Raw genomic sequence first — 53,662 nt, forward strand, 5'->3', positions numbered from 1 at the left:
AATTCAGTAGACGAAAACAAAGGTTTACCCGGTCGAGACGGCTTAATTCGTTACAGGCGGGCTGCCAAGCTGCGGAGCTAGAGGGCGGCGCGATAAATCGCTTCGATCTCGGCGACGCTAAGGTCACGGGGATTATAATCGAGCAGACGCCTAATGGCATGGGCCTGCTGCGCCATGCGGCCGAGCGCATCCTCGGTGACGCCATGCTCGCTCAGTTGCATCGGTAGGCCAAGGCTGCGGCAATAGACAATGGCGCTGTCGAGCAGCGCCGCCTCGCTGCTGTCGTCGAGGCCGAGCGCTTCGCAGATGGCCTTGGTCTTTTCCGGCGCTGCAGCGGCATTTGCGGCCAGCACATGCGGGAAGATCAGGGCATTTGCCGCACCATGTGGAATGCCGAACACTGTACCCAGTGGATAGGCCACGGCATGGCCTGCTGTCGTATTGACGGGGCCCAGGCAGACCCCACCGTAAAATGCTGGACAAAGTGTGAAACGGTTTGGCCTCGCAGCTCCTGGATAGGATGAGTTCAAAAGCGGACACTTCCACAAGCGTCGCCCTGTTCTCCAGAGTATTGGATTAATTGACCATCATCATCCGCAATGCTGCAGAAGACGACATCGCGGCGATTTTTGAAGTTCGGACGAGCGTTAGGGAGAACCATGTCTCCGTCGAACAGATGGCAGCGATGGGCATCACGACCGACACGATCTGCCAGGCTCTACGTGACGAGCCGTGCATATGGGTCGCCGAACGTGATGGCCGCATAGTTGGGTTCTCGATGGCGGATGCAGCGGATGCCAGTGTATTTGCTCTGTTCATCCGTCCGGATTGGCAAGGGCACGGCATTGGAAGCGTTCTGATGGAACGAGCAGAAGCGTTTCTGTTCCAACGTCATGCGTCTATCTGGCTCGGAACGGATGCATCTACCCGTGCGGCCGGTTTCTATGAACGACGTGGATGGAGGCGGATGCAAATACTGGATTCGGGAGACACGCGGTTCGAGAAGTTCCGCCCCTAAACAGATCAAGAAGACGAACGACAGCTTTAGTGCCAAATTACTCTCGGCGAATGACCAGGTTGGGTCGGGAGTTGCTGATCAGCGCTGTCTCAACTCCTGAACTCCTGGCATTCGGGCACCGGCCGTACGCGGGACGAGGTTGCAGCGGATTTGCGCTTGCCGCGATCCACATAGGACGGCTGGTGCGCTGGCCGTAGCGCAGCCTTGGAAGGAACGATCAGGAGGATGCTTGTGCTGCTGGACGAGAGCTACGCTCGAAAAAGTGGGCAGCTTCCAACGCCGAGTGGGCGCAGCATGAAGCCACAATGCCCCGTCTATTATCCACAGCTTAAGCTATAAAGGGGTCGATGTTTTGTAGTCGGCGTCCCAACCGTGTCCCAGGGCAAATGGACATAAGGCAAAAAAGGAAAACCCCCGGTTTCCCGGGGGTTTGATTGGTAGCGAAGCCCAGATTTGAACTGGGGACACACGGATTATGATTCCGTATGTCACGCTGTTTCCGCTGCTCTGCGCGCAGCCGAAACCCTTGTTTGTTAAGGATAGCCGGGCTTTTGGCCTTCCACAACCCCGCCCGCCATGCTCGATGGACTTGTCCCAGATTTGTCCCAGGTGGATTCGGTCCCGATGGCCCAGATAGACATCAAGCAACCCACCGTGGCGAAGGCCATGGCCGACAGCCGCAACGGCGTCGACAGATATGAGGTCGCCGATAGCCGCGCAAAGGGGCTCAGGCTCCGCGTGAGCGCCGGCCAGGTGATCTGGCAGTTCCGGTTCATGATGGACAAGCAAGCCTCCAGGCTGACCCTGGGGACGGTCGAGACGTGGTCCATAGCCGAAGCCAGGACGCTGGTGTCTGACGCCCAGGTGCTGATCCGCGGCAAGATCCGCCGGCCCGACGACGCGTGGGTTGCCGAGCAGCTGATCGCCCACGGCAAGGTCACGGCGCCCGTGGTGCCTATCCTTGCAGCCCAGGCGGAGACCTGGACCTGGGAACGTGCGGTCCGGCTGTTCATCGAGCACGTCGAGGCCACCCTGCGGGAGGCGACGTTCAAGGACTACCGGAACCGTTTAACCCGGACCCCCGAACTCGCCCGGTTCGCCGGTTTGCCCGTCGCCGGCATCACGCGCAAGGACGCCGCCAAGGTGCTGGCCGACATCCACTCCCGTGGTGTCGAGAGCCAGAGCGAGCACTTGCGCGACGTCATCAAGAGCATGTGGAGATGGCTCTGCTTGGACCAGCATTCCGACGAGAGCGGCGTCCATGACAATGTGATGGTCGGCCTGCGAGCGCCGGACCGCACGAAGCTGGAGGAAGTGCGCCAAGGTGAATACATCCCGCCCATGCATGAGGTCGGTCGCATCATGGCGATCGCCAAAAGCGGTGCCATCGACGAGCGCATTTCCCTGGCAATCCAGCTGCTCGTCTACACGTGCCAGCGGGTGACCCCGATCTCGAAGGCACGGCGCGACGGCATGGCGTTCGCGGAGGACCGGCGGCAAGGCACCTGGTCAATGTCGGCAGCGCACCGCAAGACAGCGGACAAGCGCGGGGACCGGGCCGACCATATCGTTCCCCTGCCACCACAGGCATGGGCCGTGGTCGAGCGTGCCAAGGAGCTCACGGAAGAGATGGATCACCCCAGGCTCTTCCCTGGCTATCGTCCGAAGAAAGCCGGGGGGCCGGTGGATGCCATAGCGCAGTCGGCGATCCAGCATAACGTCAGCTACATGCCCGGCGTCATAGCGACCCCGCACGACATCAGGCGGAGCTTCGCCAGCCTCGCGGCGGAGAAGTTCGAGTGGACGCTCGAAGACGTGAAGTCGATCCTGGACCACAATGAAGGCGTGAAGTCCGGCGACGTGACAGCCAGGTCGTACCTGTTCAAGGGCACCCACAAGAAGTGGCGGATTGCTCGCGCCTGGTGCGACTGGGTCGACGAAGCAACCGCCGAGGCCATTGCATATGATCGCCGGCTCCATGATGTTGACTGGCTGAAGGCGCAGATCGAATACAACCGGCGCCGGCATAAGGGGCTGCGCTTGCCGAAGGTCGACTTGAAGAAGAGGGTAGCAGCATGAGCGATCTCGACGACTTCATGAAGTCCATGGCCGAACCCGGCCCCGGTGAGCGCGAGGCCTTGGAAGCCGAAGCCAAGGCCGCACTGGTGTCCGGTCACGTCTCTGTCCACGACGCGCTGCAGGGCTGGCAGCGAGGGTGGATCGATGACCAGCGCGCTATGCAGCTGACCGGGATCGGCAGCGTCGCCGAAATGCTGGATGCTTGCCGCTCGAGCGACATCGAGATCCGCCGCAATACCTGACTACAAAAGGTGAGTTATGTTGACACGCCGGCGAGTTGCCCACGACACGCCGGCGACCTGCCGGTGACCTGCCGGCAACTCGCCGGCGTGTCAAATAGGAATGGATACCTATTAGGAAAATCGACCTAAAATCCATAAGTCCTTGATGTCGCAGTAACTTTTTCGCGTTCCGGCGCAAAAACGATTCGACAAAGCGGAAAGGTGGGCCCATTCTAAGCGTGCTGGAGATGTGCAATCAGGCACCCCGGCAGCCCAGGAGGGCGCTATGACAATCGACATCACTATCGGCATTGATCTGTCCAATGCCACGATCGACGGCGAGCCCGTCACACACGCTGACATCGACAAGGTCGGCGCCGGCTACAGTGCTTCTGTCGGCACGCAGAGCCGCTACTTTTCCGAGATAATGTTCTACGACCGCGACGCTGGCCGCCGTTTTATCCTCAGCAAGCTCGACGGCTTTGTGGACGAGGTGCAGCAGGAAGCGCTCGACTTGGTGTCCAAGTTCGGACCGTTCGTCTTGAAGAAAGAGCGTGACGTCATCACGCTCTACACATCGATGGCAAGCCGTGAAGAGGGCTACAGCCGCAAGAAACTGCAGGCGGCCATCGACAGTATCGCTGCCCGTTCCAAGGCCGTGCGCGAGGGCGCTGCAAAACTTCCCTCCCTTCCCCGCACCATGTCCGACGCCCAGGTCGTCGCTGGCATCCGCTACCTCACAGGCCTGGACGCCGACCGTGCCGCAAAGGCGAACCGCGTGGGCTGGAGCAATGCCCACTCGCAGCTCGGTCACTGGGCTTGCGCCCATCTCGACACCTATCCTGCCGAGGCCATCGCCGTCGCGCGTCAGTTCATCGACCGCTACCTCGGCCAGTTGCGCACCGGAGGTATCGTCTGATGCCTCGATTCACACGCGTTCTCGCGCACATCAGCGACGAGACATTCATCGCCACCATCCTGGACGCCGCCAGCGCCCAGGACGCCGCCGATAGCATGGGCGTCACCACCCGTACCCTTCGGCACGATCTCGCGCACCGCGGTCTCCCGGGCTTCATCCAGCTCCGCGCACAGCACGGCATCAAGTCCGTCGCTCCCACGCCGTGGACCGGCGCCATGATCGACCAGCTGAAGGCCTTGCACCGCGAGGGCAAATCGGCAGCGCTCATCGGCGCCGAGATGGGGCTCACGAAGAACGCGGTAATCGGCAAGGCCAGCCGTATCGGCATCAAGCTGGGGGCGCCCACGACGAGGAAAGAGGGGGCACCCCGTCGCCAGCGCTCGAAGAAGATCCCGTATGCCGGCAGCCCCGATATGGCACCGATCAAGCGCCATGTGCCCCGCAAGGCCGGCGAGCCAAGCGTGATGCCGTCACGCTCGAAGCAAGAAGCAGCGCGCCGTGCGTCCGCCGCCGACCGTGAAGCCGATCGCGCGCTTATAGAGCAGGCGATCGCCGAAGGCCGGATCACCCGCTGTGCCCCCGGGCACGCATGGAACACCAACCTCAAAGCACGCGTAATGGGGATAGAACTATGAACGCCGTCATGAACATTTCCATCGACCTGGGCGCTGCCTCGGTCACCGTCGCCGGCGTCCTGCTTTCGGGCACGGCCACCGTCTCCGTACCGGTCGACCGCCAGGGGCTGCTGTCCTTGCTCGGCGTGCAGCAGCCGGTGCTGGAATTGCCGGTCGATCAGCGCGTGGACCAGGAGCCGCTGCCTGAAGGGTCGATTGGCAAGAAGCGTGGTCGCGAGCGGTTGCTGGCGCACGTGCCCGACGAGACGCTGACCGAGATCACAAGGTCGTCAAGCTCCACGGCAGAAGCAGCCGAGAAGCTCCAAGTTGGGGCGGGGGTCGTAAATTGTGAAATTCGCCGTCTCGGCTTGAGCCGCAAATCATTCAAGGGCGCGAACCTGAAGCGCATGTGGGAGCGGATCAAAGCGGCAAGGGTCGATCCAGACGGATTGCCTGAGACGGTCGTCGAGGAAGCCGATGCCGACGCTCCAGACGCAAGCACCACGGTCGGGCCGGCTCCGGAACCCGAACCGGTTGTCGAGGCGGAGATGGAAGCCGTTGCCACCATCGTCGAGACGCCGGAAGACCCTGCCTTCGAAATACAGGTGATCAAGACCAGCGACGGGCGTAGGGGCAAAAAGCGTCAGCTGGCTGCCATGTCAGACACGGAGATCCTCGGGATCATCCAGGATGCCGAGGATATAGACCAGGCAGCAAAGGCATTGGGCGTGAAGACCTGGACGGTCACCAGCGAGCTCAAGCGCATGGGGATCAAGTCGTTTGCCGCTACCCGGAAGGAGACCGCGCCCCGGGTGGAACAGGCGCCGATCTTTCATCCCGGATTGGCTTCGTGATCCGGTAGCCCACATACCGGGCTACTACGACATCCTAGAGGAGATCACGCAGCGCGCAATCGACTTGAACCTCTGGCACGAGGACGAGGACGGCAACGTAATCAAGGAGCCGCGCTACGACCCGGAATTCGAGAGGCGGGTTAATGCCTTCAAGTTCAAGTTCGAGCAGCCCGAAGTCGAAGAGCCGGCTCCGGTCGTGGTCCAGGTGCCGAAGCCTAGGCGCCCGGTGATCCGGGCGCCCAAGGACGATGACGAACTGAAGTTCAACGCTTGGCAGGGGCGCAGGTCCGCCCCCGTGAAGTCCGATCCCGCCGAGGATGCCCGGCTCGTCGCCGAGGCCCTCGCCTGGGGAAAGGTCACCCATTGCCCGCCAGGCTACGCAAGGAATGCCAAATGAATCCTCTTACACATGAGCAGTACCGGGCAGCCCTGCTGAAGCTGCACCTGCTGGCCGACAAGGCCATCCGCCCGGGCACACGCAAGCCCAAGGCCGTCAAGAAAGCGAGGGCGAAATGAGCCAGTCCTCTTTCGACTTCCGCCCTCCCGTGACGCCCGAGGAGCGCCGCGCCCTGGCAGCGCTCGAGACATGCTACGGCCTCGTCCACAGCCTGATCGTAGAGTTCGGTGTGGACGAGGCGACCCTCGTTCGCTTCGGCAAGCACGCGTTCAACTTGCCCGGGTCGTCAACCAGCATCTGCGGCATTCTGGACGAGGCGGACGCCGTGCTCGGCGCCGCGAAAGCGAGGGTGAAATGACAGTTACAACAAGCGACATCATGCGCCTCGTCATCCCCGTCCAGTGGGCCATTATCCTCATGCGTGGCGGCATCGGCTGTGGCGACCTGGATGCAGCAGAGGGCTATGCAGACGAGCTGCAGGAGGCGATGGATACCTTCGAGCCGAAGGTTGCCGATGACCTTGCGTTGAAGGCCGAGTTCGATGAATGGTCCGCTCCGTTACGCCAGGCCGTATCTACCCTACGCACGTCGGTAGCTGCGCAACGCGCCGCCTTGCCGCCGCAAGTCGAATTCAAGTCCGACGCGTTCGACACGTGGCGGTGGACCCCGCGGCAGCATGCCCGCGCAGCGGCACGCAAAGCACTCCGTCACGGAACCGGCAACGTTGTTGCCGATGAGCAGGTCGCGGCCCACCACTGGCGTCTGCTCCTCGAGGATGCCGTGGACCCGGAACAGTGCCTGGCTCGCGTGGCATGGCATGAGCGCAAGGTAGTCGAGGCGGGCGGCGTTCCCGAACCAGCGATCGTAATCCCGGATGATCCGGTCGAGGTGTCCGCCGAGGAATACAAGGCGGCGGTGCGCTACAAGGCGAGGAAGGCCCTATGAAGCGCCCCGATCCCGCCCAGTACGACTTGCTCGACTGGATCGACGCCCGCGTCGCCGCCGAACGCCCCATTTGGACGCAGGACACTGCCATCTCGGCGTTCAAGACCCTGCTCGCGGAGTTCCATGACACCGCAGTTGTTGGTGATCGCCGTGCCCAGGATGACGTGATCTACAGGATCAATGGGTTCGTCCACCAGGTCTTCGATGATAGCCGGCACTGGCGGCTGTATCAGCCGTTTGCGCACAACTACAACGTCCGCCTGTGGATGCTCTCCCACATCAACAACGAGGATCGTTCATTGTCTCGTCAGTACCTCCTCGGCGAGAAATTTGCCGCTTACGCGAAGGTCGAAGGCGAACAGGTCATGGTGCATTGCCCGGGACTTTCAGCGACCCGTGTCACCCTTATCCATTATCCCAGGCCGACCCGGCACTACTGGGCAGGCCTGGGGATAACTGGCTTCCATGCGCTCCAGGGCAGGACACCTTTGGAGTACATCCTCTCTCGCTGCACGCCGGATCGGATCGCACCATGATCGAGCCCCTGCACCGCATCGGGTTGCTGATACTGGCCGTCGACACCCGCTATCGCCACGATGCCGCCGAGACGGGGCATGAGCGGGACGTCCTCGCCTTCCGCTACCGCCGTCTGACCACGTCCGTCCTAATGACGGACGCCAAGCTCGAGACCGCGTACGATGGGTTGAACCGGGCAAACCTGCCGGCCCGGTTCCGGATGGAGCAATGCCGCGTGCTGGAGCTGCTGGAGCACCGGCTCGAGAGTACCCCCGATCCGATCCTGGGGGATGACGATGTTGATGCGTGACATCATCCTCGCTAAAGCTGCCGGCACGATCTTAGTGCTGGAGGCGGACGTGGCGACAGTGGACCCGGAACAGGATGCCTTCGAGCAAGACGTCTTGTTCATATTCCCGAATTCGCCGGCGAGCCGCTTGGCCCGCGCGTGCGGCGGCGTGAACCACCGGACGGCCCAGAAATGGATCAGCGGCCAGATCACTCCCCCGGCTGACGTAAAAGCATATGTCAGGGCGCAGAAAGCCGAACTGACGCGGACTGGGTTTCACCGGGAAGTCGAGAAGCTGTTGGCCCAGCATGCCGGCAATCTGGACGGCGAGGTGGTCGCCGCCCAGTTGGCGCGGTTCTACGAAGAGATCACGGCATACAAGGCGCAGTAACCAGCCGTTAAGGACCATCATAGAGGCCGGTGGACACGCCGGCCTTTTTCGTCTTCGTTGGCTGAAGGACGTCTATGCCTGCTGTTCGGCAGCGGCATGACGTCATTACCGGTCCGCCCCTTTTCGGAAGAGGCGCGACGTCACCAGGACGAAGCCATGGCCGACACTCCGCAGCGCAAGCTGCCCTCCCCCCAATCGCAGTCCGCATCTCGCCACTGGGACAATCGCGAGCGCGCTATCCGTTATGGCAAGTCGATCCCCACGTTGCTGGACCGCATGCGCGGCCACGTCGCCTATAAGAATTCCCCGCTCCTGGACGTCCGACAGGAATGCGACGTCCTGCTGGACCGTGACGAGCAGCCGGAGTCTGTTCGAAAGGCCCTCGCGGTCTGCCGGGATGTACCGACAGCGACCAATTGTTTCGCGGTCCACCAGCTTGCCCAGGGCCAGGAGGAAGTCGAGCGCGCTTTCTTGTGGCACGCTGCCATCCGGGGTCACGAAGTGGCGGTGCCCTTGTTCATGGTCCGCATGCTGCAGTCACGGAACCCGTACGACAAGGTTGGCTACATCAAGGGGCTCGGTCTCGCGACCGGGCTCATGGTCGACCATGGTGTTTTCCACCCCGATGACGGCCTCGAGCCGGTCGAGATCGACGAGTGCCGGGCGATGGGAATGGCACGTCTACGGGCCATCGGGCTGCTGGTCGAGGAGCTCGATGTCGTCGAGGAAGACCAGGACCAGCCGCTCGCACCTGAAGACGACGACCCCGGCCTCTATGCGACAAACGAGGAGATCGAGGAAAGCGAGCGGGCGGTGCGTGATGCAATACCGATGAGCTGGCCCGGGGGCGACAAGCCGTTGTTCAGGAAGCGCGGACCGACGCTTACTCCCGTCCCGCAGGTCCTCCTGCTGAGGCCCGACAGCAAGCACCGGCAGGAGATCGTCGCCCACGCGAAGAAGATCGCAGGCAAGCCATTACCGCTTGTGGGCGGGGACCGGCTGGCCGAGGCGCGCGCTGCGCTCCGGCACAGTCATCCACACTTGCATCCGGAGACCGACCGCATCCTGAACCGCCAGGCGGGACGCAAGTTTCCATCCTTCCGGCTAATCCTCGCGGGTCCGCCAGGGGCTGGAAAGACGAGCTACGCTGTCGCACTGGGAGAGGGCCTGGGCATGAAGCCGATGATCTATCCGGCGGGCGGCGTTGCCGACGCGTCGTTCGGCGGCACGAGCAGCCAATACTCGTCCGGACGCATGAGCAATCCCCTGCAGTACGTCTGCGAAACCGGCATCGCCAATCCCATGCTCATCCTTGACGAGCCAGAGAAGATGGGCACGGGCACGCACAACGGGAACCTGGGCGACGTGCTGCTCAATTTCATCGAGCCCCTTACGGCAGCCCGCTTTTTCGATCCCGGCCTGGAGACAACCGTCGATCTGTCCGCGGTCTCCTGGGTGCTGTGCGTCAACGACCTGGACAAGCTGTCGAGGCCGCTGCGCGACCGGTGTCGTGTGATCCAGATACCGGAAGCGGGGCCGGAGCACATCGGGGATATCACGAAGCGGATCATCGCCGGCATCGTCGAGCAGCGCGGCTTTCATCCCGACTGGCACGGCCCGCTGGAGCCGGACGAGATCGAGATCGTCAAGAAGATGTGGCCGGGCGGGAGCATGCGGCAGCTGGCCAACATCGTCGAAGAGCTGGTCGAAAATAGAGAGCGCGCGAAGGGGATGCACTGATGAGCGCTTACGACGAAGCATACGACGTGTATCGGGACGTGCTGCAGCAGATCGCTGTCCACGATCCCTCCCGTGCTCTCCGTGCCGCTGCGGAGCGGGCACGTGCCACCCTGTCGCACGCCGATATGGCCGCGGTCACCGACCTGGCCGGCGGCTCGGTCTACGAAGGCCGGCTGCTGACCGCCCGCGCCCACATCACTGTCCTGGAGGCGGCGTGATCATGCACCTGGAAACGAGCCTGGCCCGGAACGGATTTTTCGTCTGCGTCGGTCAGATCGCCCGGCTCGCGGAGGGGGAGGACGGTGCTCTTGCGAGAGCGGTGTTGGAGCAGCCCGATTACGCCAACCTGCGCCGGCTGCTCAACGCTTCGCACGGCAAGCCATGGCGTCTGCCGCTGCTCGAGGCTCTGGCCGAGATCGGGATGCTCTATGCTCAGGAGATGGTCTATGGCTGACGACGCATACATCGAATACATGACCCGCCAGGTCGACCAGTTCCGCGAACAGGGGCGCTGGGTCCTGGGACCGGACGTCAGCTTCATGGTGCGCGGCGCCCGTTTCGACGAAGACGGCATCTATCTCGACTATGACGTCGAGCCCGGCCCCGGGAAGCGCGGGCTCGTCGATCTTCCGGATCGCCGGGTATTGATGGAGCTGCTCGCTCGCACCTATCACGTCCGCAGCAAGTGGGCCGACCGGGAGACTGGCCGAGACAGGAGGCTGCCGCCCGAAAGCTGGGACGAGCTGGTGATGCGTCATTTCCCCGTCTACCGCTGCGGCCTGGCCGTGGGTGCCGGTTGGGGAGATCTCTTGATGGCCACCGCGGACTGGATCGGTGAAGTGGATCCGTACTACCCCGGTTTTGTCGACGTTAAAGACAAGATGGGCGGGCTCGAGCTGGCGGGCCCGGTGTCCGATGTCGATATCGTTGACGACATCATCGCGTCGGCGGAGCAGCTGTCGGAGTTCATCTGCGAGGTGTGCGGCAAGCCCGGCTGGAACCGCGACGGCAGGACGGTGTGCAGGGATCACGAATAACCTGCCGGCACCTCGCCCGCAGGCCTCCCCGCCCTCGCCGGTGACCCGCCGGCGAGTTGCGCCGGTGTCATCTAAACTCACTGTTGGCAGTCATGATTTCGTCGGGCATGTTGGTGCGGAACGAGGACAATGATGGCTTTCTGGAAACGCAACAACCCGCCGCCGCCCCGCGCTCCGGAGCCCGAGCCGGTCGTGGAGCAAACAGCGGCCGAGTTGCTGGCGGAGAGCGTCCGCCTCTTGAAGGCCGGATTGAAGCTGGAAGCCGAGGAGGAGATGGCGCCGGTCGAACAGTCGCTCCAGGACAGCGAAAGCCGCCTGGCTGCCGCCCAGCACACGGCTGACAGCATGGGCCTTTGGCAGGCCCTCGCTTATTCGATCCAGGCCCTTCAGCACCACCACAGCTGGATCAAGCTGGACGAGAAATACAAGACGCCGGCGACTGGGGTCACCATCACCGCAGGCGACCGCCGATCCGTCGATGGCACCGACCACATCGGACTACTGCTGACTGTCGAGGGTAGGTCCTATGTCCTCAAGTGGACGCGGTCCAACTTTCAGGGCGACATCTATGGCAACGCCTCCTTCGAGACGCAGGAGCAGCAAGCCCTTTTCTCCATCGATTACCACGTGACCGATCGGCACGATCTCGAGCGCGTGCACCCGGGGGCAGTGACGAAGATCAGCCTGGGCGAATGGGTCCACGATCTGGTGCGGCTGTCGGAGCGGCTCCGTGCGGCACACGACCTACAGATGACGTCGATGCGGGCCGAGTTCGCTGCCGACAAGGCAAAGGATATCTGAAACAAAAAGGCCGCCCCGGAGGACGGCCTTCCCGTTTAGAGCCAGCGGGTCAGTGCCAGCATCATCGCGACCACCTTCGGGTGCAGGAAGCACCCTACGCGGACGCGGTAGATGCTACCGCCTTCCGACTGGCTGGTCTCGAGTTCGAAGAGTGCGATCATCTCGCAAACTCCCATCTCTACGACATGCGGCCCTTATAGTAGCCAATGACTGCATGTCCCGGACCAGCGGGGTTGGGGATTTTGATTTTCGCCGTTGGTCGATCCCCTGCACGCCTTGGCTATACCGGTGGGCGCCTAATGCTAACCCGTATCCAAGACTTAAGAGTGCCAGGTTCGACCTTCAAGAGAGGTCGTAAGGATTTTGTGAAATCCTTACAGGTCAGGACGCGGCCTTCGGCTGTGTGCGTCGGCGGGCCGGCTTGACTTCAGTCTGGCCATCCTTGGTGGTGAGCACGATCACGCTGTCGCGGACGTCCATCATTGTCGCTGTCGCAGTTCGGATGTCGTCGCGTAGCTCGCCCATGGCGTTCTGGAAGGAGGTCTTCACTTCTGCCAAGTCGGTCATTTCGACGTAGTGCTTTTCAGCGTAACCACGGAATTCATGCAGTTCGGTCCGGATCGTGCTGAAGCCCTCGCCTAGGGTGACAACAAGTTCGTTGGTCCCCTTGATGAGTTCCTCGTGCTCTTTCTTCGACTTGGATAGCTTAGCGACCACTTCCCTAATAATGGCCGCGCGAGCCTTCTTGATGATGTAGTGCATGATGAAGCCGCCGATGGCGCCGAAGACAGTCCCGCCGATCGGAATACCGATCATGAGCAGCTGGCCCAGGGTGATGGTGGGGTCGAGGTTAAACAAGGTCAGTTCTCCGTAGGCCCGCGAAGACCGGAGATCTGCGCTTCATTGAAATCGTGGCACCGGCGGATGACGCCGTTTGCCTTGTCGAGTTGCCCGCGCTCCGCTTCAGCAGCATGAGGGTGCGCTGTGAAACCTGAGCCTTGACCTCCGCGCCTTCGGGGAAGGCGGACTTCGGAACCATGGCGCTCATCTTGGCGATGGTCTGCAGCAGGTTCGGATCGGTGGTGAAGTAGGTCTCGGTCCAATAACCCGGCGCCATGACGGACGGAGCGCCTCGACGACCTTTCCAATGACCGACGGCAGGACTTGGAACACAGACGCGGTCTGGATCACCGGGAAGGCCAGCGTGCGGATGCCGTCACGGCTCTCGGCGGAAAAATATTCGTTGAGGTTCATGCGGCTCTCCTCCGCGGTGAAAGGGTCGGCAAGAATTCGTAGGCCTGGCCGTCGAGCCGCAGCTCGCGGCAGACGTATTCGGCGATGCAGAGCGCATCGGCGACGTCGTCGGTCTCGGGATCGAAGCCCAGGTCGAGGACGTGCTGGACAGAGCGCAGCTTGGTGTCGCCCTTGGCCTTCGCCACGCCCTTCGGCGCCGGGATGATGCGGGACTGCCAAGACGCGGTGCGTACGCCGTAGAACCCGGTGCCGTGGTTCGCCGCGGTCATTTCGGCGATGCCGTAGATGGCGACGGTCAAGAAGCTCGAGGCCCCGCGCAGGTGCGGGCTCTCGGCTACGATGAAGTCCGACTTCCACTCGGCAACGAGGGCGTCGAACTGGATCGAGGCCGACACCAATACCTTTGGCTGGCGCTGGAAGTCGCCCCTGTCGGCCTTGGTCAGGTCGGTATCCAGGCGCAGGAGCCCGAATGGCAGCACGACGCCAAGCTCGAGGACTGCCCACCCGGTCTTGGTGGCCGTGTCGAGGACGACGACGCGCATCAGGCTGCCTCCATCGTGGATTCGGGGAAAAGGATCGGCAGCAGGTCCAGGCCGAGGGCCTCGGCGATCCCGTTCAGCCGCCCGATACCGATCGCTCGGGCACGCAGCCGGCGGCATTGGCCGCGCGCAGCATGTGGAGGACCTTGCGATCGAAAGAGGGATAGACGGCACGGACATCCGACACAGACATCTGCCTGGCCGAAATCGTGCGGACGATCTCGGTTACCAGGCGCGGACGTGCCGCGGTAAGGGTCCGGACCCCGATGTCAGGTGTACCGATCTCCCTCATGCGGCACACGCTAGAAACGTGTCTTCCGCGGCATGGCCGACTTCCAATCCGTCGGCGATTGCGTACAGACGCTCTTTCGAAAGCATTCCGTCCTGGGCGTCGCGTAGTCCCTGCCACTGTGGCCGAGTAACGCGCGGATCTACTTGCCGGATGTTCTCGATAGTGAGGCCGCGGGAATGGATTGCCGCGCTAATCAGCGCAAGCAAAGCTTCGCGAATACTACGATCCGCCTGCCGAAGATCGATAGTATGTGACTCGTATTCGCACATGCTAACTGCCCGATGCCCCGTGCAAATCGTAGGCAGACGGCTCGATCAAAAACAAGCGACGTGTCGGAATAAATTTCCACACCGATCTATATGAACACTGTTCATGAACATCGGGGGCATGGATCTTAATTAGACTTTCGAAAGATCTCGTTTTTCTTAACCTTACTTCGCGCTTGCTTGTTGCGCGATGCCGGGATCAGCCACATACTCCCTGGATGGACCGGACGAAGATCCGGCCATGTGTGTGTGCAGATCCGATACCCGAGGCGCGTCCGCGTGGGCCTTTTCAAGCCTGAAGACATCGCGAAATTGAGCGGCGTTTCCGTCGAAGCCTTACCGGCTTCCGGAACCGAGCAGTTGTACATGCCCGGCGAAACCCTCTTCGGCGCCGTTGCCATGGATGCACGTGAGCGCGGCTGGGCGATCTTCCCGCAAGAACGCACCCTCCGCTTGCCGTCCCGCATCGACGGCAAGCACATCAAGATTTCCGCTTATTTCGAATTCTTGCCGACCATCGAGGAGACCCGTCGCTGGTCCCTGCAGGCCGCCGGCTCCAACGGCGCCGTGCTGATGGGTCATGACGGCCTGTTCACTCTCGATCTCGACTGCGGCCCCGAGCGTGCGCGTGCCGCCATCGACCTCGCTTTCCGTATCCTCGGGCCCACTCCGCTGGTCCGCGACGGCTCCCGTCCCGCCCTCCTCTACCGCCTTGCTGGCAAGCCCAAGTCGCGCACGGCTTTCTTCGACGACGGCGAGGATGCCGTCGAGCTGCTCGGCCACGGAAAGGCGCTGACGGCATTCGGCCAGCACCACAAGACAGGCCGCTATTTCACCTGGCGCGGGTCGTTCCCGTGGAACGTGGCGCCGACCGCAGCCCCCGTAGTCAACCAGGCGCAGGTCGACGCTTTCTTCTCCGCACTCATCGAGCTCGGGCAGATGCGCTCCAGGCCGACCAAGATGGCGGAGATCACGATCGACGGGCAGACCGTCACGGTCCCCGCCGGTGAGGGTTGGACGCTCGACGCCGATGGCTTGGTCAGCGATGGCCGCGATGCATTCATGTGGTCGCTGTCCCGCGAGATTGTCCGCACCGGGGACCGGGACGACGGAGAGCTGAACCGCATCCGGCTGAAGAGCAAAGTGCTTGGTGCCTTCTTGGCCGCCCAGTCGCCCTCGCGCGCGTGGGATAAGCAGCGTGCCAAGGCCGCGGTCAGCGAGAAAGTCGACCGCGGCATGGTCCGCGTCGCGACCGGCCAGCTGGGCGGCGGCATGGCGGCAGTGCAGCCGGTATTCGAGCAGCCGTCACCGTTCCCGTGGATCGATCCCCGCGGGACCGTCCGCGCCGAGTTCACCAACGGAGACGATGCCGCCCGGGCGGACCGGACGCTGCAGACGGACCGCACAGTCATCGGGGCGAAGGTGACCAAGTCGGTCAAGCAAGGGCTCCGCGACTACCTCGACGACGTCGTTGCAGGGGTCGACGCGGTCCATGCGCTCAATGCGCCGACCGGTGCCGGCAAGACCAGGAAAGCCATTGCCGAAATTGCCGACGACGCCCGGCTGAGGGGCAAGACGCTGGCATTCGCGCTGCCGACCTACCAGAACATCGACGAAGCGCTACAGGCTGCGGACAAGGCAGGCCTCAAGGCAATGCCGTACCAGGGCAAGCTGGCCCTGTGCCAACGTGCCGACGAAATGAAGCTGGTGCAGGACGCCGGCAAGTCGAACGCCGGCATGTGCCGTTCCCGGCTGACCAGCGCATCCGGCATCGTCGAGGACGTTCAATGTACGTTCTACCATTCGTGCGAAGCCATCGCGCAGAAGTCCAAGATCGCGGCGTCGGATATCGTGTTCCTCCCGAAAGCGTTCCTAGACGTGGAATTGCCCGACGAGCTAAAAGCCGTGGACGGTCTGGTGATCGACGAATCCTTCTTCGGATCCGTGGTCCATCGCGGCGACATCCCGGTCGATGCATTCCATATCCCAAGGCCGGAACCAAAGCCGAACCGGGATGACGTCGACCATGGCCGCGCCGGCGCCGATCTCCTCCGCTTCCGCAGGGCTGCCGCCGATATCGTGACGAAGGCTTTCCTCGATGGCCTCGATCCTGCCGATGTCCTGGCCTCCATTCCCAATGGTCTCGAGCTGGCGCGCTTTGCCAAGCGGGTCTGCGGCGCGGCGATCACTTCGGTGCACCGGATAACGCCGACGATGTCGCCAGCCAAGCTGGCGGCCTGGGTGGTGGAGCCCGAGAGCGAGCACGTCAGGACCGAACACCGCTTCTGGTCCATCGCAATCGCCCGCGTCGAGGCCTTGCTAGCGGACAAGGCGCAGGCCGAGATCTATGGGCCAAAGCGTCCGTACGCGCGCGGGGGGCAGGAGAGTCAATATCAGCTCCTCGGCGGCGACACCGTCCGCATTTCGTGGATGTCAGAACCGAACTGGAGCGACAAGCCCACGCTGTTGCTAGACGCTTCCGGCGATCCCGAGATCACCCGCAGGATTTTTCCCAGACGGAAGATCAAGACGACCACCGTGCCGGCGGATCTCAACGTCCGCGTGATGGCCGTGCTCGACAGGCGGTTCGCGCTGCGGACGATCCTGCCTCCGGCGGACGCGACGCCCGAGGAGCGCATGGCTGCGGCGCAGGTGATCCACGAGATCCGGCAGGCCATCAGCGCGATCGCCGGTTTCCATGCGAACGGCCATGTAGTCGTGCACCTGAATTTGGCTGTCCGCCGGATCGTCGAGCTCGATTGGTTGAAGTCGGCCAACGTCGACATCCTCCATCCGGGCGCGGTCGCAGGTCTCGACTTCGCCCGCAACCACGTCGCCGCTTTTAGTGTGGGCCGCATGGAGCTGCCCGTCTCGGAGATCGATTCCCAAGTAGCGGCGCTGACCTCGAACGACGCGATCCCCGAAGCCCCGATCGACGTCACCGGCACGGGCGTGGACGAGCTCGGGAAGACCATCTATCCGCACGTAGTCACCCGCTCCCTGCCGCTCCGGGACGGGCGCAACGTTTCCTACCGCACGCAAGAGCACGCCGGCCCGATGGCCCGTGCCGTGCAGGCCCAGCACCGTGAGGAAGCCGTCCGCCAATTCATAGGTCGCCTCCGTCCAATATTCCGCGACGACACGCCTTACGTTTATATCGCTGGGCAAGCGATCCCCGACGACTTGATTGTGGACGAGGTCTGCTCATGGCAGGACATCCTGAATTCGGGGGCCAAGTACTGGGATGCCGTCAGGGCTGCAGGCGGTATCATCTCGACGTCGCTGATGACGGCAGCCGACAAGGACACCGGGACGATCGAGGACTACAGCGCATGGGTCGCGACGCTCGGGCCTGAGGTCTTGGCCAACTATCACTCGGTCGGCATCGCCTGGGGTTGACGAGGTGGAGACCATCTACGTGCCGGGACATGTCGATGGCGACTATGTCGGGCAGAAGGTCGTGTCGGAGTTCCGGCGCATGGCGGTGACCGGTGGTGTCTATCTCGGCAACACCGCGCTGGTCCGCTGCACCACGGCGGTAAAGGCCGCCGGCGTCCGTCCCTTCGATGTGGTCGAGGAGTACCTGCTGTCTCCGGAAGAACGCGCCGCCGGGGAGCGTCGCGCCAACTCGTCAGCACGGGCAATCGCCATCAGGCGTGGCGAGTGGAAGCCGGGCCTGGGTTCATATCGCTGCGGCGAGGGCGAGTACGAGAGAATGAGCGCGCCGGTGGGAGTATGGGCCGTACTAAAGAGGCTCAATGACCCATGGGTCCGCAGCACTGACACTAACTCCAAGGCCAGGAAATGAACTCAACAACAGCTTTATTAGGGTTCTTTCAGATATGGGATGTTAACGATGTGGTATGATTATCGCCTGCGCCAAATTCTCAAAGAACTCGAATTAAACTACTTCAGTATCGACCCAGATGGAGAATCGGGGCGAGGCAACGCCGGATACTATTGGAGGATTCCAGGCACAAACGGTTGGGACGGCCCAGAAGAGGACACCTTATTATGCCTGCGCCGTGCACGGCTGGCGCTGAAATCCGAGTTTGAGTTTGTCGGTTCGACGATTTCAAAATTCAATCGAGACCAACCCGACGAACTAAATCGAATTCTAATAAGTTTTGGAGTGAAAAGGTTTTTCCGTGTAATAGGCGCACCGTTCCTACTGTGGCGCGGCAAACGCCCTGTCCTTGATCCTACTCTTCAACCGACTGGCCTCTATTCAGTTCTAATCGACTCACAGTCGATTACAGAGGGCTTGCGGACCTTGCGCTGTGCATTTCCTAGCATGCAAAGCTCTCGAGCTAGCTTTCAGAGTGGCGTGCTCCTTGACGTGTGCCGACGTAACCAACTGGAATTTCCCGGACGGCAACCTAAAAAATTAGCACTGTTTCAAACCTATAGAAAAACGTTTTCCCAGCAGCGAACTAAGACTGACACGCAGCAATCGCACCATTTCGGTCGCTGGAACAGTTTTTACAGACGCCCAAAAGCTGACATGGTGCGACACCAAGCAAGTGACAGTCTCGGCAACCGCGCTTTTATGGCTTCGGGCTGCCTCACGAGATCCGATCGCCCAAAGAAGGTCGAGCTAGTCACTTTCAGTCGCTACGGTGAATGGGCAACGTGCGGTCTCATTTAGCCAGTTTCGCAAGGTCAGGCTCCGAACGCTGGAGCATGTCGATCATGTCCTCGACTTCGCGAAGCTTCGTGTCGGCAGGGACCATGTCCAGCACTCTAAGAGACTGGGCTATTTGGGCCTCACGCGAGCGCAAAAGCAGGTCCGATCGCGACTGCAGTGTCCAGACGTTCCAATCATCTCGGTATGGCTCGAAGAGCTCCTCGACAGTGCCGGCCGCCCGATACACCACGTTGGGCATGTTGTTGCCATAATCGAAAATGCACCAGACGAAATTCTTTCCGTCGCTGGTCATGGCGATCGGAAGATAGGCGATCCATGTATGCACAGCGCCCTGTCCGATGGTCAGTACTCCAAATGCCTCCTCGCCGTTGCCGAGCAGCCGGCTTCCTAACTCGAACTCCGAACGCACCGTCTCAGCGATCTCGTAACCGGCCAGAGCGCTACGGCGTTCGGTGTGGTACCACCGATTGATGCAGGCATTCGCTACCATCGAGCGGGTGATGGACCTCAGGTTACGGGGCTGCAAGGAATAGTCTGTGTAATTTATCCAAAGCGACCTAATTGCATCCACGTCATCGGCCACGAAGGCTTCGTCTCTTCCGGGAGCGAGAAGACGCGGTAGTTCAGCTGGCTCCACATGGAGATGATCGGCTAGGCCGATAAGTATTGAGATGGAGTCGACCGCGAGCCTGTAGGCGTCCTGCACGTTCTCGGCGGTATAGTCGGAGGCCGGAATGTTCAGATACGGTGCGTGAAAGCCGAGTTCAGCCCCTTTCGCCAAAGACCTATCCGGCAATTGGTTGGACAGCGTGCCCTCCACTACCGGCTCCACATCGGGATATCGCTCCGATCCACCCAGAAAGGCGATTGCGCAGGCGGAATAACAATAGTCACCACTTGCGACCTCTGTTGCGACGCCCTGTCGCCTGAATGTCTCCGCCAGCAGCAGACCTTCCGGATAGCTACCGCCTGGGCTGTTTAGTTGAACGACTAGCCTATCCCACTGACCGACGCCCTCCGATGCGGGTTGGAGCACCCGGAGAAAGGTGTCCGTGTCGCCGTCTTCTACCGGACCCTCGAAGCGAATAGTTGAGACCCTAGTTCCGTTTTGCTCATTAATGCCGAGCCAGCTAACTTCTGCCGCGAAAGCAGCGGATGTGATCGCAAGTACAGACGCTGCCGCGATGACCGATGCCCTGATCATATCAGTCTGCAATTCCTGGACAGAGCGCATTGAACATTGCCATGGCCGTTGGATAGCCGGAGGCGGACGAGCCATCGAGAATCTCTCCGCTACTGATCCTCCTGACGTCGAAATCGGCGTAGGTGTCCGACGTACGTCTCCCCAGTATCGCGTATCGCTCGCCGCCGAGATCGGTCCACATCATAGTCTTGCAGTTCGCGTATACTGTCGGCTCAACCTTCACCTCGGCCAAGGTCCTGCGGACGCAAGCCATGGAATTGTCGAGGTTGTACTCGACGCAGAATCCTTTCGCGTCTTCAGGCGTGTGTTCGACCTGGATCACGGCGTTCTCCGTCCCTATGCCGGTCTTGGAAAGCACGGTCGCGGTCATACCGGCACGTGAGCCGTAATAGACCTGCTCGGCCAGCGCCGGCGAAATCGCCAGAGCCGCGACGACTGTCGCTAGGAGAGGTGTGGAATAGCGCATCAGATCCCCCTGATTACTTTGTTAGATCCCAGTTTTTGCACGCATGGCGCTGCAACACTGGAATGCTTGAGAATCCGATGACGCCATATTAACGCGGACGAGATTTAGCTTCACGCGGTTCGCATCCGTCGATGTTGAACGGTTGGGGGGCAGTTTTGCGTAGCAGCGTTTTCGGGATCGCGGCGGCAACGCTGATATGTCTGTCGCCGGTGGTTTTCGCCCAAGACTGGTCGCCCGATCCGGCGGTGCAGTCATCCATGAATGCCGGCGCTGCCGACATTGCAGAAACCCAGCGCGCGATAGAAGCAAGGGAGCAGACATCCTAAGCGCCGAAGACCTAGCGACTGTGAACGACCTCGCCGCTCAACTCGAGGGGATGTGGTCTCGGCATCTGGAGTAGGACATCGCCGCGGTAACTGCGGCGGAGGACTTGGCCAAACGCATCTTGACCAATCATCGGACCAGCACCGCAACGAGGGAATTCCATGGTCGATCGACCGTCCGCGCGGCCGTGGGCTTCTCGTTCGAGGAATTGTGGGATGGTGGAGCTACCCCACCTCGATTATGCAAACGGATGTCAGCACGAGGACGGACAATAAAGGGCGGCGCTCGGTCGGGTCTTGCGTGTCGACGGCCGACTGCAGTTCGGCGACGGGGAATTGACCTTTCAGTATGTATGACGGAAGCTGTCTGCTATCGAATGAACGCGTCTAGGGCGACAATATCGTTCTGGATGCGACCTGCTCCGCCGAAGGGGAGGACTACACCGGCGCCCTCAGGGTCAAGGTCTTGGGCGCCAACGAGATTCTGGTGACGGCGCCCATCGCGAAACCAACGAGGCTCAAGGCGTGCGAGGGCACGTTGGGTGCCTCGCTGCCGGTTCCGGCTGCGGTTTCCACAGGCACGACCGGTGGAATCGACGAGATTACGCCGTACTTCGCCGTGTACCTAGTCGCGCGCCAGAGTCACGGCACGGGTAATGCTTTCAGCGATCAGCATCTTGCGAACCTAGACGGAGTGATGAAGGCGATTTCCGACGGCTCAAGCGCAACCCGTCCCGAGTAGGAAGCGATGTGGTCTACCATGACAGGACAGTTGGGAAGCCAATGCGTGCCAGAAGCGGAATGTATCGAGCTGCGGCAGCAGATGATGTATATGTTCCCCTCCGGAACATTCGTCGACACCGGGGAGGCCTTCCCGTTTTGAGGTTCTTCGCAAGACCTCTGATCTTCCCACTGCTTTGACGTCACCTTCGTCTGTCGCTTGAGAAAACATCGTATGGGATAAGTCGCAATCGGGCGGAAGCTCTATCGAAGTTCCGGCATTTCTCGTCGATGACCCGGCAACCGCTCTGTTTAAAAAATGGCGCGATGATGGCACAAGCTCCAGCTCGCATCGATCCCTGCTTACGTGAGCCAGTATCGGGCCGACTTCGATGGTAGCCCGGCTCGGGATGTCGAACGCTATGTCCGGGTCGCGTCGGTGACCAATCGATGCGGTAGAGTTTGGAAGCGACCCGATACTAAAAGGGCTACGCAACCGTCGGAGGGTTCGATGCTCAGAAAGAAAATCGCTGTGCTGGTCACGCTAGCTTCGGCTGTTTCCACGATAGCGTGGTCAACAGTCTGCGGCCAGGAGGCGGTGTCGGAATTGCCGGAGATAATGGCCGCTGCCGTAACCAAGTTGCCGGAGGGACCTCGGCCGGCCCGCGGGGACGACAACTGCTCGACGTCCTGGATTGATCCCGAGACTGATGCCGGTCGGTTTGTGCAGGAACGCGGCTGGGGCGTCATGTCAGAGGTGGCCACTGGCGAATACCAATTGGTAAGTTTCGCGGGCAACTTTGAACCGGGGACGAGTGGCTCATGCGCGATACAGCAAGGGAACATTGGCGTCTTCGCGGGCCGACAGCTGAAGGCCATTCTCTACACGTCGAACAAGACTGACGAGCTCATCGGTGCCCTGGTGCCACTCGAGAACGGCAACGTTAGGCTGTGGAGCAGCGGCTATCTCGAAAGTCCGGTTGCCGACATCCTAGTCGGTAGCATCGGCGTGGTCGTCCGTCCTGTAGCGGAGGAAGATACCTTCTGCGGCGGCAAGGTGATCGTCCCCAATATCTACGATGAGGACATAACCGAGGCCCGGCAATCGCTAATCGCAGCAGGTTGGCAGCCGGAAGAACAACCTCGGATGGAATGGGGTCAACAGCCAGACCTGCAGGACCTCGGTATCGTAGAAGCGGTCGACTGCTCCGGGACAGGATTCGGGTTCTGTGGGTATTCCTACGGCGGCGAAGGCGCCTCGCTCAGTGTCACGACAGCTGGCGAACTTTGGGAAGACAACGTGCCAAGCGTTACCGACTATGCGGTGACGTGCGAACTGTAGACACTCGGATCTGATCGTCGAATAATGCGAGTAGAGGAAACCATGCGCATAGTTGGGGCAATTGCAATCTGGGGTTGTCTTGCCTCTTCCTGTCATGCAGCCAATTTCACGCAGATCAAAGGGTGGCAATCAGGTGCCTGGAACTCCGCGCTTTTCGAGAACAACTCAAATGGACAGCGCTTCTGCGCCTTGGAAAGCGAGGGTAGATCACCGGTTTTCCGCCTGAACAGCTACCTCGCGGACGGCGATACATTTATAGAGCTTTTCGACCCCAACTGGTCGAAGATGGAAGGTGCGGTCACTTTCTCGCTCGCATTCGACACTATGGACCGGGGACCGATCAGCATAGAACTGCGGGGCCGGTCATGGGGCGATAGCTACACCTATGACATCCTGGAGAAGGCCAACTTCGACTTGTTGCAGGGGCTCCTGAGTGCGTCGACAAGCATGCAGGCGCTCAACAGCAACGGCGCCACGCTCGCAACGTTCAGCCTTGATGGCGCTGCTACTGCGGTGAGGACATTCAACGAATGCCTGCGATCTCGATAATGCACACCATGATGCTAATTGAGATCGGCACGCGGCTGCAGGCCATGACCGCGGACACCCGACAGCCCACCCGGACATAGGACCTCTCCATGCGCGCGGAACTGCTCATTCTTCTGCTCTCAACTCCGGCGATCGCTTAAGAAGAGCTGCGATAGACATCATCCGTCAGCGGCGGCAGCGAGATAGATCTCCCTGTGTTCATGACCGAAGGTTGGGTCCGCGCGTTGATGACCGCCGGCGAAGACTACGGCACTGCATTTGAACCCGCACTCTATTCGGTTCAACTGCGGCAATACCGCACTAGCGCTATCGGAAGGCCGGCCGCTTATCTCGAGCAGTCTCTCGGTGCCTTGGCCGACGAAGTGACATATCGATACGATCGTGAGAGCTTGGGCGCGATCTCAGGTCACACCGGTGCCGGGCAGGACATCTTTTACGGCATGTGCAAGACGGATCGCGTTGGTGTGATCGTCTGCTTCGACATGCACTGGCCACGAGAAATGCAGGCGATGATGGGGCCTATTCCCGAGCGGATCGCCGCCAGCCTCCGCGACTGACAGTTTGGACGCTTTGTACATCTGGTCAACGCGCGGGCAGCCTTATATTGACTAGCCCCTCGCTTATTGAACCTGGGCCGCGTAAAACCAGACGCGCCTTCCGCCGCTGTCACTTGGCGAGCATAGTTCTTGGATGCTCCTTAGCGCCCCATTCCAGCCATTCGGGCCACTCTTGCGACTTCCTAAAAGCTGCCAGTCTGCTCAGGCCGCAGCAACGTCCATGACGGGGTGGTGAGCGGACTGACGGCTTTTAGCGGTCATCATGCAAAAGCTGACAGGCCAGAACGTGACGCACGATTATCAAGACTATTGCCAGACGAGGTGCAGAGGGCCGCAAGTCTGCCTGCCGGAATAAGGGCTACCGCTCGACCACCGTTGATGGCGATCCGGACAATAGCTGTCGGACGGCGCTAGGGTTCATAGAACCCCAGGCCTCCCGCTTTGGCTCATGTGATTGGCGGTCTGCTCAACGCAGGTCTGATCAGTTCTCTTCGCTGTTAAGCAGCGAGCGGGTAGGCCATCAGCAGCAGCGGCTGAATGTCGCTCAGTCCCGGCGCGACGCCAGGGCGAAAGTATCTTCAATTGGACGGAGCGTGTCCTTGTCCACAAACAGCATTCGATTGGCGCCGTTCTCATCCTGGGTGTGAACAACGATCTTGTCGCCCCACTCTTCAACCCGGTTGGCACTGATGCCGTGATACTCGGCAAGATTGGCGGTGATCAAAGCGACCCAACGACCGTGACATCGTGGTCTTTGTTTTCCGAAGCAAAGGCAGCGGTGGACAGCAAAGCAAGAGCAACAGAAGCGAAACCACATTACGAAACATGGTGATTTTCCTTTTAGGATTCGGCGTCAGAGCGACAGGTCTCTTCGTCTGTGCGCATTGGCGCCGAACGGCCGGACAAACTGAGGATTGGTTGGCGAGCTTGCGAGCGAACTGGTCGGCCCGCGGGCGGATATCGGAACGTCCCGCGCGGCCACGAGCGTCCCAGTATCAGCTGTCATTCAGCTGACACGGCATGTGGTTGTTTGGAGCTACCGCATGCCTGCTTGGGAAAGCTCGTTGATTAATTGAACTGCAAGCGGCGCCCGAGGACTGCCTCAATGCTTTCTGGTTCCACAATCCAGGCATAGTTCAGCTCTTGCTTGATCTTCCAGACGCCATCGACGCAGCTCCAACCAAGCTGCGACCGTGTGTCAAAGGCAACGACATCTCCCTCGATCGGCTCAATACGGCCGACGAAGCCGATTGCGGACGATGCGGTGTCCTTGCCAACGACGGCTTCATTGACGTCAGTCATGCCGTGGAGGATGGATCGGGAGGCATTTATGTGACCCTCCCAGTTTTGGCCGTATTCCAAGGCATCGGAAAACAGCTGCTTGTCCCCGGGAGCGAAGTTATCCCAGTAGACGCCCTCGGTGTTTTCCAAGTCGTAGAACTTGGCCATTTCTTCATTGAAGATGAATTCGGGATCACCTTCGTGGCGCTCCCAGCCTTCCATAATCCACTCCTCGTGCAAGGCGAGGGGAGCGTTCGCACCCTCCTGAGGGCACAGCGTCGCCTGGGCTAGCGCCGGGGTTGCAAAGCTCCCAAGGGCGAGAGCGGCTACAGCATATTTGGTAAAGTTCATCTGAGGTTTTCTTCATTGTCGTTTTGACGATCAGAAGCTACGCTCAGGACTTAGGAGGCGGTAGCGCCCCAATACTCTACGTTGTGGTTAGAATGACTGTACAATAACGACCCGAGCAAACGCCTCTTGCGCGCGCAGACTGGACTGGTCCACCGAGAAAGCCGGCCAATAGCTTCGAGCGTGCGCGCCAGCGGTAAACCAACCACCGGCATTGAGCTCAAAGCCACTCAAGTGAATAGTTGAGGATGCTCTCTATTGGGCGGTGGCGGCAGTGCTCTTGTCGGCTCGAAATTTCCTGACGTGATCGATCAGGGCGCGAAGCTTGGGCGTCACTGTTCGGCGGCTCGGGAAATAGATGAAGAACCCTGGAAATGAGGGAAGCCACTCCTCTAGCACCGGTATCAGCTCGCCGCGCTCGACATACGGCGCAAAAGTATCTTCCATGCCGAATGTAATGCCGCCATCCGCAATAGCGGTCCTGATCATCAGCAACATGTCATTGGTGGTGACCTGCGGCTCGACCGCAACGTTGAACCCTTGACCGTCCTGTTCGAATTCCCACCGGTAAGGGGCTGATGTTGGGTGTGGTCGCCATCCAATGCAGTTGTGGGCGGTTAGTTCGCGCGGATGCTGCGGTCGCCCAAAGTTCTTCAGGTAGACTGGCGACGCGACCGCCACTTGCCGTTGCGGCCCGGTTACCGGCACCGCAACCATGTCTCGCTCAATGACTTCGCCAAGGCGCACCCCAGCATCGTACCCGGCTGCAACGATATCGAACTCTTCGTCCGAAACTGTCACGTCCAGCGTGACTTCCGGATAGGTCTGAATGAACGAAGAAATGAGAGGTCCCGATAAAAACCGTTCGGCGATGGAGGTTGCGGTAATCCGCAGCAGACCCCGCGGTATGCCTGAGGCATCGAGGGTCCTCTCGATGGCCAGTTCGATCTCGGCGATGTGGGAAGACACATCACTCAGCAATCTCGCACCTGTTTCCGTCAGACGGACGCTTCGCGTCGAGCGCTGGAAAAGCGGGTGAGACAGCGTATCTTCGAGACGCTGCACGCTCTGGCTCACCGCAGAACGCGTAACGCCCAGCCGATCTGCAGCCGCCTTAAAGGTCCCGGCTTCTGCAACGGCGACAAAGGTTTTCAGCAGGTTCAGGTCAGCACTCATTGGTTAGCTCACCTAACTACAGCATCCATCAGAACGCAAGTTGTCTTTCCATCGCTGGTGGCTAACTTGATGAGCACACCAGATGCCCCGCTTTCGGCGACCTCAGGCCGCCGAGACCTTCATGCGCATAGCAGCCATAGGGGCGGTCCCAAGGAGATATGCCATGAACAGCGTAGACAAAGTAATTCTCATAACTGGCGCAAGCAGCGGCATAGGTGCCGGAATTGCTCGAGAACTAGGCTCCGCTGGCGCTAATCTGATGTTGGGCGCGCGGCGCACGGAACAGCTGAAATCAGTAGCTGAACAGATACGAGCTCGAGGTGGCCGCGCCGAATTCGGCGCGCTTGACGTCACCGACCGCCACGCTGTTGCACAGTTTGCCGCCGCGGCGCTGGAGAAGTGGGGCCGTATCGATGTGCTCATTAACAACGCTGGTATAATGCCGCTTTCAACACTAGATGCCCTCAAGGTTGATGAGTGGGAGAGAATGATCGACGTGAACATCAAGGGTGTCCTTTGGGGCATTGCTGCTGTTCTTCCAGCCATGAAGTCCCAGGGTTTTGGTCAAATTATCAATATCGGCTCCATCGGGGCTTTGGCCGTGTCTCCTGCTGCCGCCGTCTATTGCGCCACCAAATACGCAGTTCGAGCGATCTCAGATGGTTTGAGGCAGGAAACGAGCAACATACGGGTGACCTGCGTGAACCCCGGGGTAGTGGAGTCCGAGCTAGCATCAACAATTACCGACCCGGCCGCCGCTCGAGCTATGGCGGAGTACAGACATATCGCGCTTCAGCCAGACGCAATCGCTCGCGCCGTCCGCCATCTGATCGAAGCCCCAGAGGATGTTGATACAAACGAAATCACCATCCGGCCGACGGCGACCACCTAGGCACAGCCAGATGAAGATGATCACAGCCGCGGGCCTCGCTTTGCTTGTCGCTTTTGCAAGCAATCCTACACTCACACAAGAAGGATCACATCAATTGCAAGACCATCCATACGTTGGCATGTGGGTAACTGAGGACGGACGAATCCGTCACGAGCTTCTACCAAATGGACGGTACGATGAGGCGCGTGGGAACCGCGAGAGCGCCTATCAAGGGCGTTATGAGGTTCAAGGTAGCCACATCGAATACTGGGACGACACTGGTTTCACCGCGGATGGCGACTTCATCAACGACGTCCTGTACCACGGCGGAATGATACTTTACCGAAGCACGACCGAGTAAGGCCAAGACCTCTGGGTGGGCGCTGGCTGAAGAGCTCCAAATACCTCGTCAGTTTTCGGTGCTGCAAATCGCGTTCCGGCGTCCGATCGTGCGGGGTCTGGCGATTAGGCCCGAGGGACACAAAAAGCTCGCGCCGGGTCGTTGGTTGAAGCAAGCCCGGCGCATCATGACTTCATCGATTAGTTTCTACTAGCGGCGACATCGCCAGGAAAAGCCGCGTTGCCCTGCACGGCAGTGCCGGAGCAGAACGCCTAGTCCTCGAAATGCCCCCAGATCGCGAAAATGCCCCCGTGCCGTTCATTGAGGGGATCCGCAGGGTCGAGGGGCAAACCGGCGAACGGAAGGCCAAGTTCGGCCGAGTTATGGTGCGGAGACCAACCAAGATCAGAGTCTGCAGGGTTGGCGTAGAACGCGCCAGCATTGGCCGAAACGCCAAACACGATCCGGTATCCCAGCTTATCGTGTAGCAGGGCCGTTTCTATCAGATTGGCCAGATCTTCCCGACTGCACCACAACTGCGTCTCTCGAGTGGTCTTGGGTGGATTGGCCGTACAGATCCTGATGGCTAGGCACTCCAAACCGAATTTATCGTAGTAGAGACGTGCCAGCGTTTCGCCAAAGATTTTGGAAACGCCGTAGAGCGAATCCGGCCGTGGCAATGCCTCTACACCCAGCGGACGTTGCACTGTGGGGTACATGCCAACCACATGGTAGCTTGAAGCATAGACAATGCGCCGGACGCGGGCGTGCCGGGCAGCCTCAAAAACATTGTAGGTGCCGGCAATGTTGGCGTTGAGAATGTCCTCCCAACGCGCTTCGGTCGACAAGCCGCCCATATGCACGATCGCATCCACGCCGCGCGCCATCAACGCATCCACAGCGCCGCGGTCGGCGAGGTCAGCGATCGTCAGTGGAGGTCCATCGTCGGGCTGGCGAATGTCGGTCGCGAGCACCTCATGACCGCGCTCGGCCAACCACTGGTGCAGGTATGACCCAAGCCGCCCAGCAGCTCCGGTCAGCAAGAGTTTAACCATACAATCTCCAGTTGCCAGATGCCGACCACAGCGTTAGTCAGCGTGCGATTTTCGAGGGCAGCAGCTATTCCGAAAGGGGCCTCAATGGTGGACCGTAGGGATCCCAACCGTGTGCCTGGAACAGCCCGACAATGTAGCCGTAGCAGAAAGCAAAGGCGGTCTCGAAGGGTGCTGCCCCGTCGATCTCGGGTACGTGGTCTGGCATGATCATGCAATCGACCGCCAACTCCTGGTACAGCCGAAAACTGGATGCCATGTCCATATCGCCAGCGTCGGGAAATTCTTCGGTGAAGGAATAGCGACCCCCTCGGATGTTGCGGAAGTGCACATTGAAAATCTTCCCCCGTTCACCGAACCAGCGGATGATCGGCTCGATCTCGTCCCGCGGATTTTCAAGACTCTCGGCAATTGTCCCCTGGCAAAAGTTCAAGCCGTGATAGGGGCTTTCCACTGTCTGCACGAAGCGCTTCAGGCCATCGGCAGATCCCAATACGCGCTCTTCCATGCCACGGTAGCCAGGTCGCGTCAGCGGGTCATGCGGATGGCAGGCCAGCCGCACTTTAGAAGACTCCGCGACCGGCACCACCCGCTCCAGAAACCAGGTTATCCGCTCCCACATCTGCTCTGCCGACACATTCCCCGCAGTGGTCGGCACAGTATCGTCGGCGGTCAGATCGTGGCGAAAGGTGGAGAGGCGTGCGCCGCCTCGCCCGAGCTCGCTGGGGGTGCGTGGGATGCCCAGAATGTTGAAGTTATACTTGGCAGCACCGACTTTGAGTTCGCCAAGCATCTCTATGATGCGGCGTATGCTGTCGATCTCTCGATGTCTGTCTGGATCGCGCCCCAGAACGATGTTGGGTGACGCCACCCTATCAACGCCAGAAGACGACAAGGGCAGTTGCACCATATCGAGTATTAGTCCTGCCGCGTCTAAACGATCGATGTGTCTCGATAACACATCCCGCGTCCAGTCGTGCGGATTTCCTGGGGGATCGATACAGACGTGGCGAATGCCAAACTGCGCAAGCTGACGGAGATAGCCGTCGCCAAGCTTTTCGAGCGCTTGGCCACTGAGTTGGGTCCCTATATGCATTTCTTGCTCAATTAGTAGTGGCAGCACTGCGCAGAGCACCTGGAGGCCCGGCTCGCCTAACAGTCTTACCTGCTGTTCCCGAACCGAAACGGTACGGGGAGCTGGTTTGTAATCAGGCAATTCGTTGTTCAGTAGAAGCGTCGAACAGATGGATAAGGTCAAGCCGCGGCTGGATACGAACCATGTCGCCCACGTGCCCCAGAAAACGCTCCCGAAATATGCCTATTAACTGCACCTGACCACAGCGAAACGTTAGTTGGGTTTCCGCGCCCATGGGCTCGATCAGTAGCACCTCTGCGGCTATGCCACCGTCTGAGACCAGGTCGAGGTGCTCGGGCCTTATGCCATAATAAGCTTCACGGCCTGCGGAGGCACTCGCTTCCATCGGTAGGACTGTGCCACCAGCAACGAAGCCCTGGGCCGAGATCGTGCCTTTGATCAGGTTCATGGCCGGAGAACCAATAAATCCGGCTACGAAAAGATTTTCAGGGCGATCATAGAGCTCCAACGGCGAGCCCATCTGAGCGACCTTGCCACCATTCATAACGACGATCTTATCAGCCATAGTCATGGCCTCGACCTGATCGTGCGTGACATAGACGGTGGTAACGCGCAGGCGCTGATGAAGAGCCTTAATCTCCCCGCGCATGACCACGCGTAGCTTGGCGTCAAGATTGGACAGGGGTTCGTCAAACAGGAAGACCTGCGGGTTGCGCACAATCGCCCGTCCCATAGCAACCCGCTGGCGCTGGCCGCCTGAGAGCTGACGCGGGAAGCGGTCCAAAAGGCCGGAAAGCCCAAGGATCGCGGCAGCGTCGTTCACGCGAGTTGCGATTTCCTCCTTGCTGCCGCCACGATGCTCAAGCGAGAAGCCCATGTTCTTGGCGACGGTCATATGCGGATAGAGAGCATAGTTTTGAAAGACCATCGCGATGTCGCGATCCTTAGGCTCCAGCTCGTTGACCGTCCGCTCACCGATGCGAATGTCGCCGTCTGTTATGGTCTCGAGACCTGCCAGCATGCGCAAAAGGGTGGACTTGCCGCAGCCTGAAGGCCCGACGAGAACGACGAATTGACCATCTTCTATGTCGATGTCCACGCCCTGGATGACGTCGACGGCGCCGAAGCTCTTGCGAATGCCCGAGAGGGAAACATTGGCCATGGGATTATCCTTTCAACCCGGTGTGAGCCAGGCCTTCTATGAAGTGTCGTTGAGCAATGACGAAGACGACCAGCACGGGGATTGCTGACATGGTGGAAGCGGCAAGCTGCACGTTCCACATTTCGCCGCCATAGGCGTCGGTAAAGTTTACGAGGGCAACCGGCAGGGTGAACAACTCCCGCGAGGAGATGAAAACCAGCGGCTCAAGAAAGGAGTTCCAACTGTGGAGGAACGTAAAGATTGCGACCGCCGCCAAGGCCGGTCGCGAGAGCGGCAAGGCAATGGTCCAGAAAATCTTGAGCCTGCTCAGTCCATCGATCCGCGCGGCTTCTTCTAACTCCAACGGCAGCGTTATGAAAAACTGTCGCATGATGAAAGTGGCGAAGACGCTGGAGGCACCAATCGTCTGGATCAGCAACAGCGGCCAATGCGTATTGGACAGCCCCCAGGCGCGGAACATCTGAAACAGTGGAATGAGTGTCACTTCCGACGGGACGAGCAGCCCCATTAGGACGACCATGAACATGATGTTGGCGCCGGGAAACTTGATCCGCGCGAAGGCGTAGCCAGCCAACGAACAGATCAACATCGTCAGCACGGTCACCACCACAGAGATGTAGACCGAGTTGAAGTACTGCCTGGCAAACGGCTGAAACTCGAAGGCGGTGGTATAGGACGAAAAATCAACGCGGGACGGAAACAGCTCTGGTGGGAAAGCGAATATTTGACTGATCGGCTTGATCGAAGAGGTGATCATCCACCAAGTCGGGAAAATGAACGGGAAGAGCAGCAGACACAGCAGCCCGTAGAGCGCCACCTGTGTCCGGGGAGAAAGCTTAGTGTTCATAAAAGACAACCTTCCGGCGGAGCTGCCACTGCGCGTAGGTCAGCAAGGCAACGATGCCGAGTAGTATGATCGACAGGGTGGAGCCGTAACCAAAGTTCAGGAACTGGAATGCCTGCTGGTAGAAGTAGTAGACCAACACCGTCGTGGAGGTACCGGGGCCACCTTGGGTAAGGACCTCAATCTGGCCGAAGACCTGCAGCGCGCCCACGATGGTCACGATGGAAACCAGCATCAGGGTCGGGCTGATAAGCGGCAAGGTTATACGATAGAACTGTTTGAAAGGTGGAACACCGTCCACCCGCGCAGCTTCATGAAGCTCGCGCGGTACCCCCTGCAGAGCCGCTAGAAACAGCACCATATTGAGACCCACGCTTTTGAATGTCTGGACGACAATGAGCGAAATCATGGCCGTATGCGGCAGACGGAGCCAGTTGGGGCCCTCAATGCCAACCATATAGAGCAGCCCATTGATGCCGCCATTGGACTGCAACAGAAAGCGCCAAACGATGGCCCAGGCCACAACGGACACAACGACGGGCGAGAAGAATAGCGTGCGAAACACCGACATTCCGGTCAGCTTCTGGTTCACCAACACCGCCAGCAGCAGAGCTAGTGAGATATTGAGAACAACCAGTCCCAAGGAAAAGATGGCAGTAGCGGCCAGCACCCCAGGCATGGCCCGGTCACGGAACAGCTCCTCGTAGTTCTCGCTGCCCACAAAGGTGAACGTGCCCGCCAGCACGTTCCACTCGTGCATCGAATAGTAGAAGACGAGGATGAGCGGCACGAAGACGAAGGTGATAATGCCGATGAACTGAGGAGCGACAAAGATCAGCCCGGTGACGTGGTCCTTGCGCTGTATGGTCCAGAAGGGGCGCTTGCGCGCCCCCTCCATACCGGTTGTGGGCTTGGCACTTGCCATGGATTGATCCTTAGCGCTGCAACAGCGGGTTCAAGTTATCGCAGGTCGCCTGAAGCACCTGGGCGACATCAGCGTCGGGCACCCAAAGCGAGTCCAGGGAAGCTCGAACATTCTGGACGATCTGCTCATAATTGGTGTGACCGGCTGCAGACCTACCCTCGACCACGCCCTTGATTACAACATCCGTGAGTTGCTCGACGCTGAGCAACGGATTGGACGCGGCAAGGACTTCAGGCGTCAGGACGCTTGACCGTGTTGGCGGGAAATAGCGAGCCAGCTTGGTGACATTCTCCTTGTTGGAGAAGAATGCCAGGAAGTCTGCGGCTTCTTGCGCGTGCGGAGACGCCTTGAGAACACCAATGCCGGCGGCACCTACATAGCCGTAATCCCCAATCGGACCGGCTGGCAGTGGGACGAGATCCCATTCAAAGGCGTCATCGCCAGTGGGGAGCAGATTTGCTCGACTGATCTGCGTGATGGTCATGGCAGCGTCGCCGGCGAAGAAGTCGGCGGCTATGCCTGGGCCAGGCATAGCCTTCTTCTCGAAGATGGCGTCATGGAGGAAGCTCATCGCATCGACCATTTCAGGCGCATTCATCATGCAGGTCTTGCCGTCTTCAGACCAAAGCTTGACGTCCCAGCCGGTATAAAGTGGCGCCAGGCGGGTCCAGCCGGTATAATCGAAGTCGCGAAAGATGATGCCGTGCTTACCCGTTTCGGCATTAACAGCCGCACCAATTTCGACGGCCTGCTCCCAGTCCCAGGTCCCTTCGGCAACCAGCTCTGCCGGCGTCTTCTGCTTGGCCTCCCGAACAAGGTCGTTATTGACGAAGACAGCAAAGGGCGAGGTTGAGAACGGGTAGAAATAGAGCTCGCCGTCTTGCGACCAGGAGTCAATCGAAGCCTGCGCATAGTCCTCGAGCTCGTACCCCTCCGTTGTGCGGAAGGTTTCGGTCAGGGGGAACATCGCGCCCGCGGCGATGAAATCGAATGACCCGGTTTCGGTTAGCCAGGTCAGATCGGGGGCATTGCCGCCAGCGATCTGAGTGGTGAGCGTGGTCGGAAATTCGCCATAGGGCACCGCTTCATAGGTCACGCTGACCTGAGGATTTTGTGCCTTGTAGGCATCGGCGATCTCGTTGAAAAGCCGAAGGTGGTCTTCATTGGCACTCCAGATCAGCATCCTCAAGTTGATCTGATCTTGAGCCATTGCGGCATTCATGGATATGAGCGCTGCTGACGCATAGAGCGCAGCAGCCAGTCCACTCTTTTTAAACAGCTTCATCACCTATCCTCCTGTGTGATGGTGGATCGTTCGGCTCAATAGCCGGCGATTACGGGCCAGCGCATCTCGATCCCTTCGCGGGCGAGACGCGCCTGAAAATCCTTGGTCCGAGTGTCGCTGGAGTGCAGGGCTTCGGGTGTCTGCTGCGTGTCGAGGCAATGGCTTGCAAGCAGCCCGGCCACCTCCCCGATATTCCACTCCACCGGGTGCAGCCGGTAGCAACCGTTGGTGATATGGGTCGTGCCTATATTCTTTCCGGCCGGCAGCAGATTGGTCATGCGCTGCGGGATCAATGCACCAAGCGGGATCTCGAATGGGCAGCAGCCCACATCGATGTAGTTGTCGCCGCCCGTCGAGGGATGCAGATCGATCCGATACATGCCTATCCCGACACTGTCGGGATAATGGACTGCGCCCTTGTCTCCACGCACTTCGAGCGACAGATGCTGTTCGACGATGGTGGTCCGCGCGCGGATGCGACGGCTCTCCCGGATATAGGGCGCCATGGCGAGGCCGTGTTCAGTGCCGGTTATGTCTCCTCTGAGGCGGAGACCGGGGAAACCCTGGCCGCCATCGGTGCGCGGCGCCTCAGTCTGTAGCCAGTAGAAGACTGAATATGAGAGCTCCGCAGCTGCAGCTAGATGGCGCTCATATTCTTCCCTTGGCAGGTCGACGATAGGCGCGTCGAAGTAGTCAATCATCGGCCAGTTAACGAGGCAGAGATCGGAGGCATAAGCGCCTGGAACAAAGTTTTGCCGCGCGGCAATCCGACGGAACGTCCACAAATTCATGTCACCGCCGCCAATTCGCTGATCGGCGATGACTGCGGCCGGATCGTCATCCGGGTTTGGCGTGAAAGCTCGTTCGGTGATCTCTAGGGTGCGGGGATGCGGTGCCTTGAAGCCCAGCAATGGCCCGCCCCAGAAGTCGGGCTGGTAGTCGCGCCAGAAGTCGTAGTTGGTCGGCTTGTCGATCACATGGTTGCCATCGACGTGATCGACGACGAAGCAGATGGACACTGCCTGCTGGTTGTCAGGCTGTGCCTGATCGGGGGCGTTGGGCTCACCTGTTTCAGCCTGACTTTCGAAGCCCGTTACATATTCGGTGCCGGTAAGCGGTAGCAGGTCACCCAATTCGGTCGCGTCGATAAAGTATTGTCCAGTGAGGATCAGCTGGTCAGCGGTGTCACGATGCTGCACCGTCACTGAGGACACGCGGTCGCCCTGTCCTTCCGCGCTGACCGGACGGTAGGGTTGAAGCATCCGGAGGCGGCCTGCGCCAATATGGGGTGCGAGCATGGCCTGCATGACGGCAAGCGCCACGCGGGGCTCGTGACAAAGGCGACTGACACTTCCTGCACCTGGATTTAGGTCAGTCCGGGCGCGCGCCGCTTCGGTCAAAGGATAATGGTCGCGATAATACTGCCGGACGCCATTGCGCAGGGCCCTGTACGAACGGGTAGCGCCGAACTGCTCAATCCAGCTATGCTCATCGGGAGGCACCGCCTGGCTCGTCAACTGGCCGCCAATCCAATCGTATTCCTCGGTCATGATGACCTGTTTGCCGGCGCGCGCGGCGGCCAGGGCCGCAGCAACACCTCCCAGTCCGCCACCGATGACGACGATATCTGCTCGTAGCTCTTTCAAGTTCTTATCCGTGCTTTTGCCGGCCCGAGCGTTTCGCCCGGGACCTGGTTACATTTGAGTAGAATTTGCTGAGGGCTCTGCTTGCCCGTGATGATCCCGACCAGCATGTCCGTAGCCTGGCGCCCCATCTCCTCGCGCGGCACCGCATAGGTGGTAAAGCCGATCCCTTCCGCTGAGGCTCGGACATGGCTACCCAGCACCACGATGGACAGATCTTCGGGCACACTCAGCCCCCTGCTGAGGACCGCATCCCTAAAGGGCACCGCGTCGGCCAGCTCCACAAAGAAGACGATTGTGGCGCCCGCTTCCAACACGCGATCGAGCAAAGGCTCTGGATCCAAGCCAGAGCCAGGCTCCTGACATACGACGGAGGCATTGCCGGCAATCGCCCTCGCAAAACCCTGCCATCGGTCGCTACGCGATTCAGCACCATCAACTGGACCCACATACGCCATTTGCGAGTGGCCCAGTTTCATGGCTTGAGCGGCAAGGTCTGCTGTGGCGGTGACGTAGTCTGCCCCCACATAGGGAACTCGGCCACTCGCATCCTCACGCCGCCCAATGGCGACAAAGGGATAGTCAGACTCGATGAGCCGCAACAACTCGTCTTGATCAAAGACAATACCGAGCAACAGGCACCCGTCCGCCATTCTGAGGCGGCTTCCGGCGTGAAAAATGCGCTTCCTGCCATCTGCCTCCGTGGCACGTCCCGTGAATAGCAGAAGGTCGTAGCCCTGGTTCTGAGCCGTTTCTTCAATGCCGAACAGGAAGGGCGTAAAAAAATCGGCCTGGCCGCTCGGGAAGGCGGGCTCGTAGGTAAATACCCCCAGAATACGATTGCTGGCGTTCACCAGACTCCGCGCTGCAGGATCTGCAACGTATCCGGTTGAAACAATGAGCTCCTGGACCCGCTTGCGGGTTTCGGCGGGAATGCGGGCAACAGCCTCAGAAACGCCGTTGAGCACGAGGGAAACCGTTGCCTGGCTAACGCTTGCCATGCGGGCGATGTCTCGTTGTGTGACGCGCCTCCCCAACAGATCCTCCCTAGTTTGGTAATGCGTATTATCAGTATTTGTACAACCGATCACCAGCGCTGTCAAGGAGTTGTCATACAGGTTTCATTTTTTCGGATAGTTATGCGCAGACTTCTAGGTTAGCGGGATCCAAGGGACGTCGGCGATCCCCTGCCACGGCGTTTCGAGCACAAATACCCCCCCCGACAAGCTGTCTGGTCGACTGGAAATCAGAGAGGTAACAAACATCGTTCGCCGGCCCGGACCGCCAAAACAAACATTGGTCGGATTGCGCGTTGGCACCTCGACAATAGTGTCCACTTGCCCTTGCGGCGTCAGACGAACGATCTGGCCGCCATCGCTTGCCGCAACCCAGTAGCACCCGTCGGTGTCCATCGCCGCGCCATCGGGCCGCCCGCCCAACTCCAAGCGACTGCTAAAAAATGTCCGGTTCGATGGTATGCCCCGCTCGGTGTCGTAGTCAAAACGCCAGACTGTAGCGACCTGAGGGTGGGAGTCCGAGAGGTACATCGTCCGGCCATCAGGAGAAAAGGCGAGACCATTCTGGACCAGAAGCCCTGCCAAGAGGGGCTCCTCGCCTTTTCCGTTGAGGCAGAAAAGCTGTCCAACCGGGCTATGCGGGTCCACCGGTATACCCATTGACCCCGCCCAGAACCGGCCTTGGCGATCCAATGCCCCATCGTTCATTCGCATCGGCACATCTGCCGACAGCACATTTGCCAATGGTTTGAAACTTGCCGCATTAGTACCAGGCATCACCAAGCCGAAGCCCCTCCCTCCCGCGGCGACAAAGCCCCTGGCTGCGGGCGCTATGGCACTGACGGTGCAGGGCAGATCCATCGTGCGGTGCTGCCCTGCCTGAAAGCAGTGCAACTGACGCAATTCGATATCGACCCAGTATAAGGCGCCATCGGTCCAAACTGGAGACTCGCCCACTTTGCACCGTGCGTCGAACAGCAGTTCCATTTTCATCGGTGATACATCCCGCTCAACTGCCGCTAGAACTGGGGGATCGGAGCGCGCCCCGCTCGGGCCGGCCCGCGCGGCTGCTATTTCTTGTGCTGGTCGACGAGTTTAAGGAGCACCGCCTCCTCCTCACTTGTCAGATCGGACAGGGGGCTGCGGACTGGACCCGCGTCGAAGCCTTGCAGGCGAACACCCGCCTTGACGGCTGCTACGGCATAGCCCTTGCGGCGCGATCGAAGGGCCATGAAGGGATAGAAGAAATCCTTGAGAATTCGCTCGCAATTGCTGCGCTCGCCCGCCCTCAGTGAGTTGTAGAACTCAACCGCCAGACCAGGAACGAAGTTGAACACCGCCGAGGAATACGTGGTGAAACCCGCGGCCAGATAAGCTTCGGCGAAGAGCTCCGCAGTGGGCATGCCACCCAGATAGGTCAGCCGGTCTCCCAACGTGGCAGTGATCTGACGAACGAGGCCGATATCTCCCGATCCGTCTTTAAATCCAATCAGGTTGGGGCAGACTTCGCACAGGCGCGCCAATGTGTCGGCAGTGATGATGGAGTTGTCTCGGTTATAGACCATGACACCAATGCCGATAGATTGGCAGACCCGACGAACGTGATCATACAGCCCCTCCTGAGGCGCATCGATGAGATAGTGCGGGAGCAGCAGGATACCATCAGCACCTGCCTTTTCGGCCGCTCTGGCTATGTCGATCGCCAGTTCTGTCCCATAACCGCAGCCCGACACGATTGTCGTTCGGCCGGCCGCCGCCTCTTTAGCCGCACTGACAATGGCCGGAACCTCGCCTGGGTGGAGCGAGAAGAACTCTCCAGTGCCCCCTGCGGCAAACAGCGTGGCTGCTTCAAAGCCAGACAGCCAGTCGATATGGCGCCGATAGGATTCGGCATTGAAGCGTCCGTCGCGGCCGAAGTGCGTCACCGGAAACGAGAGCAGACCAGCTCCCAAATTTTGCTTGAGGGCAGCGAAGTCCATCGGAGGAGTCCTTTGTCGAGATCACGTCCTCCAGCCGATAGCAACCTGAATGATAGATGTCCATAGTTGTATTATAACTAGGCCCTAGCTATAAGGATGGCGCGATACCGTCTCTCACTGCCTTTGAGATGCTCCTGCATGGAATGGCGTGCGGCCTCGCTATCCCGACCGGAGATCGCGGCGACGATAGACTCGTGTTCGCGAAATATCTGGGCCAGGTAGTCACGCCCGGGCGGACGCTCAAGATTGGTGCGAGGAATCGCATTTGGGCCAATCAACCGCATGAATTCTCCAAAACGCGGATTGTTCGTCGCCTCGGCAATGGCCACATGCAGTGCGAAGTCAGCCTCGGCGGTGGATACCTGGGCTTCGATACACTCCTGCACCCGCGCGTGGCAGCTCAGAATTTGTTCTTCCTGCGCTGTTGATCGTCGGACGGCAGCCAGTGCTGCGGCTTCGGTTTCTACGGCGGTTCGCAGTTCGAGCAGATCGACTATCGAAGAGATGCGGGCGTGATCGACGCCTCGAAATGGCAGTACGCTCGCTGGCACCGGCTCAACGACAAACACTCCGGCCCCACGGCGCGGCTCGACCAGGCCATCAGCGCGAAGTGCTGCAACGGCCTCACGCACTACAGTGCGACTAACCCCGAAATCCTCGGCGATCCGTGCCTCGCTGGGCAGCTTGTCGCCAGGTTTCAAGCCCTCTGCCAGGATTTTTTGGCGCAGCGCAGAGGAGACATGCGCCACCAACGTTCCGCTCCCACCGTGGGGAACAGCCTTCTTCATAATGTTCAGCACTCCAAGGGGTTAGCTAAGCACCATACCTGTAGGACATACTCTGGACAACCACCTGGCCTCCTATCGGTCCGAGCCTCTTGGTATGTCTCGTGCAGCTTGTCAGGCCACTAGCTGCTGCCTTGATCAACCGTAGAAGCAACAATGCCCACGCTAAAACCGCCAAGATTCATGACCAACGGCTGACTTTAATCAAGCGGAGCCCAAAACCTGCCGGACAGGTTGGCACGTTCAGCAGGCGCTACATCAAGCTGGGGCGTTGGCACGTTCTGCAGCGTTTTTGCGGTAGCCCAGATAAGCAAGGACCATGGGCAAAGAATTTTATCTCTGCCTTCGAGGCCTGTGATCCGGCAGCGATCGGTCAGCTGTTGAGTGATGACTCACGGTTGATCATCAGGCTTAATATCGACGGCACTCCCAGCCCCTGGTATGCATTTGACGGGAAGGAGCACATTCTTGGGTACATCAGTTCCGTTGGTGCGAAATTTGACCGCGTCTCGTTTAATGACCAGGAATGGACCGTCTCACATGATGGCCGAGCCGTATTTCTTCAGGCCAACGGGGACATCATCAGTAGCGCTGAAAAGCTGACCTACAACAAGGTATATGTGTTCAAGTTTGAACTCGAGGGCCAGCAAATCAAGTAGGTTCTGGAATACGCAAACCCTGTAACCTATGCCAATCTGGGCATAGAAAATTCGGAAGCAGAACAGGCGGCTCAGTCGTAAGTGAGATTGCGAGGTCGGGCAGAGCCCGATCTCGTTACGTCCTGCCAGTCGACATCGGTTCATCATCTACATTTCTCGAGCACGCCGCTATGATTGAGACCCAAGTGGTGATGCTAAATGCTTGACCCGACTTAGGAGGTGGAAAGCAGCATCAGGCCGCATACCGCTTCGGTGGCGAGAACTGTAGCCCACTCAGATGTCTACGGTCGGCTCGGTCACTGCCTGCCAAGTTGCTGACCGAGCGAGCACTGCAGGCTCCCACACGCGCGCCTCCTGCGGCTGACAACGTCGCCAGGTAGTCCCTGAAGCGCGGCGGCTCTTTGGCCACTGGATCGTTGTGCTTTCGGCCAAGCCCGCGTTGAACATGATCGACCCCTTGCACCTTTGGCCGCAGCCAGGCCACCCTGCTCAGTCAGCGATTTTGTTATGACGGAATGGGGGCAATTGCCGACCGGCACCTCTGGGGTGGGTTGCAGACAGTCTGCTCCTGGATAGATCGCCTAGAAAAGCGGAAGTTACCTAACTTGGGAGCTTAGGCCCGTAGCCAAACAGCAAGTACTTGCTGTGCGGCGCGTGTCATCGTCTGCATTGATCAATTCGGTCATCCCTCCGTTCAGACGCCAGACGTCGGCTGGCGTGAGAGCCGCCTTTGCTCATAAGCCACAAGGGTTGCAGCCCCGACGACGACCAGCGCGCCGGATACCGACCAGGCATCGAGCACAACACCCAGCAGCAGCACGTCGAACAGGAAAGCCCAGATTATACCCGTGTACTCGTACCCGGCCAGCAGCGACACCGGCGCCCGCGCCACTGCCTCGGTCATCAACACATGGCCGATGCCACCCAGAAGTCCAGCAACGAGCAGCAGCATCAAAATCTGGCTATCAAGCTCTGCCCAACCAAATAGGATCGTGGCAAAGCCCACGAGGCTACTCACCACCGCGAAAGACAGCGCGATACTGGCCGGCGGATCGGTCCGCGTGAGGTCTTTCACCTGCACCCGCGACAGAGCGTTGGTCGCCGCCATTGCCAGCCCTGCCGCTACGCCGATCAGCATGCCCTGCCGGAAGTCGGTGCCAATCAGCGTTGGAAACAGCATCAGCAGAATGCCGAACAGCCCGAGTACCACGCCTCCCAGGATCAACCAGCTGGGGCGCTCGCGCAGGAGCACCATCGCAGCACATAATGACATGATCGGCGTCAGATAGCTGATCGCCTGCGCCAGACCAACCGACAGATACGCCAGCGCGATGAAGTTGAACATCATGACGCCGGAGCCAAGAACGCCACGGATCAGGTGCTTATGCGGATAGTTTGTCCGCAGCGCCGTGCCCAATTCCCTGCGAAATGCAAGAAAGAGCAGGATCGGACCGAGCGCCACAAAGCTCCGCCAAAAAACCAGTTGACCCACCGGCGCCACCTTAGCCCCCTCGTGGATTATCGCGTTCATTGCAGTGAGGGCTAACAGGGCGAAAGTGGCGAGCCAAAGCGCAGCGGCAGGATTGGCGCCGCGAGTGGAAACATGGGCAGTGGTCATGTCGCCAGCCATAGCTGCCGAGTGAGGTGCTGTCACTCTGGGCGCAGAGGATTTCTTACCTGCGCGCCCGTCGATATCTTAGTCGTGGCGTCGGTGAGCCACCTGCAGACGTGGGTCTATAGGTCGAGAGGATCTAGCCGAGCTGAGTTCCAAGAGACGATGAGCCAGCCATAACTTTGCAGTTGAACTGACTTTGCCCAGATCGAACCCGTAACATGTCCTTGCCTAGTATGGCCGACGGCAGTTTTCGGGAACTCATTCGCCTTGTAAGACCAAAATGGGGTCGACTGCCGACCGGCTACTCCGGGGTCGCGAGCTGCCGCGCCGTGCATGAGGAGCTTAGTTTGAAGTCTCCACTAATTGCGCCAATTGCGCGACCACTGTGCCCCAACCGTCATGAAATCCAAGTTCCTCGTGCGTTTCGCGATCAGCTCGACTCTTGTGCAAGGCAACCGCTCGATAGAGGGTGCCGTCTGGGTGGTCCGCAAGATCGATGATTGCGGTGACAAAGCCTTTGCTTGCGGGTCTCCAGCCGCCGGTCAATGAATTGGTATATACGATGCGCTTTTGCTCAACAGCATCGAGAAAGCAGCCGGTTAGATGAGGGAGAAAGTCCTCCCCATTTTCGCTCATCTGGGTGACGAACGAGCCACCCGGACGAACGTCGAGACTTAGAACACGGCACAACATAGGCTTGGGTATCCACCACTGGGCAAGTCGCGTTGGATCAACCCAAGCGTTCCATACTTGCGCCCGAGGGGCCCTAATAACGCGTGACAATTCAAGGTCGAGTTCACTCACCACGCTGTACATTGCTCGCTTCGTTTTCTGACTGTTCTTGCATCAAAAAAGCCTCCAGACGATCCGTCTGAGCCTCCCAGATGGCCCTCTGCTCGGCCAACCAGATCTCGGCTCGAGTTAGGCCGGGAGCATCGATCATGCACATACGAATACGTCCGCTTTTCGCCGTTCGTATCATACCGCTCATTTCAAGGATCCGAACATGCTTCATGAAAGAGGGAAGTCTCATCCTGAAGGGGCTCGCGAGGTCGCTGACGCTCGCAGGTCCCTGACTCAGCCGCTTTATTACTGCGCGACGTGTCGGATCGGCGAGCGCCAAGAAAACTGCAGTCAAATCACCTGACTGCGGTTCTTGCACCAATGTCATCGCGCTCTCCTATGCTTGCTGCTTATCTGTCCTGACGGTTAGTCTGGCCGCGAACGTAGGTCCCCACCTCAGCATGGCCGGATCGTTCCATCCGGCACATGATGAGACCTGTCGATGTTCGCTCCTGATACACCAGGTCGAACCCCAATGAAGCAGTTGTTTCGCCAAAGAGCCTCCGGCCTTGGCCGACAATGACCGGCGCAATGGCGATGCGGAGTTCATCAACGAGATTCGCGGCGATCATCGATCTGCCCAAATGACCGCTGCCATGGATTTGCAGCTCACCACCCTCATTTTGCTTGAGGGCCGCCACTGCATCTTCGACATTCTTGTCGAGCACGGTCACGGGTCCCCAAGTGGTGTTGATAGGCGATGTTGCCACCACATATTTCGGGAGTGTGTTCAGCCGGGCGGCATTGGTGTCGCTAACATCCGTTATAGTCGGCCAGACGGAAGAAAATTCTTCGTAGGTCCTTCTCCCGAAGAGGAACCCTGTTGCCGACTGTGCCCACTGCTCCACGGTCGCTTCCAACGCAGCATCAGCAAAAGGTACGAACCAACCTCCTCGGTTGAACCCCTCTGAGCGATCCTCATCGGGCGAACCTGGCCCTTGGTACACTCCGTCTAGAGATAAGAAGTTCAAGATAACAATTCGCATTCGCTGCACCCGAGTTTAGTTTTCTCAAAGGCTAACTAACCTTTTTGAACACTTAGCTCAAGAGAAAACTGTCGGCCATGACTCCAGACTAGAGGGGCCTGAGAATGGGCCTTCCTCTTGAGCAGGTCCGGAGTCTCTTTCTATCGCGGTGAGCCGTTCAACGGGTACGAAACGAACAGCGCATACACCGCTTGACACTCGCTTCGACAAATTATTATACGCCGTATAATAACGTCGGAGGTGGGTTTGATAACCGGACATGTTTTTATCGCAACAAGCCTAGACGGCTTCATTGCAAGAGAGAATGGCGAGATCGATTGGCTGCTCCAGCACGACCAAGCTGGTGAGGATCATGGATATGATGAGTTTATCAAAGACATCGATACCATCGTGATGGGGCGCGGAACCTTTGAGGCAGTCCAAGGAATGGGCGAATGGTTTTATAATCGGCCGGTGGTTGTTCTGTCCTCCAGCCTGTCGCTCCAAGCTGTTCCCGAACACCTCGCCGGAAAAGTTCGCTTCTCTGACAAGTCACCCAGCGAGGTGATGGCGATGTTGGAAGAAGAGGGGATCAAGCGCGTCTATGTTGATGGCGGGAAAGTCATTCAGTCTTTCCTGTCGCTGAATATGATTAAGGACATGGTGATCACCCGCATTCCCATTCTGCTGGGAGCGGGCCGCCCTCTCTTCGGCGGCATTCAACGGGATATTCCGTTAGGCCACATTAGCACAAGATCGTTCCCTTCCGGCTTGGTTCAATCCAGTTACCGAGTTGAGGCATGACCAAACGAGGGCCTGGACGGCCGTCAGCAAACACAGAAGCCGTTTCGCCAAGCAAGATCCTGTCCGAAGCGCTGGCCATCCTGGATGCTAAAGGGCTCGAAGGCTTGACGATGCGTGCTTTAGCAGCGCGCGTCGGCATAAACCCGATGACCATATACCATCACTTTGTCGATCGTGACGGGCTGACCAGGGCTTTGGCGGATAGCGTTTATTCCGCAGTGCACCCACCTGAAGACGGCGACCCTCGCGCCAGAGTCGCTGGGCTGATTGCCGCTTACCACTCTGAGGTGTTGAAGCACCCGGCTCTCACTTTGGCGATATTCAGCCGTCCATCGGTTTTCCCTGGCCACGCGAGGCGGATAACCTCCGACCTGAACAAATTGCTTGAGGAAGCAGGACTCTCGCCAGATCGTTCGCAGTTATGGGGGCATATCTTGGTTGACTATACCCACGGTGCCGCCCTGGCGGTGGCGCTAGCGGGCGAACACAATCTGTCCCAATCACCGTCCCCCAACACTGGTGACAGCTTTGATGATGGTTTGAATGAGCTTTTGAAGGCGCTCTAGAGTGGCTTGAAAACTAGGGGCTTCAGACGTCGTGGGCCGTTCTTAGCCGCAGGTGTCGTCTCTTTCGGATCGGAAAGCCTATAAAGCATTGTGAGACTTCCCTATGACATCGAGGCAGAGGTTGCCGCGGCGATGGCCAGCGCCATGCCCGACCTGGCGCAGTATATCGGCGAGCTGCGCACCGCCGTGTATCGGGGCCGAGTTGCTGCTGCCAATTAGGGGCAAAGAGCTTGGAGGGCGAAATGAAGCCATCGTTGATGGTGAGGACAATCAATGACGATGATGTTGAGCAGGTAGTCAAGCTTTGGAATGAGGCGGGTTTGCTGAGGCCATGGAATGATCCACGCTATGACATCGCCTTTGCACGTCAGAACGACAATTCAACGGTGCTGGTCGGTACGATCAGCGATCTGCTCGTGGCTGCCGCCATCGTCGGCCATGATGGTCATCGCGGTTGGCTGTACTATGTGGCGTCTTCGTCCCTTAAACGGGGACGAGGGCTTGGGCGTTTGATTGTCGAAACGGCAGAGAGCTGGCTTGCCGCAAGGTGTATGGAAGGTCAACCTGCTCGTGCGCGAAGGCAATGAGCAAGTTGAAGCCTTTTACGGCAAGCTAGGTTATGCGGACACAAAGGCGCGGTGCTTTCAGAAGGTACTTTCTAATGTGAGCTCCACGCCGAGGCGCTGACTATCTCCACGTCCCTCCATGGCGTTAGCTAGCAAAAAGCCTCGCAACGGCCGCTTACCAGATTTTGCCAAGTCTGGTCGTGGGTCTAAAAAGGGGTCGGCACTTGCCCCGCCCAAAGCGAAGATAGTGGCGCCGCCCGTGCTGTTTTCTAGGTCAGACGTATGGACACAGGTTGCTCAGTTACACCTTCCGGCGACCGGGCATGGCTTCAGCAGGTTAGTCATCGCGAGCTTCGGACGATTCCTACGCCTCTAGCCAAAATCGGGTCGACCAAAATGGTCCGATCAGCGACTTTAGCTACCGTCGGCAGCCAAGTGGGCCTGATCGCATGTCCGGCTTGTCGCATTTCGGAGGCGAGCATGAATCCTGGCACCTATTCAAGAACAGCTCTGCCCGCAGCCTGGCAGCTTTATACTGCATTCTTCGCTTGCGCGGTGATGCTGGGCAGCTGGTATCCACGCATCCCGGATGTACAACGCCTCGCTGAGCTTGACGGGTGGGAACTCGGCTTTGGACTTGCCGGCTATCCCGCAGGGACGCTTCTGCTTTTTACATTCGGCACGCGATGGGCGGCTAGGCTCAGTTTCAGCCAAAGCTTTCGAATCGTTGTGCCAATGTTGGGGGTTGCCCTAGTTGGTGCGACCTTGGCTGGAAACATGGGAGCTTTGTTTGCTTGTATGGCCGCAGCTGGGGCACTGCAGGGCGTAATTGCGGTCACCGGCAATGTCGAGGCCGATAACATCGAGGCTGCGCTTGATCGGCCGGTCCTTGTTCGCGCTCATGGTTTTTATAGCGTTGCGACCGTGGTGGCGGGCGCGGCGGGTATTGGTTTTCGCGCGCTCCAAGTTGCGCCGTGGTTGCATCTGGCCATCATTCTTCCAATCGCGACGATCCTCGTTGTGGTGGCCACGTCTGGGATCGGGGGGAAGAGCGCGATGCCGAAAACGGACGAGCTCTATTCAAAAATAGTTTTTCCTACCGGAAAAATCCTGATGCTGTTCCTGGCCGGCGGTGCGGCACTCTATCTCGACAACGCGGCCTCGGACTGGTCCGGTATCCTCTTGCGGGATGGCTATGCGGCTGATGGGACCACTGTTACGGCCGCTGTTACCGCCTGGGCCATTGGACAGGCAGCGGGGCGACTCACCTTTCCACATCTTTCATCTCTCGTAGGGAAAGAAAGGCTGGCTTTCGTTCTGGCCTTGATCGCAGCGATGGGCCTTGCTTGGTGGTTCTCTCGCCAGTCATTGTTGTCGCATTCCTCGGCCTGCTTCTGATGGGCGTTGGCACCAGCGCTCTGTTTCCGATGGCTATTGCGGCAGCCGCTCGTATCGGAGATCGACCTGCAGCAACCAACGTATCGTCGCTTTCCCAGATGGCGTTCGTTGCCGGTATCGCCACACCGATCGTGTTGGGTGGACTGGTTCAGATCGTCGGCGTGCGTTGGGCGTTTGCCTCCGGCGCGGTCATGCTCACTGCGAGTCTCGCGGTTCAGATCCTCCAGCAACCCTTTGCCGCAGCGAGTAATGCCGACGAGAAAGATGATCGTGTTGACTCAGCTACCCGGGGTATGGGGCTATAAAGACGAATCCAGTGATCCGCTTCACCTTACAGGCGAAAGTCCCGCGCGTTAGCGCACGGACTCTCGCTAGCACTGCTGACCGGCAGGCGACACGACCAAGCCCGATTGCATACCAAACTGGGACACAACAAAGCAGCTTAGTGATTACATCGTGGAAGAAGCACCGCTCTTCGAGACTGCGCTTAGCGGACCGGCGGCTTCCAGGCAGCCGCAATGATGTTTGAAGGACCGGAATGGGGTCGTTTGCTGAAGGTCCAAATCGAAACATTCGCCCCTCAGTCAAAGGTAATTATCTGACATTCCGTGCTATTGCAGGAGCGGTGAGCGGATATCCATGCAAGGTGACATCCGGAGCCGTTCGCAAATTCGCACATAAGCTCTGACGTTTAGAGGGAGCCCTCAGCACCTCAATCATGCATCATGGTCCAATCAGATCTTACAGCATCTCTACCGCTGGTCTTGGCCTGGAACAGTGCAGCATCTGCGCGCTGCAGCAGCGTCGAGGCTGTTTGCCCGTCTTCCGTTGAAGCCACCCCTACGGAAACAGTGACCGATCCGAGCGGCTGCCCTTGGTAGCCTACCGGGTTGTTGGCGATGGCGCTTCGTAGATTTTCCGCAAGGGAAAGAACCGAAGTCTTGGTCGCTTTGGGTACGATCACGGAGAATTCTTCTCCACCGAACCGATAGACCACACCCTGCCCCTTGACGATGTCGGTCATGACCGCTGCCACTTGGTTCATGACGAAGTCTCCGGCATCGTGGCCGAACTCGTCGTTGAAGCGCTTGAAGTGATCGATGTCGATCATCATCAGAGCCGCGGGCAATTCCTCGGGCTGACGGCTGAGACGCTTCAAGCCTTCGTCCAGCGAACGACGGTTCAATAGGCCCGTCAGTGGATCGCGCACAGCCAGGTTGGCCAGGCGATCCCGGAGCTGGATATTGGCGATGGCAAGGGCCAGGTTCTCCGCAACGAGTTCGATATAGACGCGAGCCTTGGCCAGAGCCTCGCTGTCCCCTCGCCCTTCGAAATACAAAACGCCAACAGTGTCGCCCCGCGCAGCAAGTGGCACACAAAGGGCTGCGCCAAGCGGCTCCTCTCCAACATGGGCACACGTTACGTCGCCCTTGTCCTTCGCGCTGAGGTGCACTCGTCCCCGCCGGATCGCCCAGCATTCGAGCGCGCCAAATTCTTGTGCTGTGAGAGACGGGTTTCCCCAGGTGCCCTTTACCGTAAGCGTGGTCCGACCGTCGTTCATGACGCAGAGGTGGCCCGCCAGCTGGGGAAACAAACGTTCGGCATAGAGCGACAGGACAGGCGGCAGTTCACTCTCCTGCCGGCAAGCCTGCAGGCGATGCATGAGCTGGAGGATCTGGTCCTTGGTCTCTTGGTCCTTGCGGCGCTCCCGGTCGAGACGCTCACGCTCCAGACCGTTTTGCCGAAAGATCTGGATCGCCTCGTTCATGTCGCCGATCTCATCGCGACGATTGTCGGCTACGACCTGAACGTCAAAGTCCTGTTTTGCCAAGCGTTTCACAATCCCGCTCATTTGAAGCAACGGCCTGGTCACACGTCTCGTCAACACGAAGTAGAGCACGCTGAGGAAGACGAGGGCAGTCGAGGCCAGCAGCCATCTGGCGACCGTTCCCCACAGCTCAGCCGCGGCACGGGTTCGTTCAAGCTCCGCTTGAGTTCTGGTTGAAACAAGATCGACGAAATGCTCGACGCTGCTCAGAAGACCAAACTGCGCCTCTTCATGCTCTGGGGAGAACAGCGCGGTGCGAGCCTGTTCGGCTCGACCTTGAGAGAAATTTTCGACAGCGGCTTCTTCGATGGCGTCGAGCGCTTCAGCGTTGTCTTGCACCGATTTCAGAGCATTGGCTTCTTCCACTGGGAGCGGTTGATCGAGGAGCAAACGAATTGATCGTTCGCGCTCGCGCTCTTGATCAAGCGCTCTCTGGAACGCCTCCTGATATCGACCTTCGCCTGTGAAGACGTAAAGGCGTGCGTCTTCTGTCGTCGCTTCTGCCGAACGAGCCAGCGTCTCGATGGACTCGTCCAGTGCCCATGCAGCCTCAGCAGCACGCTCCTGCTCTCCTGCATAGTGCGTGGACATGATGAAAGCGCTGCCGGACAGTAGGGTCAGGCCCACCGTGATGACATAGGCCAGGTTCGTGATTGTGCTGATCCGCATGGCACCCCCGCCGCCAACCGCTCGCGCGGCGAATGGCCAGATATTGCCCTCCCGACCTAAAGTTCAATTTAACGCGCGAGTGGCATTGCTCCTCCACCAAGGCAGTGATTTGTCGCAGCAATTGATGGCCCGGTGGTTCTGGTCGGCCACTCTTATGGCGGTGCAGTAATTTCGGCCGCCGCAAGCGGCGACGCCAAAGTCAAGTCACTGGTCTATGTGGCGGCCTTCGCACCACACCAAGGCGAAGCGGCAGCCGAACTCGCCGGCAGGTTTCCAGGCGGCACATTGGGTGAGGCTCTGGCCGCACCTGTAAGCCTCAAGAACGGTGGGGTGAAACTCTATATCGACCAAGCCAAATTCCAGAGGCCGCTCTGTGCCTCAATCCTCAAGGCGTTACTGATTCACGAGCCGCTTTGAGAGACGTAATCGTGTCCAATCCGGTTGAAGAATTGGCAGTCGCTCGAGTCCACGCTGCTCAGCTGGGCAGAGACATCGACGTTCAGTTGGAGCGCTTGGGTAAGGGAGGAGAAGGAGAGCTCGCCGCACTTGCCGAGCTCTCCGAGATCCTTTCGGACATCGCTGAAATCATGAAAGCTAGGCCAAGGTACACCAGTACTTTATGAGCCTCTGCGGCGGCGTATCAGCCTGGCAGTTGACGAGCTTTGATGCCCTGTTAGCCACTTCTGGGACCGATCGGTTTGGCACTAGAACGGCCTCGCTGAAGAAGGGTATGCTGCAGCTGCCTGATTTGAGCGTGTCTTTCAGTTGAGCCGACTTTGCATCTTGTATGTCGAAGATGATCCCTTGGTGGCCTTTCCCATCGAGATGATGCTGGCTGAGGCAGGATACGAGGTGACGACAGTCAGCAATGGGCCCGGTGCCTTGTTGGAGCTTCAACGAGGAAGGCCTTTGGATCTCCTACTCACCGACATCAGACTTCCAGGCAATGTTGACGGCTGGGCTATTGCGAACAAAGCCCGTGAGCTCATGCCGGATCTGCCGGTGCTGTATGTCAGCGGGGACAGCGCGGAGGAGTGGGCCAAAAAGGGCGTGCCAAGCAGCGCTATGCTGCGCAAACCGTTCGATTTCGAAACAGCTTTGACGGCGGTTAGACAAGCTTTAAGGTAAACCAAGCGTACCAAAGCGCTTCTGTGGAGCTGTGGCGAACTGCAACGCATTCGCCACCGAGACTCGCCACCACTACTTGGACAACACACCCGAACGGGAATGATCGAGCTATGAACCCGGTCCTCACATCCCGGCAGCTGGAAGTTCTTGAACTCATCGCAGAGGGAATGACTGCGAGCGAGATCGGTCTGAACCTCGGCATCAGCGAGCGGACGGTTCATGCCCATTGTCGCAGCATCCATGAGGCGCTTGGGACGAAGACACTTGCAGGTGCGGTCGTAGTAGCCATGAAACAGCGCTTGATCTTGTTCCCGGTCAGTTCGCTCGATAAAGCTGAACCAGGCCGGGCCGAGATGATCAATCAGCCAAAGTAAGAACGACACAATTGCCGATAACTGGCGGCATCGGGGTGGGCAGGGAACTGGCGGCTAGCGACTTTTCCTGGACACATAGCGGACACAGTCGCGGCAAGGCTCGCTCTATCATGTGCGTGAAATCGATTAGGTGGCAGGTCGATTGTGCAATTTTCTGCGGTGATAGGTCAGTGCTTCCCCGAGACACATAGCCAAGCCGATGCGCGACCAGCTTCCATCTGAGGGCAAAATCAAAGCTCGATTACCGTCGAACGAGAAGCTGTCGGAGAACCGCGTGCGAAATTCGGCAATCAGCGTCGTGTTGCAGCTGAAGAACACCGCGCACCGGCCCGGTGTGCTTTTTGTGATACCCAACCGAATGGTGCTTCCAGCTTTACTGACCTGCGTCAGATAGGCCGGCTCGCCCCACTTCAGTGTCTCAGTCACTCGGCCGACGCGTCGCTCGGCCGCCACCTCAAAAATCAGGTCCCGCACGACCAATAGTTCAGCCTTCTGAGCCTCAGGCAATCGCCTGAATACCCGATCGACCTCCGCCGGCAGCCGACGCGTCATGCTAGGGCCTGCAAAGGCAGGTGAATATCCGTTCTTAACTGGTTCTGAGGCACCTCCCGAGGATCGTTGAGATAGGCTTCAAAAATCGGTGCGTCGCCAGGTTCGAGGCCCGATGCAGGTAGCCATGTGCCCAGAAGCCAACGATAGGCTCCACGCATGTCAGCGTATGGGCCGGTATAGCTCAGACGCGCGTAGGAGCCGCCGCGCAGTATCGTCTCGACCAAAGGGGAACCGATCTCAACCCCTGGCTCGATTGGCAGTACCGCGCGCGAACGGAGCGCCTCCTCTGGGCCAAGGCCGGGATCGTCAAAGAACAAACCGATCATCGCAGGCGCGGTCGGGAGCACGCCTTGGGCTGACAAATCGCTGAAAAGCCTGCTCATGGCCCGGTCGATCTGTATGTAGGAACCGACATGATCGATGCCCGCGCATCGCCGCTCCGGCAACTCCACAATTTCCGTTGGGAAACCTTCGGCGTCGACTGCTGCATTGGCGGCAGCAAAGGCCGCGTGCGATCCTTTCGCACGGTACGAGGCCGGCGGCAGGCCGAACATGTCCTTGAAGGCTCGCCCGAATGCCTCAGCCGACCCATACTTGGCGTGTTCGACGATCTCGCTCACCTCCATGGCGGTGTTGGCAAGCCGATCTGCAGCCCTCTGCAGCCTCAGGCGGCGAATGGTATTTGCAATCGTCTCTCCTTGGATCGCATGATAGATGCGGCTCCAATGATAGGGTGAGAGGCAGGCGATCTCCGCCAGCCGATCGAAGGAGAGCTCGTCCTCCAGATGATCGTGGATGTAGCTAGTTACCCGGTCCAGCCGTTCGCGGTAGCTCTCCAGAGTTCGCAACTTGTGCATAGGGTGTCCTTGTATGCTGATGCCACCGGACCGTCGCATGAAGTCGCCTGACAAATCCTGCGCACTTGGCATGCCAGCCTGTGCGCAGCGGCATGCGCATTGAAACCCATTGCCTTGTCGACATACAGCGGGTTGAACTTTCAAAGCGTTACCGTGGTGACGGCCTACGTCCGCTTCCGGGTTCTGGCTCAACCTCAACGAGCGTCCAAAATGGGGTCGACTTCAGACAGTCCGCCCAGGGGTGGGTTGCTGACAGTCGGCTTTTGGATCGGCGGACACAAAAAGCGGACCGTCCCCGGAACGCACCCACCATCAGAACTATAAGAGGGGCGATCACGACAGCGCACTTTGAAGATAAACATCCGCTGCAGGATGCCACTTAAGGCATTTTGAGACGGGGACACTCTCAGGACTTACGGCGTCGGCGACCCTGGCGAGAGATGCAAAACGCACACTTCGAAGAGTGGGGCCGTATCTCGTAAATCGAGCACCGTGTTTTTGGTGCAAACGTGCCAATGGGCGAGGTCTCATTCGTGGGACATGGGGACCTCGCCAGCGTTAAGCTCAAGCCCGCACAGTAGACTCGACGGGACTGTGACGCGCGGTCAGCAGCGAGATGACGATATAGGAAAGGCCCACCAGCACGTGTGGCCACCAAACCCGATCGGCGAAGCCGAAAAGCCAGGGTGAAGCGAGCAACAGAAGGCCGGAAGCCACATCGATGATGATGTGGGTGGTCATTGGCACTATTTTGACAAAGCCCAGCTCATGGCGCGTGATCATGCCAAGGCCAAGCGTTGCTACGCCGATGATGATAGGTACCCATTGAGCGGCTGTCCCATCAGCAAAGCCTAGAATATATGGGGCAAGGATCAGGACAATGCCAACGAGGTAGTCGATGACGCCGTGGACCCGAGTCGGGATCATGGTGGTTACTCCGGTTGTTTAGTCTCAACCGAAGAAGGCGGAACGGGGTTCCCTCAGGTGACAGCGCCTGGTCGTGAATAGAATATGTGCCGTAGCCAGAGTGGGTACCCGCAGAAATCCACTTCAT

General features: G+C 59.3%; 65 protein-coding genes, 1 tRNA gene and 2 pseudogenes. 37 read left to right on the forward strand and 31 right to left on the reverse strand.

Annotated features, from left to right (window positions below; translation table 11 throughout):
• Positions 1 to 77: 77 nt before the first annotated feature.
• Positions 78 to 476, reverse strand: a pseudogene (locus VIL88_RS02435) (alcohol dehydrogenase); the annotation flags it as partial.
• A 104-nt stretch (positions 477 to 580) separates the two neighbouring features.
• Between VIL88_RS02435 and VIL88_RS02440 the strand changes: the two are divergent.
• A complete protein-coding gene (locus VIL88_RS02440) occupies positions 581 to 1,018 on the forward strand; it encodes a GNAT family N-acetyltransferase (RefSeq protein WP_331985559.1) in 438 nt (145 codons plus the stop codon).
• A 435-nt stretch (positions 1,019 to 1,453) separates the two neighbouring features.
• On the opposite strand, the gene VIL88_RS02445 is transcribed toward VIL88_RS02440, so the two are convergent.
• Positions 1,454 to 1,532 (reverse strand) — tRNA-Met (locus tag VIL88_RS02445).
• A gap of 110 nt (positions 1,533 to 1,642) precedes the next feature.
• On the opposite strand from VIL88_RS02445, the gene VIL88_RS02450 reads away from it, so the two are divergent.
• From VIL88_RS02450 to VIL88_RS02530, 17 genes are all read left to right on the forward strand, one after another.
• Complete coding sequence (locus VIL88_RS02450; protein ID WP_331985561.1) at positions 1,643 to 3,097, forward strand: integrase family protein; 1,455 nt, start codon at positions 1,643 to 1,645, stop codon at positions 3,095 to 3,097.
• Entirely contained in the window at positions 3,094 to 3,339 is a 246-nt protein-coding gene (locus VIL88_RS02455; RefSeq protein WP_331985563.1) for a hypothetical protein, read from the forward strand. Before VIL88_RS02450 ends, VIL88_RS02455 begins: the two co-directional genes overlap by 4 nt.
• A 265-nt stretch (positions 3,340 to 3,604) precedes the next feature.
• On the forward strand, positions 3,605 to 4,237 hold the full coding sequence (locus VIL88_RS02460) for a hypothetical protein (protein WP_331985565.1): 633 nt from the start codon (positions 3,605 to 3,607) through the stop codon (positions 4,235 to 4,237).
• A complete protein-coding gene (locus VIL88_RS02465; RefSeq protein ID WP_331985567.1) occupies positions 4,237 to 4,872 on the forward strand; it encodes a GcrA family cell cycle regulator in 636 nt (211 codons plus the stop codon). The genes VIL88_RS02460 and VIL88_RS02465 overlap by 1 nt, the downstream gene beginning before the upstream one ends.
• On the forward strand, positions 4,869 to 5,705 hold the full coding sequence (locus VIL88_RS02470; protein ID WP_331985569.1) for a hypothetical protein: 837 nt from the start codon (positions 4,869 to 4,871) through the stop codon (positions 5,703 to 5,705). The genes VIL88_RS02465 and VIL88_RS02470 overlap by 4 nt, the downstream gene beginning before the upstream one ends.
• A gap of 64 nt (positions 5,706 to 5,769) precedes the next feature.
• Positions 5,770 to 6,102: a hypothetical protein gene (locus VIL88_RS02475; protein WP_331985571.1), complete on the forward strand. Its 333-nt coding sequence runs from the start codon at positions 5,770 to 5,772 to the stop codon at positions 6,100 to 6,102.
• Positions 6,099 to 6,221 (forward strand): hypothetical protein, encoded by a 123-nt coding sequence (locus VIL88_RS02480; RefSeq protein WP_331985573.1) that lies wholly within the window; start codon positions 6,099 to 6,101, stop codon positions 6,219 to 6,221. The genes VIL88_RS02475 and VIL88_RS02480 overlap by 4 nt, the downstream gene beginning before the upstream one ends.
• Entirely contained in the window at positions 6,218 to 6,460 is a 243-nt protein-coding gene (locus VIL88_RS02485) for a hypothetical protein (RefSeq protein ID WP_331985575.1), read from the forward strand. Before VIL88_RS02480 ends, VIL88_RS02485 begins: the two co-directional genes overlap by 4 nt.
• Positions 6,457 to 7,047, forward strand: a complete 591-nt coding sequence (locus VIL88_RS02490) for a hypothetical protein (protein ID WP_331985577.1) — start codon at positions 6,457 to 6,459, stop codon at positions 7,045 to 7,047. The genes VIL88_RS02485 and VIL88_RS02490 overlap by 4 nt, the downstream gene beginning before the upstream one ends.
• On the forward strand, positions 7,044 to 7,583 hold the full coding sequence (locus tag VIL88_RS02495) for a hypothetical protein (protein WP_331985579.1): 540 nt from the start codon (positions 7,044 to 7,046) through the stop codon (positions 7,581 to 7,583). The genes VIL88_RS02490 and VIL88_RS02495 overlap by 4 nt, the downstream gene beginning before the upstream one ends.
• Positions 7,580 to 7,873, forward strand: a complete 294-nt coding sequence (locus VIL88_RS02500; RefSeq protein WP_331985581.1) for a hypothetical protein — start codon at positions 7,580 to 7,582, stop codon at positions 7,871 to 7,873. Before VIL88_RS02495 ends, VIL88_RS02500 begins: the two co-directional genes overlap by 4 nt.
• Positions 7,866 to 8,243, forward strand: a complete 378-nt coding sequence (locus tag VIL88_RS02505; protein WP_331985583.1) for a hypothetical protein — start codon at positions 7,866 to 7,868, stop codon at positions 8,241 to 8,243. Before VIL88_RS02500 ends, VIL88_RS02505 begins: the two co-directional genes overlap by 8 nt.
• Positions 8,244 to 8,399: 156 nt before the next feature.
• Complete coding sequence (locus VIL88_RS02510; protein ID WP_331985585.1) at positions 8,400 to 9,983, forward strand: AAA family ATPase; 1,584 nt, start codon at positions 8,400 to 8,402, stop codon at positions 9,981 to 9,983.
• Positions 9,983 to 10,201: a hypothetical protein gene (locus VIL88_RS02515; protein WP_331985587.1), complete on the forward strand. Its 219-nt coding sequence runs from the start codon at positions 9,983 to 9,985 to the stop codon at positions 10,199 to 10,201. The genes VIL88_RS02510 and VIL88_RS02515 overlap by 1 nt, the downstream gene beginning before the upstream one ends.
• Positions 10,198 to 10,437 carry a hypothetical protein gene (locus VIL88_RS02520; RefSeq protein WP_331985589.1) on the forward strand — a complete coding sequence of 80 codons (240 nt, stop codon included), beginning with the start codon at positions 10,198 to 10,200 and terminating at the stop codon, positions 10,435 to 10,437. Before VIL88_RS02515 ends, VIL88_RS02520 begins: the two co-directional genes overlap by 4 nt.
• Complete coding sequence (locus tag VIL88_RS02525) at positions 10,430 to 11,020, forward strand: hypothetical protein (protein WP_331985591.1); 591 nt, start codon at positions 10,430 to 10,432, stop codon at positions 11,018 to 11,020. Before VIL88_RS02520 ends, VIL88_RS02525 begins: the two co-directional genes overlap by 8 nt.
• A 132-nt stretch (positions 11,021 to 11,152) precedes the next feature.
• On the forward strand, positions 11,153 to 11,821 hold the full coding sequence (locus VIL88_RS02530; protein WP_331985593.1) for a hypothetical protein: 669 nt from the start codon (positions 11,153 to 11,155) through the stop codon (positions 11,819 to 11,821).
• 35 nt (positions 11,822 to 11,856) lie between these two features.
• Here VIL88_RS02530 and VIL88_RS02535 read toward each other — a convergent pair whose 3' ends face one another.
• The 5 genes from VIL88_RS02535 to VIL88_RS02555 all read right to left on the reverse strand — a co-directional run bounded on the left by VIL88_RS02535 (position 11,857) and on the right by VIL88_RS02555 (position 13,906).
• The gene (locus VIL88_RS02535) at positions 11,857 to 11,982 is read right to left on the reverse strand and encodes a hypothetical protein (protein WP_331985595.1); all 126 of its coding nucleotides are present in this window, start codon (positions 11,980 to 11,982) and stop codon (positions 11,857 to 11,859) included.
• A 220-nt stretch (positions 11,983 to 12,202) separates the two neighbouring features.
• Complete coding sequence (locus VIL88_RS02540; RefSeq protein WP_331985597.1) at positions 12,203 to 12,679, reverse strand: hypothetical protein; 477 nt, start codon at positions 12,677 to 12,679, stop codon at positions 12,203 to 12,205.
• A complete protein-coding gene (locus tag VIL88_RS02545) occupies positions 12,672 to 12,938 on the reverse strand; it encodes a hypothetical protein (RefSeq protein ID WP_331985599.1) in 267 nt (88 codons plus the stop codon). The genes VIL88_RS02540 and VIL88_RS02545 overlap by 8 nt, the downstream gene beginning before the upstream one ends.
• Positions 12,939 to 13,071: 133 nt before the next feature.
• The gene (locus VIL88_RS02550; protein ID WP_331985601.1) at positions 13,072 to 13,617 is read right to left on the reverse strand and encodes a hypothetical protein; all 546 of its coding nucleotides are present in this window, start codon (positions 13,615 to 13,617) and stop codon (positions 13,072 to 13,074) included.
• Between the two features lie 73 nt (positions 13,618 to 13,690).
• Positions 13,691 to 13,906, reverse strand: a complete 216-nt coding sequence (locus tag VIL88_RS02555; protein ID WP_331985603.1) for a hypothetical protein — start codon at positions 13,904 to 13,906, stop codon at positions 13,691 to 13,693.
• Between the two features lie 545 nt (positions 13,907 to 14,451).
• On the opposite strand from VIL88_RS02555, the gene VIL88_RS02560 reads away from it, so the two are divergent.
• The 3 genes from VIL88_RS02560 to VIL88_RS02570 are packed head-to-tail and all read left to right on the forward strand — an operon-like array spanning position 14,452 to position 18,820.
• Positions 14,452 to 17,571 (forward strand): bifunctional DNA primase/polymerase, encoded by a 3,120-nt coding sequence (locus tag VIL88_RS02560; protein WP_331985605.1) that lies wholly within the window; start codon positions 14,452 to 14,454, stop codon positions 17,569 to 17,571.
• Positions 17,572 to 17,575: 4 nt separating this feature from the next.
• Positions 17,576 to 17,980 (forward strand): hypothetical protein, encoded by a 405-nt coding sequence (locus VIL88_RS02565; RefSeq protein ID WP_331985607.1) that lies wholly within the window; start codon positions 17,576 to 17,578, stop codon positions 17,978 to 17,980.
• 48 nt (positions 17,981 to 18,028) lie between these two features.
• A complete protein-coding gene (locus VIL88_RS02570) occupies positions 18,029 to 18,820 on the forward strand; it encodes a hypothetical protein (protein ID WP_331985609.1) in 792 nt (263 codons plus the stop codon).
• Here VIL88_RS02570 and VIL88_RS02575 read toward each other — a convergent pair.
• Positions 18,813 to 20,024, reverse strand: coding sequence for a hypothetical protein (locus VIL88_RS02575; RefSeq protein WP_331985611.1), 1,212 nt, complete (start codon positions 20,022 to 20,024; stop codon positions 18,813 to 18,815). The two genes, VIL88_RS02570 and VIL88_RS02575, sit on opposite strands and share 8 nt — an antisense overlap.
• A 1-nt stretch (position 20,025) precedes the next feature.
• A complete protein-coding gene (locus tag VIL88_RS02580) occupies positions 20,026 to 20,490 on the reverse strand; it encodes a hypothetical protein (RefSeq protein WP_331985613.1) in 465 nt (154 codons plus the stop codon).
• A gap of 789 nt (positions 20,491 to 21,279) precedes the next feature.
• On the opposite strand from VIL88_RS02580, the gene VIL88_RS02585 reads away from it, so the two are divergent.
• From VIL88_RS02585 to VIL88_RS02600, 4 genes are all read left to right on the forward strand, one after another.
• A complete protein-coding gene (locus VIL88_RS02585) occupies positions 21,280 to 21,555 on the forward strand; it encodes a hypothetical protein (RefSeq protein WP_331985615.1) in 276 nt (91 codons plus the stop codon).
• A 489-nt stretch (positions 21,556 to 22,044) separates the two neighbouring features.
• Positions 22,045 to 22,875 (forward strand): hypothetical protein, encoded by an 831-nt coding sequence (locus VIL88_RS02590; protein WP_331985617.1) that lies wholly within the window; start codon positions 22,045 to 22,047, stop codon positions 22,873 to 22,875.
• Positions 22,876 to 22,917: 42 nt separating this feature from the next.
• Entirely contained in the window at positions 22,918 to 23,424 is a 507-nt protein-coding gene (locus tag VIL88_RS02595; protein WP_331985620.1) for a hypothetical protein, read from the forward strand.
• Between the two features lie 194 nt (positions 23,425 to 23,618).
• Positions 23,619 to 23,981: a hypothetical protein gene (locus VIL88_RS02600; RefSeq protein WP_331985622.1), complete on the forward strand. Its 363-nt coding sequence runs from the start codon at positions 23,619 to 23,621 to the stop codon at positions 23,979 to 23,981.
• Positions 23,982 to 24,525: 544 nt separating this feature from the next.
• On the opposite strand, the gene VIL88_RS02605 is transcribed toward VIL88_RS02600, so the two are convergent.
• The 3 genes from VIL88_RS02605 to VIL88_RS02615 form a co-directional block, all read right to left on the reverse strand.
• Positions 24,526 to 24,705 (reverse strand): hypothetical protein, encoded by a 180-nt coding sequence (locus VIL88_RS02605; protein WP_331985624.1) that lies wholly within the window; start codon positions 24,703 to 24,705, stop codon positions 24,526 to 24,528.
• Between the two features lie 344 nt (positions 24,706 to 25,049).
• A complete protein-coding gene (locus VIL88_RS02610; protein WP_331985626.1) occupies positions 25,050 to 25,613 on the reverse strand; it encodes a hypothetical protein in 564 nt (187 codons plus the stop codon).
• Between the two features lie 252 nt (positions 25,614 to 25,865).
• Entirely contained in the window at positions 25,866 to 26,786 is a 921-nt protein-coding gene (locus VIL88_RS02615) for a LysR family transcriptional regulator (protein ID WP_331985628.1), read from the reverse strand.
• A 163-nt stretch (positions 26,787 to 26,949) separates the two neighbouring features.
• Between VIL88_RS02615 and VIL88_RS02620 the strand changes: the two genes are divergently transcribed.
• Entirely contained in the window at positions 26,950 to 27,678 is a 729-nt protein-coding gene (locus tag VIL88_RS02620) for an SDR family oxidoreductase (protein WP_331985630.1), read from the forward strand.
• Positions 27,679 to 27,688: 10 nt separating this feature from the next.
• Positions 27,689 to 28,018, forward strand: coding sequence for an Atu4866 domain-containing protein (locus tag VIL88_RS02625; RefSeq protein ID WP_331985632.1), 330 nt, complete (start codon positions 27,689 to 27,691; stop codon positions 28,016 to 28,018).
• A gap of 251 nt (positions 28,019 to 28,269) precedes the next feature.
• On the opposite strand, the gene VIL88_RS02630 is transcribed toward VIL88_RS02625, so the two are convergent.
• The 11 genes from VIL88_RS02630 to VIL88_RS02680 all read right to left on the reverse strand — a co-directional run bounded on the left by VIL88_RS02630 (position 28,270) and on the right by VIL88_RS02680 (position 39,787).
• Positions 28,270 to 29,052 (reverse strand): NAD(P)-dependent oxidoreductase, encoded by a 783-nt coding sequence (locus VIL88_RS02630; protein WP_331985634.1) that lies wholly within the window; start codon positions 29,050 to 29,052, stop codon positions 28,270 to 28,272.
• Positions 29,053 to 29,116: 64 nt separating this feature from the next.
• Complete coding sequence (locus VIL88_RS02635) at positions 29,117 to 30,145, reverse strand: mannonate dehydratase (protein ID WP_331985719.1); 1,029 nt, start codon at positions 30,143 to 30,145, stop codon at positions 29,117 to 29,119.
• Positions 30,146 to 30,257: 112 nt separating this feature from the next.
• On the reverse strand, positions 30,258 to 31,307 hold the full coding sequence (locus tag VIL88_RS02640) for a sn-glycerol-3-phosphate ABC transporter ATP-binding protein UgpC (protein ID WP_331985636.1): 1,050 nt from the start codon (positions 31,305 to 31,307) through the stop codon (positions 30,258 to 30,260).
• A gap of 4 nt (positions 31,308 to 31,311) precedes the next feature.
• Positions 31,312 to 32,154: a carbohydrate ABC transporter permease gene (locus tag VIL88_RS02645; RefSeq protein ID WP_331985638.1), complete on the reverse strand. Its 843-nt coding sequence runs from the start codon at positions 32,152 to 32,154 to the stop codon at positions 31,312 to 31,314.
• The gene (locus tag VIL88_RS02650) at positions 32,144 to 33,076 is read right to left on the reverse strand and encodes a sugar ABC transporter permease (protein WP_331985640.1); all 933 of its coding nucleotides are present in this window, start codon (positions 33,074 to 33,076) and stop codon (positions 32,144 to 32,146) included. The genes VIL88_RS02645 and VIL88_RS02650 overlap by 11 nt, the downstream gene beginning before the upstream one ends.
• Before the next feature lie 10 nt (positions 33,077 to 33,086).
• Positions 33,087 to 34,361: a sugar ABC transporter substrate-binding protein gene (locus VIL88_RS02655; protein ID WP_331985642.1), complete on the reverse strand. Its 1,275-nt coding sequence runs from the start codon at positions 34,359 to 34,361 to the stop codon at positions 33,087 to 33,089.
• A 35-nt stretch (positions 34,362 to 34,396) separates the two neighbouring features.
• Positions 34,397 to 36,007, reverse strand: a complete 1,611-nt coding sequence (locus tag VIL88_RS02660) for an FAD-dependent oxidoreductase (protein WP_331985644.1) — start codon at positions 36,005 to 36,007, stop codon at positions 34,397 to 34,399.
• Positions 36,004 to 37,041, reverse strand: coding sequence for a LacI family DNA-binding transcriptional regulator (locus tag VIL88_RS02665; RefSeq protein WP_331985721.1), 1,038 nt, complete (start codon positions 37,039 to 37,041; stop codon positions 36,004 to 36,006). Before VIL88_RS02665 ends, VIL88_RS02660 begins: the two co-directional genes overlap by 4 nt.
• Before the next feature lie 114 nt (positions 37,042 to 37,155).
• Positions 37,156 to 38,013: an SMP-30/gluconolactonase/LRE family protein gene (locus VIL88_RS02670; RefSeq protein WP_331985646.1), complete on the reverse strand. Its 858-nt coding sequence runs from the start codon at positions 38,011 to 38,013 to the stop codon at positions 37,156 to 37,158.
• 77 nt (positions 38,014 to 38,090) lie between these two features.
• Positions 38,091 to 38,999: a 5-dehydro-4-deoxyglucarate dehydratase gene (gene kdgD, locus VIL88_RS02675; protein WP_331985648.1), complete on the reverse strand. Its 909-nt coding sequence runs from the start codon at positions 38,997 to 38,999 to the stop codon at positions 38,091 to 38,093.
• 77 nt (positions 39,000 to 39,076) lie between these two features.
• On the reverse strand, positions 39,077 to 39,787 hold the full coding sequence (locus VIL88_RS02680; protein ID WP_331985650.1) for a FadR/GntR family transcriptional regulator: 711 nt from the start codon (positions 39,785 to 39,787) through the stop codon (positions 39,077 to 39,079).
• A 131-nt stretch (positions 39,788 to 39,918) separates the two neighbouring features.
• Here VIL88_RS02680 and VIL88_RS02685 point away from each other — a divergent pair, with 131 nt between their 5' ends.
• Positions 39,919 to 40,443 (forward strand): nuclear transport factor 2 family protein, encoded by a 525-nt coding sequence (locus tag VIL88_RS02685; RefSeq protein ID WP_331985652.1) that lies wholly within the window; start codon positions 39,919 to 39,921, stop codon positions 40,441 to 40,443.
• A 694-nt stretch (positions 40,444 to 41,137) separates the two neighbouring features.
• Here the strand turns inward: VIL88_RS02685 and VIL88_RS02690 are convergent.
• The 4 genes from VIL88_RS02690 to VIL88_RS02705 form a co-directional block, all read right to left on the reverse strand.
• On the reverse strand, positions 41,138 to 42,073 hold the full coding sequence (locus VIL88_RS02690; RefSeq protein ID WP_331985654.1) for a DMT family transporter: 936 nt from the start codon (positions 42,071 to 42,073) through the stop codon (positions 41,138 to 41,140).
• Between the two features lie 327 nt (positions 42,074 to 42,400).
• The gene (locus VIL88_RS02695) at positions 42,401 to 42,874 is read right to left on the reverse strand and encodes an SRPBCC family protein (protein WP_331985656.1); all 474 of its coding nucleotides are present in this window, start codon (positions 42,872 to 42,874) and stop codon (positions 42,401 to 42,403) included.
• Positions 42,855 to 43,229 carry a metalloregulator ArsR/SmtB family transcription factor gene (locus tag VIL88_RS02700; protein WP_331985658.1) on the reverse strand — a complete coding sequence of 125 codons (375 nt, stop codon included), beginning with the start codon at positions 43,227 to 43,229 and terminating at the stop codon, positions 42,855 to 42,857. The genes VIL88_RS02695 and VIL88_RS02700 overlap by 20 nt, the downstream gene beginning before the upstream one ends.
• Before the next feature lie 22 nt (positions 43,230 to 43,251).
• Complete coding sequence (locus VIL88_RS02705) at positions 43,252 to 43,887, reverse strand: dihydrofolate reductase family protein (protein WP_331985660.1); 636 nt, start codon at positions 43,885 to 43,887, stop codon at positions 43,252 to 43,254.
• Between the two features lie 240 nt (positions 43,888 to 44,127).
• On the opposite strand from VIL88_RS02705, the gene VIL88_RS02710 reads away from it, so the two are divergent.
• From VIL88_RS02710 to VIL88_RS02735, 6 genes are all read left to right on the forward strand, one after another.
• The gene (locus VIL88_RS02710; protein WP_331985662.1) at positions 44,128 to 44,670 is read left to right on the forward strand and encodes a dihydrofolate reductase family protein; all 543 of its coding nucleotides are present in this window, start codon (positions 44,128 to 44,130) and stop codon (positions 44,668 to 44,670) included.
• On the forward strand, positions 44,667 to 45,236 hold the full coding sequence (locus tag VIL88_RS02715; protein ID WP_331985664.1) for a TetR/AcrR family transcriptional regulator: 570 nt from the start codon (positions 44,667 to 44,669) through the stop codon (positions 45,234 to 45,236). The genes VIL88_RS02710 and VIL88_RS02715 overlap by 4 nt, the downstream gene beginning before the upstream one ends.
• A gap of 90 nt (positions 45,237 to 45,326) precedes the next feature.
• The gene (locus VIL88_RS02720) at positions 45,327 to 45,455 is read left to right on the forward strand and encodes a hypothetical protein (RefSeq protein ID WP_331985666.1); all 129 of its coding nucleotides are present in this window, start codon (positions 45,327 to 45,329) and stop codon (positions 45,453 to 45,455) included.
• Between the two features lie 23 nt (positions 45,456 to 45,478).
• Positions 45,479 to 45,823: a GNAT family N-acetyltransferase gene (locus tag VIL88_RS02725; RefSeq protein ID WP_331985668.1), complete on the forward strand. Its 345-nt coding sequence runs from the start codon at positions 45,479 to 45,481 to the stop codon at positions 45,821 to 45,823.
• A gap of 459 nt (positions 45,824 to 46,282) precedes the next feature.
• Positions 46,283 to 47,200 carry a hypothetical protein gene (locus VIL88_RS02730; RefSeq protein ID WP_331985670.1) on the forward strand — a complete coding sequence of 306 codons (918 nt, stop codon included), beginning with the start codon at positions 46,283 to 46,285 and terminating at the stop codon, positions 47,198 to 47,200.
• Positions 47,200 to 47,505: a hypothetical protein gene (locus VIL88_RS02735; RefSeq protein WP_331985672.1), complete on the forward strand. Its 306-nt coding sequence runs from the start codon at positions 47,200 to 47,202 to the stop codon at positions 47,503 to 47,505. The genes VIL88_RS02730 and VIL88_RS02735 overlap by 1 nt, the downstream gene beginning before the upstream one ends.
• A 407-nt stretch (positions 47,506 to 47,912) precedes the next feature.
• Here the strand turns inward: VIL88_RS02735 and VIL88_RS02740 are convergent, their stop codons facing one another.
• The gene (locus VIL88_RS02740; RefSeq protein ID WP_331985674.1) at positions 47,913 to 49,697 is read right to left on the reverse strand and encodes a diguanylate cyclase; all 1,785 of its coding nucleotides are present in this window, start codon (positions 49,695 to 49,697) and stop codon (positions 47,913 to 47,915) included.
• A gap of 111 nt (positions 49,698 to 49,808) precedes the next feature.
• On the opposite strand from VIL88_RS02740, the pseudogene VIL88_RS02745 reads away from it, so the two are divergent.
• The 3 genes and pseudogenes from VIL88_RS02745 to VIL88_RS02755 all read left to right on the forward strand — a co-directional run.
• Positions 49,809 to 50,057: pseudogene (locus VIL88_RS02745) on the forward strand (alpha/beta fold hydrolase); the annotation flags it as partial.
• Between the two features lie 423 nt (positions 50,058 to 50,480).
• Complete coding sequence (locus VIL88_RS02750; RefSeq protein WP_331985676.1) at positions 50,481 to 50,825, forward strand: response regulator; 345 nt, start codon at positions 50,481 to 50,483, stop codon at positions 50,823 to 50,825.
• A 110-nt stretch (positions 50,826 to 50,935) separates the two neighbouring features.
• Positions 50,936 to 51,199: a helix-turn-helix transcriptional regulator gene (locus VIL88_RS02755; RefSeq protein WP_331985678.1), complete on the forward strand. Its 264-nt coding sequence runs from the start codon at positions 50,936 to 50,938 to the stop codon at positions 51,197 to 51,199.
• Between the two features lie 126 nt (positions 51,200 to 51,325).
• On the opposite strand, the gene VIL88_RS02760 is transcribed toward VIL88_RS02755, so the two are convergent.
• The 3 genes from VIL88_RS02760 to VIL88_RS02770 form a co-directional block, all read right to left on the reverse strand.
• A complete protein-coding gene (locus VIL88_RS02760) occupies positions 51,326 to 51,751 on the reverse strand; it encodes a DUF1801 domain-containing protein (protein ID WP_331985680.1) in 426 nt (141 codons plus the stop codon).
• A complete protein-coding gene (locus VIL88_RS02765) occupies positions 51,748 to 52,608 on the reverse strand; it encodes an AraC family transcriptional regulator (RefSeq protein WP_331985682.1) in 861 nt (286 codons plus the stop codon). Before VIL88_RS02765 ends, VIL88_RS02760 begins: the two co-directional genes overlap by 4 nt.
• A 564-nt stretch (positions 52,609 to 53,172) precedes the next feature.
• Positions 53,173 to 53,535: an SPW repeat domain-containing protein gene (locus tag VIL88_RS02770; protein ID WP_331985684.1), complete on the reverse strand. Its 363-nt coding sequence runs from the start codon at positions 53,533 to 53,535 to the stop codon at positions 53,173 to 53,175.
• Positions 53,536 to 53,662 lie beyond the last annotated feature (127 nt).

The organism is Devosia sp. (assembly GCF_036563435.1).
GTDB lineage: Bacteria > Pseudomonadota > Alphaproteobacteria > Rhizobiales > Devosiaceae > Devosia.

What these genes read in the sequence shown, in the direction of transcription:
- VIL88_RS02450 (WP_331985561.1), top strand. Translation starts at nt 1,643, where the DNA reads ATGGCCCAGATAGACATCAAGCAACCCACCGTGGCGAAGGCCATGGCC.
- VIL88_RS02455 (WP_331985563.1), top strand. Translation starts at nt 3,094, where the DNA reads ATGAGCGATCTCGACGACTTCATGAAGTCCATGGCCGAACCCGGCCCC.
- VIL88_RS02460 (WP_331985565.1), top strand. Translation starts at nt 3,605, where the DNA reads ATGACAATCGACATCACTATCGGCATTGATCTGTCCAATGCCACGATC.
- VIL88_RS02465 (WP_331985567.1), top strand. Translation starts at nt 4,237, where the DNA reads ATGCCTCGATTCACACGCGTTCTCGCGCACATCAGCGACGAGACATTC.
- VIL88_RS02470 (WP_331985569.1), top strand. Translation starts at nt 4,869, where the DNA reads ATGAACGCCGTCATGAACATTTCCATCGACCTGGGCGCTGCCTCGGTC.
- VIL88_RS02480 (WP_331985573.1), top strand. Translation starts at nt 6,099, where the DNA reads ATGAATCCTCTTACACATGAGCAGTACCGGGCAGCCCTGCTGAAGCTG.
- VIL88_RS02485 (WP_331985575.1), top strand. Translation starts at nt 6,218, where the DNA reads ATGAGCCAGTCCTCTTTCGACTTCCGCCCTCCCGTGACGCCCGAGGAG.
- VIL88_RS02490 (WP_331985577.1), top strand. Translation starts at nt 6,457, where the DNA reads ATGACAGTTACAACAAGCGACATCATGCGCCTCGTCATCCCCGTCCAG.
- VIL88_RS02495 (WP_331985579.1), top strand. Translation starts at nt 7,044, where the DNA reads ATGAAGCGCCCCGATCCCGCCCAGTACGACTTGCTCGACTGGATCGAC.
- VIL88_RS02500 (WP_331985581.1), top strand. Translation starts at nt 7,580, where the DNA reads ATGATCGAGCCCCTGCACCGCATCGGGTTGCTGATACTGGCCGTCGAC.
- VIL88_RS02505 (WP_331985583.1), top strand. Translation starts at nt 7,866, where the DNA reads ATGCGTGACATCATCCTCGCTAAAGCTGCCGGCACGATCTTAGTGCTG.
- VIL88_RS02510 (WP_331985585.1), top strand. Translation starts at nt 8,400, where the DNA reads ATGGCCGACACTCCGCAGCGCAAGCTGCCCTCCCCCCAATCGCAGTCC.
- VIL88_RS02515 (WP_331985587.1), top strand. Translation starts at nt 9,983, where the DNA reads ATGAGCGCTTACGACGAAGCATACGACGTGTATCGGGACGTGCTGCAG.
- VIL88_RS02525 (WP_331985591.1), top strand. Translation starts at nt 10,430, where the DNA reads ATGGCTGACGACGCATACATCGAATACATGACCCGCCAGGTCGACCAG.
- VIL88_RS02530 (WP_331985593.1), top strand. Translation starts at nt 11,153, where the DNA reads ATGGCTTTCTGGAAACGCAACAACCCGCCGCCGCCCCGCGCTCCGGAG.
- VIL88_RS02535 (WP_331985595.1), bottom strand. Translation starts at nt 11,982, where the DNA reads ATGATCGCACTCTTCGAACTCGAGACCAGCCAGTCGGAAGGCGGTAGC.
- VIL88_RS02545 (WP_331985599.1), bottom strand. Translation starts at nt 12,938, where the DNA reads ATGGCGCCGGGTTATTGGACCGAGACCTACTTCACCACCGATCCGAAC.
- VIL88_RS02550 (WP_331985601.1), bottom strand. Translation starts at nt 13,617, where the DNA reads ATGCGCGTCGTCGTCCTCGACACGGCCACCAAGACCGGGTGGGCAGTC.
- VIL88_RS02555 (WP_331985603.1), bottom strand. Translation starts at nt 13,906, where the DNA reads ATGAGGGAGATCGGTACACCTGACATCGGGGTCCGGACCCTTACCGCG.
- VIL88_RS02570 (WP_331985609.1), top strand. Translation starts at nt 18,029, where the DNA reads ATGTGGTATGATTATCGCCTGCGCCAAATTCTCAAAGAACTCGAATTA.
- VIL88_RS02575 (WP_331985611.1), bottom strand. Translation starts at nt 20,024, where the DNA reads ATGATCAGGGCATCGGTCATCGCGGCAGCGTCTGTACTTGCGATCACA.
- VIL88_RS02580 (WP_331985613.1), bottom strand. Translation starts at nt 20,490, where the DNA reads ATGCGCTATTCCACACCTCTCCTAGCGACAGTCGTCGCGGCTCTGGCG.
- VIL88_RS02590 (WP_331985617.1), top strand. Translation starts at nt 22,045, where the DNA reads ATGCTCAGAAAGAAAATCGCTGTGCTGGTCACGCTAGCTTCGGCTGTT.
- VIL88_RS02595 (WP_331985620.1), top strand. Translation starts at nt 22,918, where the DNA reads ATGCGCATAGTTGGGGCAATTGCAATCTGGGGTTGTCTTGCCTCTTCC.
- VIL88_RS02610 (WP_331985626.1), bottom strand. Translation starts at nt 25,613, where the DNA reads ATGAACTTTACCAAATATGCTGTAGCCGCTCTCGCCCTTGGGAGCTTT.
- VIL88_RS02615 (WP_331985628.1), bottom strand. Translation starts at nt 26,786, where the DNA reads ATGAGTGCTGACCTGAACCTGCTGAAAACCTTTGTCGCCGTTGCAGAA.
- VIL88_RS02620 (WP_331985630.1), top strand. Translation starts at nt 26,950, where the DNA reads ATGAACAGCGTAGACAAAGTAATTCTCATAACTGGCGCAAGCAGCGGC.
- VIL88_RS02625 (WP_331985632.1), top strand. Translation starts at nt 27,689, where the DNA reads ATGAAGATGATCACAGCCGCGGGCCTCGCTTTGCTTGTCGCTTTTGCA.
- VIL88_RS02630 (WP_331985634.1), bottom strand. Translation starts at nt 29,052, where the DNA reads ATGGTTAAACTCTTGCTGACCGGAGCTGCTGGGCGGCTTGGGTCATAC.
- VIL88_RS02635 (WP_331985719.1), bottom strand. Translation starts at nt 30,145, where the DNA reads ATGCATATAGGGACCCAACTCAGTGGCCAAGCGCTCGAAAAGCTTGGC.
- VIL88_RS02640 (WP_331985636.1), bottom strand. Translation starts at nt 31,307, where the DNA reads ATGGCCAATGTTTCCCTCTCGGGCATTCGCAAGAGCTTCGGCGCCGTC.
- VIL88_RS02645 (WP_331985638.1), bottom strand. Translation starts at nt 32,154, where the DNA reads ATGAACACTAAGCTTTCTCCCCGGACACAGGTGGCGCTCTACGGGCTG.
- VIL88_RS02650 (WP_331985640.1), bottom strand. Translation starts at nt 33,076, where the DNA reads ATGGCAAGTGCCAAGCCCACAACCGGTATGGAGGGGGCGCGCAAGCGC.
- VIL88_RS02655 (WP_331985642.1), bottom strand. Translation starts at nt 34,361, where the DNA reads ATGAAGCTGTTTAAAAAGAGTGGACTGGCTGCTGCGCTCTATGCGTCA.
- VIL88_RS02670 (WP_331985646.1), bottom strand. Translation starts at nt 38,013, where the DNA reads ATGAAAATGGAACTGCTGTTCGACGCACGGTGCAAAGTGGGCGAGTCT.
- kdgD (WP_331985648.1), bottom strand. Translation starts at nt 38,999, where the DNA reads ATGGACTTCGCTGCCCTCAAGCAAAATTTGGGAGCTGGTCTGCTCTCG.
- VIL88_RS02680 (WP_331985650.1), bottom strand. Translation starts at nt 39,787, where the DNA reads ATGAAGAAGGCTGTTCCCCACGGTGGGAGCGGAACGTTGGTGGCGCAT.
- VIL88_RS02690 (WP_331985654.1), bottom strand. Translation starts at nt 42,073, where the DNA reads ATGGCTGGCGACATGACCACTGCCCATGTTTCCACTCGCGGCGCCAAT.
- VIL88_RS02695 (WP_331985656.1), bottom strand. Translation starts at nt 42,874, where the DNA reads ATGTACAGCGTGGTGAGTGAACTCGACCTTGAATTGTCACGCGTTATT.
- VIL88_RS02700 (WP_331985658.1), bottom strand. Translation starts at nt 43,229, where the DNA reads ATGACATTGGTGCAAGAACCGCAGTCAGGTGATTTGACTGCAGTTTTC.
- VIL88_RS02705 (WP_331985660.1), bottom strand. Translation starts at nt 43,887, where the DNA reads ATGCGAATTGTTATCTTGAACTTCTTATCTCTAGACGGAGTGTACCAA.
- VIL88_RS02715 (WP_331985664.1), top strand. Translation starts at nt 44,667, where the DNA reads ATGACCAAACGAGGGCCTGGACGGCCGTCAGCAAACACAGAAGCCGTT.
- VIL88_RS02725 (WP_331985668.1), top strand. Translation starts at nt 45,479, where the DNA reads ATGAAGCCATCGTTGATGGTGAGGACAATCAATGACGATGATGTTGAG.
- VIL88_RS02730 (WP_331985670.1), top strand. Translation starts at nt 46,283, where the DNA reads ATGAATCCTGGCACCTATTCAAGAACAGCTCTGCCCGCAGCCTGGCAG.
- VIL88_RS02735 (WP_331985672.1), top strand. Translation starts at nt 47,200, where the DNA reads ATGGGCGTTGGCACCAGCGCTCTGTTTCCGATGGCTATTGCGGCAGCC.
- VIL88_RS02740 (WP_331985674.1), bottom strand. Translation starts at nt 49,697, where the DNA reads ATGCGGATCAGCACAATCACGAACCTGGCCTATGTCATCACGGTGGGC.
- VIL88_RS02755 (WP_331985678.1), top strand. Translation starts at nt 50,936, where the DNA reads ATGAACCCGGTCCTCACATCCCGGCAGCTGGAAGTTCTTGAACTCATC.
- VIL88_RS02760 (WP_331985680.1), bottom strand. Translation starts at nt 51,751, where the DNA reads ATGACGCGTCGGCTGCCGGCGGAGGTCGATCGGGTATTCAGGCGATTG.
- VIL88_RS02765 (WP_331985682.1), bottom strand. Translation starts at nt 52,608, where the DNA reads ATGCACAAGTTGCGAACTCTGGAGAGCTACCGCGAACGGCTGGACCGG.
- VIL88_RS02770 (WP_331985684.1), bottom strand. Translation starts at nt 53,535, where the DNA reads ATGATCCCGACTCGGGTCCACGGCGTCATCGACTACCTCGTTGGCATT.